Origin of the sequence: Roseovarius sp. CAU 1744, from assembly GCF_039839345.1 — a bacterium.
Lineage (GTDB): Bacteria > Pseudomonadota > Alphaproteobacteria > Rhodobacterales > Rhodobacteraceae > Roseovarius.
In genome coordinates, this window is sequence record NZ_JBDOQV010000004.1 from 394,179 (window position 1) to 438,202 (window position 44,024).

Here is a 44,024-nt window from a genome sequence, read left to right on the forward strand (position 1 = left end):
TTCAGTTCAGCAGTCACGGCAAAGCGGCCGGATCTCAGAACCCGTTCGAGCCGGCTGTGGGAAACATACCCTTCGGGCGGTTTCGTGTATGTCAGCAGGTTCGATTCAAGTGTCGACGGATCGCTCATGTTCCACGCCCCGTGGTGGTGGCTTTGGGCGGCTCTTCGGACAGCGGTGCAGATGCCGGCTCCTGCTCGCGCGCCTCGGGAAAGGCGCTGGCCATGGCCTTGCGTGCCGCATCCCGTGTCTCGCGCCCCTGCTTTGCCTTCTCTCGGCTAACACGCAGCCAGGACGAAGAACCTTTGAGCGAATGATCCACAGGCGGCAAGACCTCCCTGATCTGTGCCGCGCCGCCCTTCATTCTGCTTGCGCCATCCCATGCCAGGGCCCAGACACACTTCATTTCAGGTTTGACTTCACAGAACCCGCCGGGCCGCACGCCACCGCAGGGGCCGTTGCGCAATTGCTTGGGGCAGTTCATCGGGCACGACATGCCGGTCGACGACAACACACATTGGCCACACATCTTGCAATCAAAAAGAAGCGTTTTCACGCCCCTCTCGAACAGAGCAATGGGGCGCTCTACGCGGTTATAGCCGATTTTTGCGAACACAGGATCCAGCGCGACCATGACCTGTTCAACCCGCTTGTAGATCCATTCGAATTTGCGCGCGTGGCGAACAGCGAATAGGCGTACCCTATACATGGCCTCATCCCTCCTGGAGGTATTGTTCTAACACGGTACGCATTTTTGTTGCTACAGATTCCATTGCGGTCTCGGCAGTGACCGCTTGCCATCCCGGCAGACCGGGGGGCGCGCCGCAGCTTTCGTAGCGCCAGAAATCCGACGGGTCCGCGCAACACGGGGCGCGTTCCTGAATGAAATCATCGGGTCTAGCCGTGCGGCGTGTTGCCACCCGATTGTTAGGCGGCGCGGGACAACTCTTGTCGGCGACCGCCTTCGATCAGTTCCGAGTGCAGGGCCCGGATAGCCGGTTCCAGGCAATCGCGGTCCAGCACGAACTGCACGTCCACATTGCGTGGCCCCTGGTTCGCTCCGATGACGCTGAGATCGGCACGGGAAATCGCGTCCAGCCCGCGGGACAGCACTGAAAGACCCCGAAGGTTCCGCCCGATCACGGACACCATCGCCAGCGTGCGCACGGTGATTTCCGCAGCCGGGTAGATCCGGGCGATGTCTTTTTCCACCCGCCGCATGATTTTCAGCGAGCCGTCCAGGTAATGGGTGATCGTGTTCGCGTTTGAAACCTTCGAGACGATGCGCACGCCGTGGCGCGTCAGCACCTCAAGGATTGCAGCGTCATACCCTTTCACACCCACCATATCCTGCTCGAATACTTCCAACGTCACGATGTCCAGGCCGGTGACGATCTCGACCGCCGGTTCGTCGGCGGGTCGGTCGTCGATCAGCGTGCCGGGGTCGTCGGGGTCGAACGCATTTGTAACCCGCAGCGGTACATCGGCCTGCCTGAGCGTCTTGGCGGCCTTCGGATGGATCGCTTCCATGCCCATGTTCGAAAGCTGATCGGCGACGTCGTAATTGGTCCGGCCCAGCTTGCTCACCGCTGCTTCGCCAACCAGTTTCGGATCGCAGGAAGACAGGTGAAACTCCTTGTGGATGATCGCCTCTCGCGCCCCGGTCAGCGCGGCGAGACGGGAAAACGTCACTTCGGAATAGCCCCGGTCAAATTCGCCCATCAGGCCTTCGGTGCACTGGGCATAGCCGGTGACGATCGGCATTTCGGCCGCCGGATCGACCCCCTCGAACGAGCGGTTGATCCGTTCGTCAAGCGTCACGTCGCCTTCGTCGCGCCAGCCGGAAAGGTCGATGAAACGGGCATTCACACCCGCCCGCTGCAGCAGCAGCGTGGTGACGAATGCCGAATGCGCCTCGCCCAGCCCCGAGAGCAACTCGCGGGTCTGGGACATGTGCTCGGCAAGGCGGAAATGGCCGTAGGAACACAGTCGCTGCAGGTCAACCAGGCAATTGCGGGCGCCGTGTACCCGTTCATCGACGAAGCCGTCCGCCTGCTGGATGTCCGCCGCGTCCTCGAGAATGTCAGAATGCGCCGCCTTCATCGCCTCGGCAACGCCGCTGAGCTGATTGTGCCAGCCATGATTGCTGTCGTCATTGGCAAACAGCGCATAGACCCCCGGCTCGCCGGATTTTTTATGTTCCAGCAATAGGTCGGTGATCCCGCCAAACGCGGAAACGACGAAGATCCGGTTATACATTTCGGCGCCTTCTCGGGCTCCGACAAACAGCGTATCGCGCAGCTCCCTGAGGCGCGAAACAGATGTCCCGCCGATTTTCTCAACAGTGTGGCTCATGTCAGGCGTCCTCGGCCTGCGCATAGGATCCGTCTTCGCGGTGCACTTCCGTGCCGGTCACCGGCGGGTTGAACACGCAGGCCATGATCAGCTCCTCCTCGGCGCGCAGGACGTGACGGTCATGTTCGTTCAGGGCATACATCACCCCCGGCCCGATGGCGTGCGTCTCACCTGTTGCCAAATCGGTGATCGAGCCCTTGCCCTGGATGCAGTAGACGCTTTCGAAATGGTTCTTGTACTCGAACGTGTGCTCCGAGCCCTCTTCGAGAAAGGTGATGTGAAAGGAAAACCCCATCCCGTCCTCGGCAAGCAACATGCGCACCGAGGTCCATCGCGCGTCTGACACAACGCGCTGACGTTCATCTGTGATGATCTTGTTGAAATCTCTGATAATCATGTCTCTTACTCAGCTGCGATCTTTTCCGGGCGGCCAACAGCCTCGCGCGCGGCGTCGAGCAGGATGCCAAGACCCTTGTGAAATGTTTCGACGGGCGTGGTAAGCGGAGCGAGCACCTTCACCACCTGGTCATTGTTGCCGGAGGTTTCGATCACCAACCCTTTCTCATAGGCACGCTCGCAGATATAGGCGGCCTGAACGCCCGAGCCGACATCGACACCCTGCATCAGTCCACGCCCTTTGATTTCTCCGTTCGGAACCATCGCGGCGAGATCGGCCAGCGCATCGCGGAGCAGGTCGGCCTTTGCCCCCAGTTCGCGCTGGAAACTGTCATCGGCCCAGAATTTCTCGATCGCCACCTTTGCCGTCACGAAGGCATGGGTGTTGCCGCGGAATGTGCCATTATGCTCGGCCGGGCCGAACACGTCGTGCTGGGGCCGCACCAGCAGCATCGCCATCGGCAGGCCGAAACCCGAAAGCGACTTTGCCATCGTCACGATATCCGGCGTCACGTCCATGTCTTCGAACGAAAAGAACGTACCGCAGCGGCCGCAGCCGGCCTGGATATCATCGATGATCAGAAGCGCGCCGTGGGCTTTCGCCAGATCGTCAATCCGCTTGATCCAGTCCGCGCTGGCGGCGGTCAGCCCGCCTTCGCCCTGCACCGTCTCAAGGATGATAGCCGCCGGTGCGTCGATACCGCCCGAGTTGTCCTGCAGCATCGCCGCAAGGAAATCGGCAGTGTCGGTACCGTCACCGAAGTAGCCGTCATAGGGCATCCGGGTCACACCGTTCAGCGCCATCCCCGCCCCTTGACGATGATAGCTGTTGCCGGTTGCGGCAAGGGCGCCCGCCGTCACGCCGTGAAATCCGTTCGTGAAGGCGATGATATTGGTTCGTCCCGTCACCTTGCGGGCAATTTTCATGGCCGCCTCAACCGCGTTGGCGCCGGTGGGGCCGGTAAACATCACACGGTGGTCCATATCGCGTGGTTCAAGGATGTGGCGCTCGAACGCGCTGAGGAAATCGGCCTTGGCATCGGTATGCAGGTCAAGTCCGTGCGCGATGCCGTCGCCCGCGATATGGTCGATCAGGGCGGCCTTCATGTCGGGGTCGTTATGGCCGTAGTTGAGCGACGAACAGCCAGCGAGGAAATCAATCCACGTCCGTCCTTCGGCGTCTATCAGTTCGGAACCGCACGCCTTGACGAACATCGCGGGCATGTTGCGGCAATAGGACCGTGCCTCACTTTCGCGACGGTCGAAGATGGTATCGGTTTTGGTCATGTCTTTCGGCATGATGTGTCCTTTCGGGAATCTGAGAGAAGATGGAATCAGGCCGCGCGAGCGATTTCCGGGGTCTCGCGCAGCGTGATTGTCACCATATGTTCGGTGTCGTGGCGGCCTTCGAAATGCAGGTCACGCTCGAAATGCGGCTCATCGGTAAGATCACCGCCGATGGTCTTGGCAAAGCTTTGGAATAACGACCACGAGGCCGCGTTGTTCTTGGTGATGGTGGTCTTGAGCCGTGTCGCGCTTTCGCAGGCATCCCGTTCGATCAGGTCAAGCAGCATCTTCCGCCCAAGGCCCAGCCCGCGAGCCTCGGGGCTGACCGCGACCTGCCATACGAACAATTCTTCGCGTTCCGGGATCATGTGGCCGGACAGCCAGCCCGCAACCTCGCCCTCCAGCTCCGCCACGACACAGGTATCGCGGAAATGATCGGCCTGAACCAGGTTGCAGTACATTGAATTCTCGTCGAGGGGTTTGCAGGATTTCACCAATTCCCAGACGGCGGCTCCGTCTGTTGCGTCGGGTTTGCGCAAACGCAGGCGGCGCGTTCGGCTTTCGTCGATATCTTTGGGCATTGGCTCTGACCTCATTTTACTTAGCCACCCTAAGTAAACCATATCGAAATAACTTCAAGACTTAAACTTATACCGATCCAATATGTCGCATATTTGCCCTTTTTAGCTGTATTTTCCCTGTATCTTATTTAGCCTTTCAAAGTTTATTGTGAAAATACGGTCAAATCACTAACGGATATATCCTCACCTTGCTGGATTGCAGTGCTTTCACGCTTCGTGCGAATGTCATGTCATGACAACCAGACCACTTGATCGAACAGATGAAAGCCTGATTGCGCTTCGGCGAATTCTCCGCGCGACCGAACTCTATGCGCGCGATCTGGCACATTCCGTCGGGCTGACCCCTGCCCAACTCAGGGTGCTGCAGATCGTTGATGAGAAAACCAGCGCCACACCCAAGACCCTGGCCACGCAAATGGGGGTCAGCCAAGCCACCGTGACGACGCTGGTCGACAAGCTGGTAGCGCAGAACCTGGTCAGACGGGTGCCGTCAGAGATTGATCGGCGCCAGACCAATGTCGAGGTAACCCGAGAGGGGCATACGCGGCTGGAGGATGCCCCGGACGCGCTTCAGCAACGATACGTCCGCGCTTTCGACGCATTGGCCGACTGGGAGCAAGCCCAGCTGGTCTCGTCGCTTGAGCGGGTTGCCGACATGCTTGATGCCCGGGATGTCGATGCGTCACCCGTGCTGACGACGGGCGATATTCACGCCGACAGGAAACCCGAGTAAATGACGGTCGGGGAGGCTCGCACCAGGCGCTCCACGATATCGCCTCCCCGGCAGAAACGGAAGAAACAGGATAATGGCGGGCTCAGGCCGTCAAGCAGCGATCGTCGTTACCCACCGCCAATCGGACAACGCCCCTCCAGCAGATCTCTTTTGGAGATGATCGCATCAGCCATGAAATCCATGAAACGCCTTACGCGGGCGGTGTTGCGCAGGTCTTCGTGCGTCAGAAGCCAGATCTCGCGATCCGGTTCCGTGTTTCCGGGCGGCAACCTGCGCAATCCCGGCTCCGTATCGCCAACAAAGCAAGGCAACATGCAGATACCCATACCGTTCTTCGCGGCCTCGAGATGGGTGAGCGTGTTTGGCACGCAATGCTTCACGGGTGCATCGGGAAAAGGGCTTTCACGAACCCATTGCGGATTTTCAACCGCATCGTTCCAGCCGATCCACTCCAACCCACCGGATGAAGCGAGATCGCGTTCGGCCAGATAATCCGGCGACGCATAGATTGACCTTGCGTATTTCACCAGGCGGCGCCCGACCAAATTGCCCGGCGGGTCGTTCGAAATCCGGATGGCGACATCGGCCTGACGCCACGCAAGATCCGCCATCGACAATGACACGTCCAGATCAAGCCGGATCTCAGGGTTGGCCTCGGCAAACGTGATCAGGTCCGGCATGATAAGTTTTGTGGCGACCGTGTTGGGAAGCGTGACCTTCAGAATGCCCCCCAGATTCGCATCCCTGCCAGCCAGCCGCCGCTCCACCGCCATTGCATCCGCCTCGATGCGCTGAGCCAAATCCAGTATGTGTTCGCCCGCCTCGGTGAGAAAGTACCCTTTGGGCAGCCGTTCGAACACTCTGGCGCCCAATCGCGATTCGAAGGCATCGACCCGGCGAGACACTGTCGAGTGGTTGACGTCAATCGCGGCAGCCGCGGCCCGTATGGAACCGCTGCGGGCGACGGCAAGGAAATAGCGGATATCGTCCCAATCTTTCATCGGTGCATTTTCGCACCGCACCCTCGCAAAATCAATCAGTTCTCATGCGATTTCGCAATCTCTAGGTAGGGCTCTGCACCGAGACGCGCAGCTCATGTTCGTATTCGGATGCCGGCGGTGCTGACGCAGGCAGCCGCCGAAACGAGGGCCCGGCACGCATGTGTCGCGCCGCGCCCGAATTGACATGGAAACTGGAGAGCACGATGTACATAATTTTCCTGAAGTTCTCGGAAAACCGAAAGAACGCCGCACAATACATGGCGGGGCACAAGAAGTGGCTGTCCGACGGTATCAAAGACGGGGATTTCCTCATGGCAGGAACCCTCGGCAACGGTCTGGGTGGCGCTGTACTCGCCCGTGGCGGTTCGCTGGCGGCGATGCAGGAACTTGTAAACGAAGATCCGTTCGTGCGGGCAAAGGTCGTGACCGCCGAGATCCACGAATTCACCCCGTCCGTGGCAGCGGACGCATTTCAGGCCCTGCTGGTCAAGGAGGCCGCAGAATGAAGATCTCCCGGTCCAAACGCAGTTCCGTTTTCGCCACCATCTTTGCGATGAGCATGGGGTTCGCGGCACAGCACACCCTGGCCGATGCGGGCGCACAAAGCAGCCCCTGGGGGCCTCATGATGAAATCGGTTCGTTGAACGCCATGACCGATCAATCCCGGCTGGACGTGCTGAGCGCCGTGACGACGGGTCGGGCATATGACCTCGGCGTCGAGTTGTTCGTGGGAATGCCGGATTGCTGCAGTGCGGCCTTCGGCGATCCGACGTTCCAGATCATGATGACGCACACACCATCACGCGCCGATGGTTCCGAGCTTCTGTCGCATTCCAGCGAAGCCATTATCATGAACACCCATACTGGCACGCACATGGATACCCTCAGCCATTTCGGCCTGCACGGAGAAATCTGGAACGGCGTCTCCGCAAAGGACTCACTGGGAGATCGCGGCTGGCACAAGTCGGGCGCCGAGAATTACCCGCCGATCATTGCAAGGGGCGTCTTGATTGATGTCGTCGGGTCCAAAGGGACCGAACAGCTGCCTGCGTCATATACCATCAGCGTCGCGGATGTACGAACGGCGCTTGAGCAGCAGCAGACCGAGTTGCTGCCGGGCGATGTTGTCTTGATCCGGACCGGGCAGATGACGAAATGGCCCGCACAAGAGGGGCGGAGCCTCTTCAAGGAGCCCGGCGTGGGCCTGGAAGCGGCGAAATGGCTGGTCGAGGAAAAAGGCGCAATGTTGCTTGGCGCGGACAATTTCGGTCTCGAAAGTTTCCCGTCGGCAGATCCCCAGAACTTTGCGCCCGTTCATTCCTACCTGCTTGCAGAAAAGGGCATTCCCTTCTTTGAATTGCTGTGGCTGGAGGATCTCGCCAGGGATAAGGTCTACGAGTTCCTGTTTGTCGGGGCACCGATCAAGTTGCGCGGTGCAAGCGGTGCGCCGGTCAGACCATTGGCCATCCCAATCGCCGCGAAGTGACGCCGATCAGACCTCCGGATCGATGAAGAATGGCGGATGGTGGCGACACTGTCCGCCGCGTGCGCATAGCACGCTTCTGCACGATTGCGCTTGGTCTGATCCAATACGTCGAAGGGCGACCTGCCCTTGCGGTGATCGCGCAAGAGTACCGGTTTAACCGGCCAGCCGCTGGAAATCACCAACTGCCCCGTGCGTCTAGGTGCACCATGGGAGCCAGGATCGCCTGCCGTGGCAAAGGCGGTTCATCGTCCTTGGTTGGGTCAGGTCAGCCCGCGAACTGCGCCCTTTGAATCGTTGCATATCAGATCATATTCATACATATTCCAATATAAGAATTTAATGAGGTTGAGGAATGGCTTTTTCCCGTCGCACTTTCGTGTCAACCATTGCCGCCTGGCCATGTTTCGCCTGCCTGCCTCAGCAGGTTTTTGCGACTGCAGAGGTCGGCACCGGCATCCTTACCACGGTAAGCGACGGTCATCTGGTGCTTCCTGGCAGCTTCTTGTTCGATCCGATGCCGAATGACGAACTGGTGCCGCTACTGGCGGAATACGGGCTATCGAAAGAGCAGCTAGATCCGCCCTGTAACCTTGCGCTTTATCGTGACGACGAGAAAACGGTGTTGTTTGACGCCGGATCCGGGCCGGATTTCATGCCGACGGCCGGAAAGCTGGTCGACTCGCTCGATGCGGTCGGTCTCGCGCCCGACGACGTTACGCATGTAGTTTTCACACATGCGCACCCGGATCACATCTGGGGTCTGCTCGACGAATTTGACGATCCGCTGTTCACCGGGGCCACCTACATGATGGGAAGAGCCGAGTGGGACTATTGGTGGAACCCCGAAACGGTCAACACCATCGGTCACGCGCGCGCGGCCTTTGCTGTGGGCGCCAAGCGCCGCATGGAGGCGATCGAGGATCAGGTAGAGTTTTTTGATGACGGTCAGGAAATCCTGCCGGGTATCTCTGCGGTGGCCTCATACGGCCACACGCCCGGCCACATGAGCTTTGAGCTGCGCAACGGAGCGGAGGCGGCACTGCTTGTCGGCGACGCGATCGGGAACCACCATGTGGCGTTCGCCAGGCCAGACTGGCACAGCGGATCAGATCAGGACATGGAGCAGGCTGCCCGGACCCGGATGAGACTCCTCGACAGGCTGGCACAAGAAAAAATGCTGATGGTCGGATTTCACCTACCAGACGGCGGCATGGGTCGTGTCGAAAGGGCGGATGAGGGCTTTCGTTTTGTCGGGGGGAACCAATGATGCGATCGCTGACGGGGCTGCTTGCGCTGGCGTTGGCGCTGCCTGCAGTGGCAGACGAGAATATTGCCGATCAGTATCCCGGCACTGCCTTGTATTCGAAACCGATAGAGGTCATCCCGCATGTCTGGTCCGCCATCGGCGCCACTGCACCTCCTACCTACGAAAACGCTGGCCATAACAACAACCTCAGCTTTATCGTCACCGGTGACGGTGTTGTCGTCATCAATGGCGGTGCCGCCTATATCCTGGCGCAAGCGCTTCATGACGAGATCAGGAAGATCACCGACCAGCCGGTGAAGCTGGTGATCAACGAAAATGGCCAGGGCCATGCCATGCTCGGTAACTCCTATTGGGTCGAACACAACGTACCGATCGTGGCGCATGTTGAGGCCGCGGAGGAATTCGAAGAATACGGCGCCCAGATTCTGGAACGGATGAAAACCTATAACCGCGACAAGGCGGAGGGAACGTTTGTTGCCGGGCCCACCGAGACGTTCAACCTGGACTACATGATCGACATGGGCGCGTTCCGCATCGAGGCGCGCTATCTTGGCCCGGCGCACAGCCCCGGCGATATCTCTGTCTGGCTGCCCGAACAGAGCCTTGTGATCGCGGGCGACATGGCCTTTCACGAACGCCTTCTGCCGATATTCGAAGACACCATGACCGCGGATTGGCTGGCGACCTGGGACACTGAATTCGAGGCGTTGGGGGCGACGTACGTGATCCCCGGTCATGGCCATCCCACGAACATGGCCCAGGTGCGGCGGTACACCAGGGATTATCTGGTCTATCTGCGGGGCAAGATCGGCGAGCACCTTGAAAAAGGCGGTGACCTGGCAGATGCGTATTATGTCGATCAGTCGCCCTATGCCCATCTGCACACGTTCAATGAACTCGCGACGATCAATGCCGGACGCGTCTATGAGCAGATGGAGTTTGAATAGGCGCAGCGCGGCAGCGTGTGCTTGTCTGCGCTATTCCTCGACGGCCTCAGCCACGATTTTGGCCAACAGGTTCTGCACTTTCTGCATCTCACCCTCGGGGTAGCGACGATAGCCGATGACCACGCCATCGGCGTCTTCGGCCACGAATATCCCATAGGGGCAATGCGCCAGGTTCATCGGATCAGCCTCCATCACCTCGCGTGACACCAAGGCCGAGCAGAAGATAAAGATGTCCGCCTCTTTGAACAGCATTTTGTCGCTGCCCACATCGGCTCCGGTGCGGGCCAGCATCTCGCCAACGTGACTGACGTAATCTATCACCAGACCCTGGCCCACGATGGCGCTTTCCACCGCGAAGGCCGCATCGTCGAAAGACCCGTCAAACGGGATGGCTACGGGGCTTTCGGCATATGCCGCCGTGGCCAGCCCAAGCGAAATCGCTGCGAGCAGATGTTTCATCGTCAGATCCTCCGTTGATGACATATTCGGACCGGCCGAGGCGCGCGCACCAAGCCCTGAGCGAATAGCCGAGCCGGTGCGCGCGCCAGGGAATTATCCCAACATGTCGGTCGTGATGCCGGTGTACCAACCCTCGGATTCCTCGTAAGTCGCCTTACGGAGGTCCGCGCTTTCGCCGGTCTGGCTGATAAAGCCGTCAACCTTGGCGATCTTCTCTTCGGTGGCCTCGTAGGTGGCGCCGACCTTGACGCCATCATTCTCTGCGATCAGCGACCAGCAGGTGTTCGAGAACTTGGCCGGGAACACCTTGGACCCGGTCAGGGCACCGCGCACCGCATTGGCGCAGACTTTTGCCTGGCTGTTGGCAGCAAAGCCCGATTTGGGCATGTCGCCCTGCTGGCTCGCATCGCCCAGAACGTGAATATCCGGGTCGGCCTTGGAGGACATGTCCACGGCGTTCACCGGGGCCCAGTTACCATCTGTGACACCGGCCAGTTCGGCGATGCGTCCTGCCTTCATCGCGGGAATTACGTTACACACATCGGCCTGGGTCTCCTCGCCATCAATTGACACGGTCATGGCGCTTGGGTCGACCGACACGTTGCCGCCGCCGAAATCTTCGCCGATCCAGTCGATCATGCCGTCATAGTGCTTGGCCCAGCCTTCCTGGAACAGCGCCATTTTGGAGAACTTGGGCTTGGGATCCGCGATGATGATCTTGGCCGTCGGATTGTTGTTCTTCAGGAAATACGCCACCATCGAAGCCCGTTCATACGGTCCAGGCGGGCAGCGGAACGGATTGGGCGGTGCGATCATCACAAACGTCCCGCCTTCCGGCATCGCCATCAACTGCGCTTTCAACAGCTCAGACTGCGATCCGGCCTTGTAGGCATGGGGCATCGCGTTCTGTGCGCTCAGGTCCCAGCCGTCCACGGCGCCGTCGACAAAGTCGATGCCGGGGCTGAGGATCAGCTTGTCATAGGGCACGCTTGCGCCCCCGGCCAATGCGACGGTCTTGGCATCGCGATCCACGCCGACGGCCCAGTCATGGACCACATTGATTCCGCTGGCTGCCAGCGCGCCATAGGTGTGACCGATATCGCTGACTTCCTTGAACCCGCCAAGATAGAGATTTGAGAAAAAACAGGTGTAATAGGTGCGCGTCGGCTCGATCAAGGTGACAGCAATCTCACCATTGCTGTCCTTCGCGATGTAGCGCGCGGCCGTGGCGCCACCGGCACCGCCACCGATCACCACAACCCGGGGTTTGCCATGACCATCGGCCAATGCGACGGGCGCGGCAAGCATACCTGCCGCTGCCGTTCCCAGGAACTTTCGTCTGTTGAGTTTCATTCCGTCTCCTCCCGTAGACATTTGTTCATTCATCAAGCTGGCTGAAATATGCGGCCAGCGCGGCAATCTCCTCATCTCCCAATCGGCCGGCCACCATCTGCATGACCGGATGTTTGCGTCTCTTGTCCTTGTAGGCATGCATGGCGATCACGAAATCCTCCTCGGGCCACAAGACAATCGACGGAATACCGTCATCGCCGCCCGCCGCCTGATGGCAGGTCGTGCACTCGCCACTCAGGTATTCGCCATATTCCGGGTCGCCCTTCAGCGCCAGGATGGCTGGATCCAGGTCATGGTCCGTCGCCGGAACTGTCGGATCAGCCTCGGGTATATCGGCGGGATCGTCCGAAAATGTGCGCAGATAGGCGATCAGGTTTGTTCGATCTTCCGCTGATTTCAGCCCGCGAAAGCTCATCCGTGTTCCGCTTGTTATCGCGCGGGGATCCTCCAGAAACGCATCCAGCGTTTCGGCGTGCCATTCCAGCCCGCCGGCCCCTGCGCGCTGAAAGCTCCGGGAATATCTGAAATCCGCGTGGCTGCCCGCTCGCCGGCCAAAAAGCCCGTTCAGATGCGGCCCGATGCGGTGCGTGGCGCTCTCTCCTATTTCGTGGCACCCCTTGCATTTGTTGAAGATCACCTTGCCTGCATCGACATCGGCCGTATCACCCGCGGCGGCGGTCGCTGCTGCGACAATCGCGGCGCTCAGGGTGAGGTTATGGCGTTTCGATGCCATGCGTTCAGCCATCAAAACTTTGCAAATAGGCAATTATGGCGGTGATATCGGCCTCTTCCTTCAGCCCTGCGAAACCCATCTTGGTGCCCTTCATATAGCTCTTGGGTTTGGCCAGAAATTCCGCCATCGCGGCCGGATCCCACACGCGGCCTTCTTCTGCCGCATCCTGGAACACGCTGGAGTAACCAAACCCATCCACTGCGCCAAACCCGCGACCCATCACGCCGTTCAAGTGGGGCCCTGATTTATTCTTGGCGCCGTCGCCCACCGCGTGGCACGCCTTGCACTTCTTGAAGACCTTTTCACCCGCGGCGATCAGTTGCGACCCGTCATCTGCGTCTTCAACGGTTTCCACTGTACCCGTGATGCCTGCCTCTTCAACAGGTTTCGGATCGGCCTTGGGTATGAAGGACGGCCCCGCGGCAGAAAAAGTCGGCAATCCCTCGGTGGAGGCATCATTCATGACGGAATTGGTGCCACCTTCATCCGGTGTCTCCACCAGGAAGACCGAGCGCATCGTGACCGCGACCTCATTCTTGCAGTTCTGCATGCAAGGCTCGGTGCGCCAGGCCGAGTATTCCTTATCTGGACGGTCATCGACGACGAAACCATCCCTGTTGTGCATGTCGATTTCGGTGAAATTCTCATGGCTGAGTTCGAAATCGTCATCCACCAGATCATTCGAATAAAGCAGGTAGGCGACGATCGCATAGGTTTCATCCGCGGTCAGCGTCCCTGCTTCGCCAAACGGCATGGAGCGATGGATGTAATCCCAGGCCGTTGACAGATAGGGCCAATAAGACCCCACGGTTTTCACCGGATCTTCGTCGGCCAACGTGTCAAAACCGCCGGCCAGGACCGGCCAGTTGTCCACACCTTCGGCGAAATCGCCGTGGCACGACGCGCATTTTTCGACAAAAACCTCCTCGCCGGTGAAAACGTCACCTGATCCTTCGGGCAGGCCGCGACCGTCTGGCAGAACGTCCACGTCCCAGGCTGCAACCTCTTCCGCGTGCGCGGTGCGCCCCAGCCCGTAACGGCCCTCGGCATCCGGCGCAGGTGCAGTAAGGTTCATGCCGGACCTCACCCGCTGCTTGGCCGCAGCCTGTATTTCGGCAATCGTGGACGCCAAAGCCGCAGCCCGTTCAGCTTCTGACTTGGCCCTGTCACTTGCGGCCGTCGCCCGGGTTTCCACCTGGTCAATCCGATCTTCAAGCAAGTCGATCTTGCTCTGGCCATAGTCGCGATTGGCTGCGGTGATTGCCACCGCCAGCGCCAGCGCGGTGCCGCCCGCTGCCGGAAGGAAGATTTGACTAAGAGACTTCGACATTCTCGGCGATCCCTTCTGCGCTCACGTACCAGGTCTGAATGCAATTGTTGTGGTAGACGGCATTTTCGCCGCGCTGCTGGCGTAGTTGTTCCTTGGTTGGCTGCACATAACCCGTTTCATCCATCGCACGCGCTTGCAGCAGCATCGGCACACCGTCCCAGAGCGTGTCCAGGTAAAAGCGGGTCAGCGCCTTGGTATCCCCCTGTTTGCCAAGGCGCGCGGTTTCCCAGGTGATGCCGCCATCCTTGGAGACATCGACGCGTGTGATCTGCCCATGCCCCGACCAGGCGAGGCCCGAAATGACCAACTGCCCCGTGCCATGCTTGATCGGCATCTGCGGGCTGGGCGAGGTGATGACCGATTTCGCATCCATCACCCAGGTCCATTTGCGCGCCGTGCCATCCTCGTAGACATCGGTGTATTTCGAGGTCTCTTCACGGCTCTCGACGGCCCGGTCGACAACCTCGATCCGGCGCAACCATTTGACCCACATGTTGCCTTCCCAGCCGGGCACCACCAGGCGCACCGGATAGCCATGTTCCATGCGCAGCGCTTCGCCATTGGCCTTGAAGGCGACCAGCACATCGTCCAATGCCTTTTCCATCGGGATGGAGCGCCCGTTCGAGGACGCATCCGCGCCTTCGACATAGACCCATTTGTCGGGCGTGACATCGGCACCGGCTTCTCGCAGAAGCGTCCGCAGTGGCACGCCGGTATATTCCATGTTGTGGATCATGCCATGCGTGAACTGCACACCGTTCAGCTGCGCGCCGGCCCACTCCATCCCGGTATTAGCCGCGCACTCGCAAAAATACACGTGGTTTTCGCGCGGGAACCGTTCGATATCGTCGTAGGTGAAGACCAGGGGCGTATCGACCAGCCCGTTTATCATCAGGCGGTAATCTTCCTTACGCAGCTCTATCGCGCCGGAGTGGTGCCGCTCGAACGCGCAGCCCTGCGGTGTGATCGTGCCATCCAGCGCATGAATGGGTGTGAAGTTGATCGAACTGATCGGCGAGGCCGTCAACCACTCCACATTGCGCCGCACCACATGGCTTTCAAAGCTGATCGGCAGGCCATATGGCGTTTCATCGACACCGGCACCGGTATAGGAGGCCCAATCCTGCAATTCAGTGATGAGCGGATCGGGCTCATTGGCCGCCGCCGCTCCAGCGACAGACCCGGCGACAGCCGCTGCACTGCCGCGCAGGAAGGCGCGGCGCGATGTGGTGGATTTGAAAAGATCGTCCATACCTGGCCTCTTCCCCCGTGCTATGCGCCTGTCACGTCAACGCTGTTGTTGGGTTGCACCGTCACGGTGCCCAGCTTCGCGATGTGGTTCTCGACCACGTCCCAGATCTGCGGCCCCTCGGTGCCTTCATTCACGCTGGCCCAGCCGGCCACGACGTAGGATTTCGCGGGATCGATCGCTTCGCCGGATTTCAGCAATGTCATGTTGCTGATCCGATCGCCTTGTGAGCGGCTGACATCGATGCTGTAGCCTAGCCCGCCGGTGCGCACCATATCACCGCCCTGCTGGTAGTAGGGATCGGGATTGAAGATGTTGTCGGCCACGTCTTCCAGCACCACCTTCAGGAACTCGCCGGTAAATTCGGTCCGATACGCCGCGCCATAGGTCATCGAGGTGACGTTCCAGATGTCCTCGCGCGTGATATCCTGCCCGGGGAGGAGTGACGGACCCCAGCGGACACCGGGGCTGAGCGCGATATCCGCCTCACGCTCTGAAATCAGCGCGTCGCAAACAAGGTCATCCCAGGTGCCGTTGAAATTGCCCCGGCGGTACAGCAGGCCTTCGGTCTGGCCGATCACCTCCGACAGTTCGGCCTCGTAAGGCGCGCGCTGTTCGTCGATCAGCGCGGCCATCCCGGCATCAGGCTCGATCACGTCTGAAAAGACCGGGATCAGCTTGTGGCGATAGCCCATCATACGCCCGTCGCGAATATCCAGATCGACGCGGCTGACGAATTTTCCGTTCGATCCCGACGGCACGATGATGGTCTCACCGGACAGAACCGGTTCCGGCAGCGCGTCATGGGTGTGCCCCGACAGGATCACGTCGATACCGCGCACCACCGTCGCCATCTTCTTGTCCACGTCGAAACCGTTGTGGCTGAGCACCACGACGCATTCTGCACCCGCGGCGCGCACCTCGTCGACCATGGCCTGCATGTTCTCGTCCCGGATGCCAAAGGCATATTCGGGAAACATCCAACCCGGATTGGCGATCGGCATGTAGGGGAAGGCCTGACCGATGACGGCGATTTTTGTGCCGCCGCGTTCGAACATCTTGTAGGGCGGAAAAAGCTCGGTCGGTTCGTCCCATTCAGCGTCAAAGATATTCTGGCCAAGCGCGGCAAAGGGCAGCGATTCAACAAGCTCGGCCAGGCGTTCGGATCCCAGCGTGAATTCCCAGTGGAAGGTCATCGCATCCGGGTTCAGCGCGTTCATCACGTTGACCATGTCCTGGCCTTGCGTGTGATAGCAGGTATAGGAGCCGTGCCACGTGTCCCCGCCATCCAGCAGGATCGCATCCGGCCGATCCGCGCGGATCGACTTGATCACCGTCGCCACCCGGTCCAGCCCGCCGACGCGGCCATAACCCTGTGCCAGGGCGGCAAAATCGCCGCTGCTCAGCGCATAATGGCTGGGGCTGCCATCATCGATCCCGTAGAGTTTGCGGAATTCTGCGCCCGTGACATGCGGCACAACGCCCTTGTTTTCGCCGACACCCAGATTCACCGACGGCTCGCGGAAATAGATCGGTTTCAGTTGCGCATGAATATCCGTGATGTGGATCAGCGAAACGTTCCCGAAGGTCTCGAACTGCAAAAGCTGGTCCTGTGTCAGCGCCTGCTGCGCCGCCAGCCGCGCCCAATTGCCGAAACCCGATGCGCCGACAAGAGCCGAGGCAGCCATTCCCACTTGCAGAAAATCACGACGCGAAATCATCCGGTGAATCCTCTCGCCACATATGCGCATGTTTGAATATCATGCGACTAAAGAAGCCCCGCACCTGTCGGATACGGGGCGTCTGATGCCTAGTTACGTACCGACGGGCCTTCGACACTCAGCCCGTTACCGCGGGACGCCACGTAAAGCTCAAGCGCCACGAATTCCGGTGAGCCAGGCTTGAAGGTATGCGCCCGCGTGTCCCGGATGCACCCCTTGAAACGCGCGTGTATCGCATTCAGCTTGGTGTTTTTCAGCCGGTATGTCGGAAAACCGTTGATCTGGCCCTGACTCAGATGGTCAGCCCGGATCATGTTGCCGTAGTTGTCCTCGTGGCAATTGGCACAGGACAGTTCCAACTGCCCGAAGCGGGTGTAATACAGCTCCTTGCCCTGTTCCCAGGTCGATTGCGCCGCACCGTCGATGGCCACATTCACCGGCATCCCCCGCGATACGGACGAGATCAGCGCCACCATGTTGACCATGTCGCCGCCGGTATATTTCCACGGCTCGGCCTCCATCCGGTTCTCGCGACAATCGTTGACCTGCATCTCGATCGTGCGGACCTCGCCGGCGGCCTCGTTCCACTTTGGATAGACCGCCCGCACCCCTTTCAGCGCCTCGGCGTTTTCGTGACAGGAGGCACAGGATTTTCCCGCCGCCCCGTCCACGACCTCGAACGCCTCGCGCGCGGCCTCGACCCCGATCATCCCGGGGTTATCGAAATCGTCCATCTGAACGGCCTGGGTTTCATCCGACCTGAACCGCCAGCCGGAATAGATCGTGCCGATATTTTCCAGATGTGCCGGTGCTTTGACTTCGGTGACCATCTCGATTTCGTCGTTGACGATTAGGTTATCCTCATCCGGTCCGGCTTGAACCGCTGTCGCAAATGCCAGGATCGCAACCGTGCTGGCCGCCCTTGTCTTGATGTGCTGCACGTCTTCCCTCCCTAGATGGCGCGCCTCCGCGAGTTTCGAATTATCCGACGGTGATCGCCTTTGTTTCCTCGTAAACGGACCCGTCGTCGTCATACCATGTGAACTTGAACTCACCGGATTCGGGGACGGCGGCCTCGAACTCGAAGAACGGGTTGGTGGAGATCGCCGGTTCCAGCGTGACGTCGATCACGTTCTCACCGTTGAAATCGCAGGTGAAGCGGTTGATGATCGAGCGCGGAATGACGTTACCGTCGTCGTCCTTGCGCTGACCGCTTTCCATCTTGTGACTGATCAGGGTCTTGATCGTTATCGCCTCGCCTGCCGCCGCCTTCTTGGGGACTTTGACGCGGGGTTTTGCATTCGATGCCATGTCTTTTCTCCTCGCCTCAGCCGCCGCAGCCGCCGATGGTAACCTTGATGTTGGCCGATGCCTTCTGGAACGAGCCGTCTTCCATCTGCGCGACGGCAACCACGTTCTGCGTACCGGCCAGACGAATGCGCGTCGCCGCGAAGCGCGACGGGTTCAGCGGCCCGAACTTGAAGGTCGCGACCTTGGGCGTCGGGTTGCCGTCGGCGAACAGCGCGACCATGGTTGCGCCGGGCGCAGCCACTTCGATCGGGACCGTGTTGCCGTTTTCCGCGATCTCGGGCGCCGTCAGCGTGATCGCCCCCTCGCCCAGACCGGCGCCACCGGTCAATTCCGCGATGGCGTCATCGGTTGCCGTCGCGAAGGCAGGCATCGCGCCTGCCCCTGTCACCGCAATCGCCGCGGTGCCGGAAACAAGCATTTGTCTGCGTGTCAGTTCCATGTTTTCCTCCGAAATTCTGGCTGTCACTCTTCCTTGAGCGTCATCAAATAGGCGACAACATCCTCGATTTGCTGTGCGGAAAGCAGCGGTTCGACCTCACCCTCATGCGCGTCGCCCGTATACGCGTCACCCAACCGGATGAACCCTTCGGTCTTGTAGAAGGACGGCATCACCGTGCCCTCGAACATGATCTTGGCATTCGCCACGATGCCGCGAATCTCAGCCTCGCTCCAGCGATCCGCCACACCGTCAAGCGGCGGGCCCACCTCGCCGTGAAAGGGAAGATGCTCAAGCGCCGAAACCTGATGGCAGGCAATACAGTTGCCCGCCCCCTTGTTCATGATCTCCGCCCCGGCGGCCGGATCTCCGGGTTGTCCGCTCAGCGAGACAGCAACCGCGCCATCGTCAAAGCTCACCTCCGTCGGCTGGACGATTTCAGCAAGTGCCGCAGATGCGCCTAGCGCCGCAAGCGCAGCCAGTCCAAATGCATATCTCATGCGCCCTCCCCTGAACGATTCTTATGGCTCCCTCGTCGGCACACTAACGCACGGATTCAATTTCACGCAACAACAAATTCAATTAAGTGAATTTTTGTATTTGTTCGCAAGCGCGGCAGTTCTTGCAATTTTACATTGCGCTAAACTGCTTACCCACCTTCCTCCTCCAGACGGCGCGCGTGATATTTCTGAAAGGGTTCTTCGCCCTCGTAGCGTTTTTCGACCACCCATCGCAGCATGCTCAGCGTTGTCCCCGGCCCGAAGGCCCCCGGCATGTTGGCTACGGCCGCCTGCGAGGCGATCGCATCATCGCCGACAGCCTCAGGGAAGAAATAGATGTTGGGGGTAAAGAGCGCGCCCCAACGCTTGACCATGTCCTTCTCCGCCATCGCGGTGCCGTCGAAATCTGTCACCTCGACGTCACCGAACATGTTGATCTGCACGACAAAGTAGTTGTCTTCGATGTATTTTGCGATCTCGTGTCGAACAAAGACCTCTTCATGCATCTTCTTGCAATAGATGCACCCGCGCTGCTCGATGATGACCATCAACCGCTTGCCCTCGGCAGTGGCCTCTTCCAGGTCCTCGGCCAGATCTTTGAACGTATCGCGCATCCATGCCGCCTTGTGCAGACCGTCATCACCGATCTCAGCGGCAGCGAGTTGCACGCCCAGGAACAGTGCCGCGCACAATGTCAGAAGTCGTTTCATGAAGAATCCTCCCTGTTAGCCAATGGTGCTGAACCACGGAATGTATTCGAGCATCCATTGCGCAATGATGTTGATGGAATTGGTCGCGATCAGGATGCCGAACAGGATCAGAAGTAGCCCCATCAGCTTTTCGATAAGCCCCAGATGCCTTCGAAAGCGCGCCATCCAGCGCATGAAGGGGCCGATGAACAGCGCCGCCAGTACAAATGGCAACGTCATACCCAACCCGTAGACAAACAATAGGCCAGCGCCCTGGCTTGCGGTGTCCTGCCCCGCTGCCGTGAACAGGATTGCAGCCAGCACCGGGCCCACACAAGGCGTCCAGCCAAAGGCGAAAGCCAAGCCAATGACATAGGCGCCCAGCAAACTCACATTGCTCGTGTTGCCCGCATCGGCGCGAAACTGCCGGTACAGGATGCCAATCCGGATCACGCCCAGGAAATGCAGCCCCATGGCGATGATGATACCCGCAGCGGCCCAGCGCAGAACGTCGAAATATTCCCGCACCAGCTGACCAAAGGCCGTGGCCGTCGCCCCCAGCCCCATGAAGACCGTGATGACGCCCAAGGCAAAACAACTCGCCGCCAGGAAGGCCCGCATCCGAACGGCACCCGAGATTTTCGTCTCGGTCGAAATGTGATTCATTCCGACCCCAGCCAAATAGCTTAGATAAAACGGAACGATAGGCAGGATGCAGGGCGACAGAAACGACAGCAGGCCGGCGATCAGCGCTCCGTAAATGGTCACGTCAAACATAGGTGATTCCGTCTCGCGTTCTTGAAGTATTCAAATATTAGATTATGATTGCCTTTGAAATCGCGTCAATTGGGATGACCTTGCATGCGCCTGTATGTACTCCTCCTGGCCACTCTCACTTGGGTACCGCTGCCGGCGCTGGCAGAGACATATCTGCTGATGGCAGAGGAACAGGGTTGCCATTGGTGTGCACGCTGGAACAAGGAGATCGCGCACATCTATCCAAAGACCGATGAAGGCAAGACCGCACCGCTGCGGCGCTATGATCTGCACAGCGAGACGCCGGAGGCCGCGCTGACGCGCCGTGTACACTACACGCCAACCTTCATCCTTGTTCACGACGGGCATGAGGTTGGGCGGATCGAAGGGTATCCGGGCGAAGATTTCTTTTGGGGGTTGCTCACCAACATGTTTGAACGTGCAAATATCTCATTGGAACAAACAGGCTAATCCGATATGACACTTCATGTGACGCCAGAAACCGACAGTTCAACCGAGACCGCATCGAGCCTGCCTGTACTCGACGCCAATATGTGCGCCGAAGACTTGGAAAAGATGATGCGCAACGCACAGCGCGCGTCGAATTTCCTCAAGGCCATCAGCCACGAAGGCCGCCTGATGATCCTGTGTCATCTCGCCTCGGGCGAAAAATCCGTAACCGAGCTCGAAGATCTGCTCTCCGCCCGCCAGGCCGCCGTGTCCCAGCAACTTTCGCGCCTGCGGCTCGAAGGGCTGGTCACGCCCCGTCGTGAAGGCAAGGCAATCTACTACAGCTTGACAGACGACCGCCCGAAGAAAATCATGGAAGTCGTCTACGATATGTTCTGCAGGGAAGACTGACCGGACATTGGGCCGGCCCTCTCCGGTTTGAGTGGACCGAGAATGTTGGAAACATTGGGAGAAGCAAACAGCGCCGCGCTGATCGGATTGATCGGTGGGATCGCGTTGGGGCTGGCGGCCCGTATCGGCCGCTTCTGCACATTGGGCGCAATCGAAGACCTGCTTTATGGCTCAGATGACAGGCGTATGCGCATGTGGGGCATCGCAATTGCCACGGCCATCATCGGCACGCAGACAGCATTGGCATTTGGCTATCTGGACGGTGCTGAAACCGCTTACCTGGATCGCGTCTGGAACCCGATCGGCACAATTGTCGGCGGGCTTCTCTTTGGGTACGGCATGGCGCTCAGCGGCAATTGCGGCTACGGCGCGCTCGCCCGCCTCGGCGGGGGTGATCTACGCTCTTTCGTGATCGTCATTGTCCTCGGCCTCTCGGCGTATTTTGTAATGTCGGGCCCGCTTGCGCATTTGCGCGTGTGGCTCTTTCCCGCCGACACCGGCGCAGTGACCCCCCAGGGCTTCGGTCAACTTGCCGAACGCACCATGGGCATCTCACCCGCGGTCACGGGGCTTGTGATCGGCGGTCTGATCCTTGCACTTGCGCTTTCCAGCCGGACCATGCGTCAATCCCCGGGCCACATATTTTGGGGTGTGATCGTCGGCCTTGCTATCCTGACCGGCTGGGTCGGCACGTTCTGGATCGCAATGACGGGTTTCGACGCCGAACCCATCGAAACCCACACTTTCGCCGCCCCGATCGGCGACACGATATTCTATGCCATGACCGCCTCCGGCAACGCGCTGTCGTTCAGCGTCGGTTCCGTACTCGGTGTCGTATCTGGCGCTGCGCTCGGCTCCTATTCCAAGGGGCATTTCCGCTGGGAAGCCTGCGAAGACCCGCGCGAGCTTAAACGCCAGATCATTGGTGCAGCCCTGATGGGTCCGGGTGCAATCCTCGCGGTTGGGTGCAGCGTCGGCCAGGGCATTTCCGCGTTCTCGGTTCTCGCCTACAGCGCGCCGGTTGCTTCGCTCGCCATTTTCGCGGGCGCGGCTTTGGGGCTTCGACAGCTCATCACCGGTTTTGCACCGGCGGAATAAGGTGAAGTCGTCAATCAGAAGCCGGGCACTTGGCCGCAACTGCGGCCTGGGCCAAAAATCGCATCAATCTCTGGTCACCGCCGCCGGGAGAGTCCGCGCGCAGGGTCATAGCCGACCAGTGCCAGCAGAAAGAACACCGCAAAGGACGCAGCAACCCAAAACAGGGCCGTCATGTTCGGGCTGGCATACAGCGCGAAACGGATCAGCTCGACCGCATGTGTGAACGGATTGAACGCACAGATGTCACGCAGCAGGTCCGAGCTTTCGGCCATCTTCCACAACGGGTAGAGCGCCGAAGACAAGAAGAACATCGGGAAAATCACGAAATTCATCACGCCTGCGAAATTTTCAAGCTGCCGGATCGTCGAGGATATCAGCAGGCCGAGCGCGCCCAGCATCAGACCGGTCAGGCAAAGGGCCGGCAACAGCCAGAGATAGCCCGCAGGTGGCATCGTGATGCCAAGCGCGGCGGCGATAACAAGGAAGACATAGACCTGCAGGATCGACACCGCGACGCCTGCCACCAGTTTCGAGAATAGAAGCCACCAGCGCGGCAGCGGAGAGGTCAGCAACAGCCGCATGGAGCCCATTTCCTGATCGTAAACCAGCGAGAGCGAGGATTGCATCCCGTTGAACAGCTGGATCATGCCGCAAAGGCCGGGCACGATATAAACCTCATAGGTGATATAGGTCTGGTAGGGTGGGATGATCGAGATGCCGAGTGCGGCGCGGAAACCGGCCGCGAAGACCACCAGCCAGACCAGCGGGCGCACCAGCGCCGCAAGGAAACGGCTGCGCTGATGCACGAAGCGCGCGGTTTCGCGCAGGACGATAGCGGCCAGGGACGTGAGGTACGGCTTCATGCGGCGTGCTCGCCCCCGGTCATCTGGATGAACCGTTCGATCAGCGGCTGATCCCCCGCGATCACGCCCGCCCGGTCATGCGCCAGAACCTGCCCCTGATGCAATATCACAACGTCATCCTCGGGCGCGATCTCATCCACCAGATGGGTGGCCCAGAACACCGTCAGCCCGTCCTGTGCCAGATCATGCACATGCTCGGTGATCGCCCTGCGGCTGGCGGTATCCAGCCCCACGGTCGGCTCATCCAGCAGCAGTATCTCGGGGTCATGGACCAGCGCGCGGGCAATCTCCATCCGGCGTCGGTGGCCACCATTGAGGTTGCGCACCTTCTCGGCGGCACGCTCGCGCATCGCCAGCCGGTCAAGCGCCGCGTCGATACGGGCCTGAGCCGCACGCCGCGACAGCCCGTGCAAGGCGGCGAAATAGCTCATGTTGCGGGCCACGCTCATGTCCAGATCCAGCGTCGGCTGCTGAAAGACCACACCCAGCTTTGCCAGCGCCGCACGGGGTTCGTGCGACAGGTCGTGACCGGCCACCAATATCTGCCCCTCGCCGGTGACGAATAGCCGGGTCAGCAGCGAAAACAGGGTCGATTTTCCCGCCCCGTTCGGCCCCAGAAGCGCGGTGAACCGCCCCGGCGCCAGCGAGAACGAGACATCCCGCAGCGCTTCTTTCGCGCCGTAGCGATAGCTCACGCGGCTGACGTCAAGCGTGCTCATGGCGCGCTACTGGATGATGATATCGACGCGCTGGCTTTCACCGCTTGACCCGGGAATGCGCAGGAAATACTGGCCCGGCTTGATCGCGATGAACTCGATCTCCATCGTGCCTTCGTCGTCGAATTCCAAGCTTTCGATGCCAAAGGGGCGCACCTCCAGATCGTTGATGACAATCTCATTGATCCAGATTGCGCGGAAAAAGCCCGAACCTTCAAGGGCCAGCTCGCCGGTGCCGTCCGAGGTGATCTCAAGCTCGTACCCGGTGCCGGATTTCAGCATCAGCGGCCCGTCGGCCAGCGGCTTGCCGACGCTCAGCGTGATCTCGTCCAGTTCCTCCATGTTGTCAGAAGAGAGAATGCCGGCAAAGCCATATTCATGCGCCGCGGCGGGGGCGGCGATCAGGGCCGCGAGAGCGATGGCAAGGATCGAATGTTTCATCTGGTTTCCTTTCAGTCATTCAGAAGAGTTGCGGGCGTACCGCCCAGGGTGAAGACGCGGGTTGCAAGCCGGTCGGCCTCGGCCCGCGAATGGGTGACGAACAGCATCGCGGGTCGTTTCTCGGCAATCAGGGTTTCGGTCAGGGCCAGCATGGTGTCCGCCGTGCCCGCGTCAAGCGAGACAAAAGGTTCATCCATCACCAGAAATTCCGGATCGCCGACGAAGGCGCGCGCCAACGCCAGACGCCGCTGCTGACCCAGCGAAAGCTGACCGGGGAACAGCCCCGCCTTGTCGCCGATGCCGACACGGTCCAGCATGGCGCGTGCGGTTTCCGCGGAGCAGTCCGGATGCAGCAGCGTCAGGTTCTGCAACACGCTGCGCCAGGGCAGCAACGTGGGCTCCTGAAACACGATCGCCATTCTGTCCGGGCGCTGCACGGTACCGCGGAAATCTCCGTCGATGCCCGCGACGATGCGCAACAGCGTCGATTTGCCGATGCCCGAGGGGCCAAGGATGGCAACGGTCTCACCCGCGGCAATCTCCAGCGAGATCGCGCCCAGAACCGGGCTGCCGTTATAAGCTTTTCCCTCGATATTCGCGTGCATCATGCCGCACGCCAGCGCCGCACGCGGCGCTCCCACGGTTGCAGGATCAGCCATTCGGCGGCCAGCATGACGGCGATGAACGAGAGCGCGTAGATCAGCACCATGCCTACGTCGAACAGTTGGAAATAAAGGTGGATCTGAAACCCGATCCCGTCCGAACGGCCAAGAAACTCGACCACCAGCACGATTTTCCAGATCACGGCGATACCCGAGCGTGCGGCCGCCGCGACAAACGGGGCGAGTTGCGGCAGCGTGATGTGGCGCAATCGCGCCAGCCTCGGCATTCGGTAGACCCGCGCCAGCGCATCAAGGTCGGGATCGAGCGCACGGGCCCCTTCGCGGATCACCGTGGTGACATTGGGCACCTTGTTGAGCGTGACGGCAATGATCGCGGCGGCCTCATTGAGGCCAATCCAGAGATAACAGAGCACGATCAGCACCAGCGCGGGCAGGTTCAGAAAGACCACCAGCCACGGATCAAGCCACCGGTTGATGCGCGCGAACCGCCCCATCAGAAGGCCCAGCATCAGCCCAAGGCTCATGGCCAGCACGAAGGCCCAGATCACGCGGATCAAGGTTTGCCCCAGATGGTAAGGCAGCGCGCCTGACCGCAGTTCCTGCAGAAAGGGTGCCCCCAACGCCAACGGCGACGGCAGCACCTGCGCATCACCGGTCAGGGCCGCGGCGATGATCCAGAGCGCGAAGAGCGCGAAGAGCGACAAAACCGGCACCGTGATGCCCCCGGGGCTGCCCTGCGGATCATTCGACATCGGCAAAAAGACCCGCGGGAAGGGTCGTGGCCTGCCCCACCAGCGCGTCGCCCCCCAGTTCGGCCATCAGCGCCAGAAAGCGGGCAGCATCGGCCTGATCGATGGGCGCACGATCGGGCATACCTTCGCGGAACCCCTTGCGCAGTTGGCTGAATTCGGCCTCTGTCGCGGCGCCCATCAGCGGTCTGATCGCCTGCCAGGCGGCATCGTCACGCAGCAACTCCTTGGCATCCTGCGAGGCATTGTAAAAGCCCTGTGCCAGGTCTGGATTCATATCCAAGAGGCTTTCCTTCATCACATAGCCCAGCAGAGGCGTGTCGGGGTTCAGCCCTAGCGAACTTGTCGCCTCGGCGACCGAGACCACCTCGCGCTGGCCCGCAGCCTTCATCTTGGCAAGGAAGTGCCAGAAATTGACCGTGCCGGCGGTCTCACCCGACAGCCCCAGCTTGAACATCAGCGGTGGCGCGCCGAATACCGGCTCGGTTTCGCTGTCGAGGTCCATCGCGTGGACCTGCGCCGCATAGGCCCGCAGGATCAGCCAGCTCTTGTCCAGCGGTCCGCCCGCGATACCGATCTTCTGGCCGCGAAGGTCGGCAAGGGATTGCACCGGACTGTCACCGGCCACCACCAGCCCGCCCACCGCTTTCGAATAGGGGATAAAGACGTAATCCTGACCCGCGGCCCGCTGCCGTGCCGCCCAGATCCAGTCGGCGACAGCCACATCCGCCGTGCCCCCGGCCAACGCGACCCGCGTGGCGCCATTGTCGGCGAAAGGCTGCACCTCCAGCCGGAATCCGTGCTCTCGGTCCAATTCGTTCCGGACGATGGTCTGCAGTTCCCAGTTGACCGTGCCGATCTGCAACACCGCGACCCGCAGCACCGGCAAATCTCCGGCCTGCGCCATCGAAGCCACAACCAGCGCCAAGAACCCTGTCAGCCGGGCGATCACCGGGGGGGCCTCAGTTCGGCGCAACCACCACCCCCCAGGGCTGCTGCCCCACCTGCACCGACTTGATTGCCTTGCGCGCGGCCACGTCGATGATCGTGACATCGTTCGAGTTACCGTTGGTGGTGATCAGGTATCTCTGATCCGGCGTGAACCCCAACTGCCAAACCCGCTGGCCGGTGATGATATAATCCTCGACCTCGTAGGTTTCCGCATTGACCACCGCCACCCGGTTCGCCGGACCAAGCGCAACGAACAATGTCTTGCCATCTGACGTGACCTTGGCGCCGACGGGCTGCAGCCATTCGGGCAGCACGCCGGGCACTTCAAAGCCGATCTTGCGGGTTAGTTCTGGCGTGCCGTCCTCTGCGATGTCGATCACGCTGACGGTTCCACCGATCTCAGAGGTGACAAAGAGTGTCTTGCCGTCATCGGTATAGGTGGCATAGCGCGGGCGTTGATCGACAAGGATGTTGTGCTTGATCTTGTAATCCCCGGTGTCGATGAAATGCGCCATGTTCGTGGTTTCGGAGGTGTTGATGACGAAACGGGTATCCGGGCTGATCGCCATGCCCTCGGGCTCGACGCCGACCGGCACCTCGGCCAGCACGGTGTGTTTCTCGGTATCGACCACGGTGACAAGGTTGTCATCCTCATTGGCGATATAAAGCGGGTTGCCCGAAGGGTGCAGGATGAAAAGTTCGGGATCGGGGCCAGAGGGCAGCGTGTAGAGTTCCTCATAGCTTTCGGCATCAAAGACGCGCACGGTATCGTCATCCGAGGCGCAGACATAGAGCAGCTTCCCATCCGGGCTGATGGTGATGCCGCGCGGGCGGTTGCCGGCGGGAAACTCGGTCAGGACCTCCCAGCTTTCGCTGTCGAGCACGGTGACCGTGTTGCCCTTTTCATTGCTGACATAGACCTTGTTGGCCAGCACCGGACCAGCAATAAATGTCATCATACAAGCAGTCAGAAGGGCTTTCATTTGGAAACTCCTGTCGGTCATTGGAATGCCTCGCAGGCGGATTCGGGCGCATCGAGGCCCAGGCTGTCCAGCGGCGAACGCTGGTGCAGGAACCCTTCCTGCGGCGACACGCTGGCGGTGATCCGCCCGTCATAAAGCAGCACCGGCGTGCGCAACTGCCCGTTCCAGTCGCGGAAGGTCACTTTCTGCCCCATGAAAGCCGCCAGTTCGAACGCATCGCTGAGGATATAGGCGCGCAAATCCTCCACCTTGTCCGATCCGGTGCGGGTCACGGCCTCGGACACCACGCGCAGCCCCAGCCACGCCTGGTAATCCTCGGGCCGGACGAACCGGCCGGTCAGCGCTTCGAACCGGCGCTGGAACTGGGTCGCGCCCCAGGCCTCGTGCGCGGGGTGCAGGCTGACCGGGCGCAGCCCGGCCGAGCCCAGAACCGGGCGCGGCGTCCACAGGTGGAAGGGCAGATAGGGCGCGAACACGTCCGAGGCATCGGCGGCGATCACCACGTCATGTTCTTTGGCATCCTGCGTGAAAACCGGGATCTGCCGTTGCACCAGAACATGGCCGGTATCGGTGCGCCGCGATCCGCCGGTATCCTCGAATTCACGTTCCTCGACAATCTCGGCACCAAACTTGGCGGCGGCGCGGCGATAGGCTTCGGCAAGCGCCTGGTCCTGCGGATTTGACCCGTGGATCAGAAACCAGCGCGGCCAGCGTTTCCACATCGCGAACTGTGCCACCGCATCGGATTGAATCGCGTGGCTGGGCGCTGTGTGAAGGAGGTTGCCCCGGCAATCCTCGTCGCGCAGTTTCGTATCGCGGGCCAGCGCATTCACGACAATCACGCCGGGCCCCGCCATATCGGCCAGCCGCAACAGATCGTCTGCCTCGGCCAGAACGACGATGATCGACACGCCGTCCGACAGCAGCTTGCCAAATGCCGCATCCGCCTGATCCGGCGGTACCGCCACATGCAGGGTTTCATAGGTGTGGCCCAGGAATTGCCCGGTGGTCGCATTATCTTCATCCGCCAGCCTGGCGCCGGCAAAACCCAGATCTTCGGGCACCGCGTCAAAGCGGGAAATCGGCGCAATCACCGGATAGTCAATCCGAAAGACTGCGCTGCGGATGTCAAGCGCGCGGGCTGCGCTTGCCGCGAGCCCCATCAGGCACAGGCTAAAAATTATGGCCGCAAGACCACGCAAGATATCCTCCCAATCCTCCGTTTGAACCGGAGTTCACGCGTCAGTCTGCCAGAGTGTTCCAGCGACCCAAACACATACTTTTGGCGCATTGCAGCTTTGACCACACGCGATACGATCATGTCATGCTGAAACCACTAGTCATAGTGCTGTTTGTCCCGACAGCCGGCGCCGCCGCCGCGCAGGCCCTGCTGGACCGCAAAAACAACTTCTTCAAGACATGAGGTTCCCGATGCGACATCTGAAACTCCTGCTTATCCTCCTGGGCATGGTCCTGCCCGCCCTTGCGCTGGCCCACGGGCCGACCCGGCAGAAAGTAACCCTGACAACCGAAGTGGCCGCACCGCCGGCCGATGTCTGGGCCGTAATCGGCAACTTCCAGGACATGAGCTGGCACCCGGCAGTTTTCGCCACCGCTGGCGAGGGCGGCAACGAGATTGACGCCACCCGCGTGCTGACCGTGGGTGCCGAAGGCGGGCCGACGATTTCCGAGATACTCTACAAGTACAGTGACGAGAAGATGAGCTATTCCTACCGGATCACCGACGTTCTGGTCGAGGTGCTGCCGGTCACCAACTATTCCTCGCACCTGACGGTCAAACCGCTGGATAGCGGCGGATCTTTGATCGAATGGCGGGGCGCCTTCTATCGCGGCTATCCCAACAACGATCCGCCCCCGGAACTGAATGACGAAGCCGCCATCGCAGCGGTGACGGGCATTTATCAAGCCGGACTAGAGGCGCTGACCGAGCGGTTCGGTGCGTCCAATTAGGCACGCGTATTCCTGGGTTCTCCCTGCCCTCGTCGCCACTTCGGTGGCGGCGGGGGACATTGCCTTCGTCACCAACCAGAACAGCGAGGAGGTCAGCGTGATCGACCTCGGCGCAGGCGCGGAACTTGCCCGCATCAAGGTTCCCGGCAAACCTGCCGGCGTCGCCGTCGATCCGGCGGGGTCTTTCTACACCGTGTCGCCCGACAGCGCGGTGGTGCGCAAATTCGATGCCGGTTCCCGGGCAGTGCTGGACGAGGTCTCGCTTGACGGCGGCCCGACCGGTATCGCGCTGGCAACCGATGCGGGCCTTGTGTTCGTCTCTGACTGGTACAACGCCCGGATCTGGGTGCTGGATGCCGCGACGCTGGATATAGCACAAGAACTGACCACCGGCGCGGCCCCTGCGGGGCTTGCCGTCTCGCCCGACGGGGCGCTGCTGGCCACGGCGGACCGCGATGCCGATCAGGTATCGGTCTTCGATATCACCACACTCGCCCTGCGCCACCGCCTGCCGGTCGGGGTCCGGCCCTTTGGCCTGGGTTTTGCGCCGGACGGGCGGCTTTTTGTCGGCAATGTCGGCTCGGATGATGTGACAGTGCTCGACGCCGCCGCTGGCGAAACGCTGGCGACCGTGCCCGTGGGCGCCCGCCCCTATGGCGTGGCCTTCGCGCAGGGGCGCGCCTTCGTCACCAATCAATACGCCGACAGCGTCAGCGTGATCGACCTTGCCACGCTAACCCCCGAGGCGGTGATCGACGTGGGTGAATATCCCGAAGGAATCGACATAACCGGTGACAGCCAGACCGTTGTCGTGGCAAACTGGTTCTCCAACACGGTCAGCCTGATTGATGCCCAAACGCTGGCAGTCACCAGCGAGATCGGCACCGGCGACGGCCCCCGCGCCTTTGGCACGTTCATCTTGCGAAGGAACTGACGATGATCCGCACGGCCTTTTCCCTGGCACTCTGCTTTGTGGTGCTGCCCGCGCTTGCGGACGAATCCACCTGGTCCGATCTGGCCGCGCAGCTTTATGACGAGCGGCCCCTGCACGATGGCAGCCCCTATATCGCCATCGACGCGCCCTATCGCACCTTTGACGATGCGCGCACCCAGATCGCCGCGCAGATCGAGGCGCCCGAGGGACGGCTTCTGGGCAATGTGCAGGTGATCCTCGATGAAAACCCGATGCCGGTCTCGGCGGTCTTCACCTTTGACACGCCCCAGCCGCGCTTCTTTTTCGATGTGACCATGCGCGTGAATGGCCCGACCCCGCTGCATGTGGTGGCCGAGACCACGGATGGGCAGATCTATGTCGCTGAAAGCTTCGTCAAGACATCGGGCCAGGGTGCCTGTGCCGCCCCGCCCGGCACCGACCCGGAGATAGCACTGGCGACCCTTGGCAACATGACGATCGGGATCGAGGGCAACCGGCAATCCGCCTCGGCCTCCGACAGGCTGGATGCGCTTCTGCTGGGCGACAAGCAGGTGGATGTCGACATCAGCCACCCCAGCCATTCGGGCATGCAGATGGATCAGATTTCACTGCTTTTCATCCCGATGCGCTACGTCGAAGATCTTGAGATCGACCTGGACGGCGGGGGCTACGTGGACATAACCGGCAGCATTTCTCTGTCGGAAAACCCGCGGATCAGCCTGTCGGTCCCCAGGAAAACGCATTCGGTGGATGTGACCATGACGGATACAGACGGAACGGTCACACATGCTCATAAGACGCTGGAAGCGCATTGACCGATTGAGGATACCCGCCGCGCCCCGGATCCTTGCAGGACCGGGAATTGCAGGCCGTCCTGCCTCAGGCGTCTTTCTGGAAATTTTGCAACGTGGCGCAGCGCCAGCTTTGAATCCGCCAGCGTGGATGGGTTTGAACCCATCTGGCCAGTTCCGGCTGAGCACCCATAACGCAAGCAAGGGGCGTGAGGTCCGTGTATAGCAAACTGCGCTCTTCGCAGTCGACGGGCGATGCGCTGAGGCAGGCAATAAAGACCAGTTCGATCATCGGCTTCTCGTGTCAATTACGACTTTTGTATTAATCCCCATCCTTAACACAAAGTGGTTAAAAATGCCCGACAGCTCTGATGCTGGTTGCTCCTTCTGATGCCGAAACGCTACAGTTTGAGGCGCCTCACAGCCCGTATCTGCTTTTCGGGCAGGCATTCCCCCGATCCCGCGAAAGGCATCAAATGTTTTCTGGGAAGGTCTCGCTGAAACTGAAACTCGGCCTCGGCGCCGTGCTTCTGGGGTGCGTGGCCCTTCTGGCCACAGGCATGACGGTCTATGGCAGCGACAGGCTTTCGGCGCGGATCGACGCCACCATCGCGGCCGAGCGACGGTTGGACAGATACGCGGTCTTGTCGACCCAGATATCCAGCTTCATCGTGGTCGCGGCCGAGGCGATCCAGTCGGGCCTGCCGCCGGAGGCCCGCGCCGACCGGCTGGAAAACCTGTCGCAGAACATCCGCGGCACGTTTTCCCGCATCCGCGCCGATCTTGAGACCGCCGTGGATCAGGCCCGCGACCTGGGGCTTAATGAGCAATCCCGCCGGGCCACGCAAAGCATCGGCATTGCCCGCATGGAGGCCACGTTTGAAACCACCCGGCAGGGGTTGATGTCCGACACAAACGATCGCGAAAAGCTGGTCGGTTTCATCGACACGTTTTCCGTGGGCTTCGATCCCCTGTTGAATTCGGTCATCACCGACGAGATCCGCGCCCGCGACCGGATCATCGCCGGCGTGGCGGATCTGCGCCGCAGCCTGACCTACACGGCCCTGGTAATTTCCCTGGCCACGCTGCTGCTGCTGGCCGCCTTCTACGCGGGCCTGATCCGGCCGCAGTTCCGTCGGCTTGATCTGTTGCACGAGGCGGCGGACCAGGTCGGGCGCGAGGATTTCACCATCGCTCTGCCGGAGGACCAGTCCGATGAAATCGGTCGTCTGTTCAAACGCACCAACCACATGGCCCAGGCCCTGGCCCACCGCAAGGAACAGGTGGACCTGGAATGGGCACGGCTGAACGAGACGATCGCGGAACGCACCGAGGAGCTGCGGAAAGCCAACGACGCTCTGGCCAAGACAGACGAAGACCGCCGCCGGTTCTTTGCCGATATCAGTCATGAATTGCGCACGCCGCTGACGGTGATCCTGATGGAGGCGCAACTGGGCCTCAAGGGCACACCGGAACCGGACGCCGCCTTTGAGATCATTCAGAACCGCGCCCTGCGGCTTAACCGGCGGATTGATGACCTTCTGCGGATCGCCCGCTCGGAAACCGGCCAGCTAGAGCTTGACACAGCGCCTTTCGATCTGGCCGAGGTGATGCAGGAGGCGGTGGACGACACCCGGGCCGAACTGTCGAACGCAGGAATCGAGGTGGATCTTCCGCGCGCGCCGCCGCTGCCGGTGATGGGCGATCGCAACTGGATCCGGCAGGTGCTGACCGGCTTGATCCAGAACACCATTCGCCATGCCCGTTCGGGTGGCGTGCTGGCGCTCTCATGTGCGGCATCCGGAAAAATGGGCTGCGTTTCGGTCGCCGACCGCGGCCCGGGGATCGACCCTGCCGATCAGGCATCGATTTTCGAACGGTTCCGGCAAGGCCAGGGACCATCGAAATCCGAGGGCTTCGGCATCGGCTTGGCGCTGGCCAAATGGGTGGTGGAACAGCAGGGCGGCACGATCGGTATCGAAAGCCCCCTGGTCGACGGGGCGCCCGCGGGCGGGACAACCGGTACCAAAGTCACGCTTTGCATCCCCCGCGCGGCGGACTAACTTTGCCTCATGAGCAACGATGCGCCTCGTATCCTGATCGTTGATGACGACCCCGAGATCACGTCGGCACTGGCGCGGGGTCTGGAGTTGCACGGGTACGAAACCCTGAGCGAAAACCGCGCCTCGGAAGCCTTTGAGCGTTTCCGACAGGGCGCGTTCAGCGCCGCCATCGTCGATGTGATGATCGGCACCGACAGCGGCATCGACCTGGTGCGCAGCGTGCGCCAGTCCGGCAATGCCACGCCGATACTGATGCTCAGTGCGCTGTCCGAGGTCGAGGACCGTACCCGCGGGATCGAGGCCGGCGCGGATGATTACATCGTCAAGCCGTTTTCCTTTGACGAACTGGTGGCGCGGCTCAAGGTGCAGGAACGACGGACCCGCCCGCCTGCCCGGCCCCTGACACGTCTCGACACCGCGACCTGGACGGTCTCGACCGCCACGCGGAAAGTGGCGCTGACCGAGCGGGAATTCGCGTTGCTCTACCAGTTGGCGCGCAGCCCCGGCGAGGTCTTTTCGCGCGCCGAACTGTTCGACAGGCTCTGGGCCGGCGAGGGCGCCAGCTCGGAAAACGTGGTTGATGTCTATGTCGGATATCTGCGCCGCAAGCTTGATCCGGCCGGTGATTTTGGATTCGAGATAAAAACACTCAGGAATCGCGGTTTCACGCTGGATGGGGTCGCGCCGGAAACGTCATAATACCTTGATAAAAATGGGCTTTTATTTTTTCTTAGAACATAAGTTTTGACCTGAAACGCGCAGAGGCGGATACTGTCGATGTCAAATACACTGAACTCTGGAGGAGAGCACAGATGGCTTGGAGCAAACCGACCCTCCGCGAAATCGAATGCGGAATGGAAATCAACATGTACGGACCTGACGGCGACGACGACGGCGTCCTGTTCTAAAATCCGTCGCGCGGGGGCCTGATGGGATTCCGCGCGCATATCCTTGGGGCTGCGGCCGGTGGTGGCCTGCCCCAGTGGAACTGCGGTTGCAAAAACTGCAACCTTGCCCGTTCGGGCGACATACCCTCACAGACACAATCGTCGCTCGCCGTATCCGCGAATGGATCGGATTGGGCCATTCTGAACGCCTCGCCCGACATCCGCCAGCAACTGGCCGGGACCCCTGCCCTGCATCCCACGGGCCTGCGCGAAATGCCGTTGCGCTCGGTCCTGCTGACCAATGGCGACATCGACCATGTGGCTGGCCTGCTGACCCTGCGCGAGATGCAGCCGTTCACCCTATACGCCACCGCAGGAATTCACGAGGTGCTGGAACAGAACCCGATCTTCGCCGCGCTCAACGCCTCGGTCGTGGCGCGCAGGACCGTCACGCTGGATCAGCCGACCGAGATTGCCCAGGGCCTCTTGGCTACGCTTTTTCCTGTGCCCGGCAAGGTGCCTCTCTATCTTGAGGGCGACGTTGTCGAGACCGAGCTGTTGGGCGAACAGACCGTGGGCGTGCACCTGCGTGCCGGGGATCAGGATGCCTATTACATCCCCGGCTGCGCCACGCTGAACGACGATCTGCGCACCCGTCTGCAGGGCGCGGCACTGGTTTTCTTTGACGGCACGCTCTGGCAGGATGACGAGATGGTGCGCGCGGGCCTGGGCCAGAAGACAGGCAAGCGCATGGGCCATATGTCGATGTCGGGCAAGGACGGCTCGATCGCGGCGTTTGCCGATCTGGATATCGGCAAGAAGGTCTTTGTGCATATGAACAACACCAACCCCGTCCTGCGCCCCGACGCGCCCGAACGTGCCCGGGCCGAGGCTGCCGGGTGGATCATTGGCCAGGATGGAATGGAGGTTACCCCATGACCCAGTCACATGCCGAGTTCGAAGCCCGTCTGCGCCGGATCGGTGCCGAGCGTTACCACGACAAACACCCGTTTCACGACCTGCTGCATGGCGGCAAATGCACCCCCGATCAGGTCCGCGCCTGGGTGATCAACCGCTATTACTACCAGCACTCGATCCCGATGAAGGACGCGGCATTCATGTCGCGTGTCGAAAATTCCGAACTGCGCCGCATCTGGCGCTCGCGGATCGAGGATCACGATGGCACCGCCGAGAACGAAGGCGGAATCCGCCGCTGGCTCAGGCTGGCCGAGGCGGTGGGGCTTGACCCCGATTATGTCGCGTCGACCCGCGGCGTGCTGCCCGCCACGAAATTCGCCGTCGATGCCTATGTGCGCTATGTCCGCGACAAGACACTGCTTCAGGCTGTCGCCGCCTCGCTGACCGAACTTTTCGCGCCGCAGATCCACAAGGACCGGATCGCCGGGCTTTTGAAGAATTACGATTTCGCCGATGACAGCAGCCTCAGCTATTTCCGCAACCGACTGAAAGAGGCGCCCAAGGATGTGGCCTTTGGCCTGCAATGGGTGCTCGATCATGCAGATACGCAGGAAAAACAGGATGCCGCCGCCAACGCGCTCATCTTCAAGACCGACGTGCTCTGGGCGCAGCTCGATGCGCTCTATTCGGCCTATGTCGACCCCGCCCGCATTCCACCGGGCGCCTGGGTGCCGGGCGATGGCATGGCGCTGGCGCAGGCATCATGATCGCCCCCGCCGATATCCCCTACCTGCCCCGCGGCGTGCGCCTGCATTTTGACAAGGTGCGCGACAACTGGATGCTGCTCGCGCCTGAACGGGCGATCCGGCTTGATCCGATCGGCCACGCGATCCTCTCCGCGATTGACGGGGAAAAGTCGTTCCAGGCCATTACCCAGACGCTTTCGCAGACCTACAACGCCCCGGCCGAGGAAATCGAAAAGGATTCCGCCGGTTTTCTGAACGCCCTGAAAGATCGCCGCTTTCTGGAGGTCCGTAGATGACAGCCCACCCCCCCATCGCCATGCTGGCCGAGCTGACACATCGCTGCCCGCTCTCTTGCCCCTATTGTTCGAACCCGGTCGAACTGGCCCTGCAGGACCGCGAGTTGGACACCGGTCAGTGGGCCGGGGTGTTCCGGCAGGCGGCGGAACTGGGAGTGTTGCAGCTGCACCTGTCGGGTGGCGAACCGGCCAGCCGCCGCGACCTGACTGATCTGGTCATGGCGGCGCGCGACGCGGGGCTCTACACCAACCTCATCACCTCCGGGATCGGGCTGACCGAAAAGCGGCTCAAGGCGCTGGATGAGGCCGGGCTTGACCATGTCCAGCTTTCCCTTCAGGGCACCGACGCGGACATGGCCGACCGGATCGGCGGCTATCGTGGCGGGTTCGACCGCAAGATGCAGGTCGCCCGCTGGATCGGCGAGATCGGCTTTCCCCTGACCCTCAATGCGGTCCTGCATCGCCGCAACCTGCACCAGTTGCCGCGCGCGCTGGAAATGGCGGTGGAAATGGGCGCCAGGCGGATCGAGGTCGCCACCGTGCAATTCCACGGCTGGGCGCTGATGAATCGCGATGCGCTGATGCCGACGCAGGAACAGGCGCGCGAGGCCGACGCCATCGTCAAGGATGCGCGAACCCGGCTGAAGGGCACGCTGGTGGTCGACTATGTGCCCGCCGACTACCATTCCGATTTCCCCAAGCGCTGCATGGGCGGCTGGGGCACCACGGGCCTCAATGTCTCGCCCGATGGGCTGGTGCTGCCGTGCCACGCGGCGCAGACCATTCCGCATCTGGAGTTCGACAATGTGCGTGACCGGCCGCTCAGGGATATCTGGTACGAAGGGGATGCCTTCAACGCCTATCGCGGCACCGAGTGGATGCAGGAACCGTGCCGGACCTGCGAGCACAAGTTGAAGGATTTCGGCGGATGCCGCTGTCAGGCAATGGCGATCGTGGGCGATGCCGCGGCCACTGACCCCGTGTGCATAAAATCCCCCCACCACGGCACCCTTCAAGCCAAGGCGGAGGCGTTTTCCCATAACGATACGGCTGGGATGATCCACCGTAGCGCACCGGGCAAAGCGGTTGCCGAACCCGCGGACTGAGAACGCAGCCCCTTGCTGATTTCCGGCGCAGCGGAGTTTCCGGCCCCCGACGCGTTGCTTTCAGGGGCCGGGCTTCCTCAGGACGATGGCGGCCAGGTGAAATCCGGGCGAAGGCCTTCGTAGACGGGGCGCCCGTCGTCGGGCTTGGCGTATCCTTTGCTGTCATCATAAAATGCGTGATAGGTGGCGTCCGGGAAGGCGCCGGTATCGTAGCCCATGACATTGGGCACGGCGACGCGGATGCGGCCCTGCTTGTCATCCAGCATCAGCGCGGCGCCGCAATCGGCGCAGGTGCACAGCTCTAGCGGGCCATCGGGATTGTCGGCATTGAAGGGCTGGCGGTTCATTTTTTCCTCGTGATCGCCCTTCAGCTCTCCGTGGTTGAAAAACGCAACATGGGTGGTCTGTTGTCCGGTGACGGATTTGCAGACATTACAATGGCATACATGGTTATCAATCGGTTCGGCGCTCGCCACTATCTTTACGTGGTCGCAGCCGCCTTTATACGGGCTGGACATGGTATTCTCCTCCTTGTTGTGTGTTTAGGGCAGCCGAGGGCGCCCGCGCCAATTGGACGGCAGCGTACCGCGAAAAGCAATACAGCCATAGGAATCGGGTCTTGCCCATGTCTCGGGCTAGGTCACTGCGCCGGGCGTCAGGGTTCCGGCTCGGCCTCGATGATATCGGTAGGATAGTCGAAAAAGGCCCAGCCATCGGTGCCCTCAGGCATCCAGTAGACCTGGCTATAGCCGTATTCCAGCGCGCGTTTGGCGGCGTTCCAGGACATCCAGCATTCTTCCAGACAAAACAGCAGGATCGGATGATCGGGATTTCCGCCGGTGGCCTTTTCCAGGCCGCGGCGGAAGTAATCATGGGTGATCTCGGCCAGCGCGCCGTAGCCGACATTGGGCAACCAGATGGAGCCGGGAATGGAATGGCGCGGTTTTTCGCGCCAGATCGTGCCCTCGGGCAGGTTCTTGGGCTTGGGCGGGCGCGGCAGAACGTCGATGAAGGCCACCGCGCCCGACTGCCACAGCTCATACGCCTCTTCGGGGCCCACGACTGTGCCGCCCGCCAGCGTTTCCGGCACCGGGCCGCGATAGTGATCCATGCGGTAATCTTCGGGTTCGGGTTCCTGCGCCAAGGTCCCCAGCGGCAACAGGCTGACCGCCAGAATTGCCGCAAGCCGTCTCACTTCGCGGCCTCCAGCAACTGCGTGCCCATATCATCCAGCAGAGGTACGCCCGCTTCACTCAGGATTTCGTTGATTTCGGCCTGGTTCCGGCGGATCAGCGAATTCAGCTTGCGCTGCCAAACTTTCTCGCCCTGCCGAACACCCATCGTGATACGGAAGAACAGGCGTGGCGGCAGGGTTTCCTTGGTCAGAGGCGTGACCGTCAGTCCGGGGTAGTCTTTCTTGACCAGCGGCCCGGCCAGCGGCCCCCAGATGACAGCCGCACCGGTGGTTCCCGCAGCCAGGTCATCAAGCATGTCGATCACGGGGGATTCGTAGCGCCGGTCCACAACCAGGTTATAGGCCTTGGCGTCGCCCAGAAGCCCGTTGCGCGCCATGTGGGTCGCGGGCGGACTTCCGGCGATGATACCGATCTTCACCCCCTTCAGCGCGGGGTCGGACAGGGTATCGACCGTGCTCAGCGGCCCATCGGCGGGCACGACCAGCGTATAGGCCGAGGTGAAGTAATGGTTGGTGTTCAGGACCAGTTCATGCCCTTGCGCATACCCCATCACCACATCGCATTTGTTGGCCCTCAGCGTGTTGCGGATGAACCCGGTGGCCATCGGATACCAGGTATAGGCGACGGGAATCTCCAGCTTGGCGGCAATGAATTCGGCCAGTTTGTTCTCGTAGCCCTGTTCCTTATCATCGGCCATCGGGAAATTTGCCGGATCGGCGCAGACCCGCAACGCGTTATGTGAAACAAGATCGGATGTCTGCGCCGCACCCGGACCCGCCGGCATTAGCAGGGCCGCGAAGACCGCCGCGCAGAAGGGCTTAACCCATGCAGGCATCTTCCGCCTCTCGGATCAGGTCCGATTTCTTCTCTTTCTTGGCGGGCCGCCCGCGCGGAACCGCCTCCATGCCGCGCGCGCTCAGATAGACGTAGATGTCGTCGAGGTAGCACATGACATTCCGGTTCTCGCCGAAATGCGGCATGACCGAATTGCCGTTCTGGCGGCCATTCACGACCACGTCAAAGAAATCGTAATAGCCCATGTGAATCGCGGAATTCTTGATCTTGGGCGCATAGGTCGAGCCTTCGCCATCGGGGCCGTGGCAGACATGGCATTCGGCATGATAGCGGCGGAATCCGTTGAAGGTCAGCCAGTCGACAGTGCCGTCCTCGGCGATGTTGTAGGTCGGGATGTCCTCTTCGGAGTAATAGCGTCCGTCTTCTTCGTAGGAGACGGCGACCTGTTCTTCGAATTGTGCAGGATCCACGGCCTGATCGTCCCAGTTCGAAGCAACTGCGGCGAGTGGCAGCGCGGTGAGCGCCAGAGCGATAGTAATGTCGGATGCGGGGCGCCTCATCTGTGCGAACCTCCCTGGTGTTGTTATGATTTGGGGCCGGCACCCCGGATCGGAGCGCCGGCCCGCGTGCTTATGCTGGTGACCTTAGTCAGGCAGCGCAAACACGGTCAGTTGACCGCCAAGCGCGGTATAGTCGCTGAGGGCTGCATAGCCGCCCACCGCGCCCAGACCGTCGTTCGGGTTGGTCAGTCCGGCCGCAAGGCCGATCCCGGCCCAGCCGCCAACACCGGACAGGATGCCGACATACTGTTTGCCGCCATGACTGTAAGTCATCACGTTGCCGATGATACCCGAAGGCGTCTTGAACTTGTAAAGTTCTTCGCCCGACTCCGCGCTGACGGCCTTCAGGTAGCCTTCAAGCGTACCGTAGAAGACGACATCACCCGCGGTTGCCAGAGCACCCGACCATACAGAGAACTGCTCGGGGAGGGACCATTTGATCTCACCCGCGACGTTGTCCCAGGCGATGAAGTTACCCATGCCGCCATGGCTGTCCGGTGCCGGATACATCGCCAGCGTTGCACCCACATAGGGCTGACCGGCGGTATAGCTGACACGGAACGGTTCGTAATCCATGCAGACGTGGTTCGTCGGCACGTAGAACAGCTCGGTTTTCGGCGAATACGCCGCCGGCTGCTGGTCTTTTGTGCCTAGCGCTGCCGGGCAGATATTGGTCGAGTTCACGTCTTCGCCATTCTGCTCGGTCGAATATTGCGCCACCACGGCCGGACGACCATAGGTTTCCGAGCCAGGATCCATGTCGACACCGGTGGTCCAGTTCACCGCCGGGTCGAATTTCTCGGCAACCAGAAGCTCACCCGAGACCCGGTCCATCGTGTAGGCCAGACCGTTCCGGTCGAAATGGGTCAGTAGCTTGCGGGTTTCCCCATCCACTTCCTGCTCCGTCAGGATCATCTCGTTGATGCCGTCGTAATCCCACTCGTCATGCGGCGTCATCTGGTAGAACCACTTAGCCATGCCGGTATCGACATCGCGGGCCATGATGGTCATCGACCAGCGGTTGTCGCCCGGGCGCTGTGCCGGGTTCCATGTCGACGGGTTGCCGGTTCCGTAATAGAACAGGTTCTCTTCCTCGTCATAGGAATACCAGCCCCAAGTGGTGCCGCCGCCGATCATCCACTGATCGCCTTCCCACGTATTGGTGCCCGAATCCGCACCCACCGGCTCACCCAGATGTGTGGTCGCTTCGGGATCGGCAAGGATATCGCTGTCTGGACCCATCGAGTAGGCGCGCCAGACCTGCTCGCCCGAATTGATGTCATAGGCCGTCACTGACCCGCGCACACCGAATTCGCCGCCCGAGATACCGACGATCACCTTGTCCTTGACCGGCAGCACCGTCGCGGTATTGGTTTCACCGATCGACGGATCACCGTTCACCGCGCTCCATTCCACCGCACCGGTCTCGGCATTGAGCGCCACAACCGTGGTATCCGCCTGATGCAGGAAGATCTTGCCATCGGCATAGGCCACACCGCGGTTCACGGTGTCACAGCACATCACCGGGATCACGTCCGGATCCTGCTTGGGCTCGTATTTCCACTTGATCTTGCCGTCATTGGCCAGATCGAGCGCATAGACGATATTGGGGAAGGGTGTATGCAGATACATCGTATCGCCGACCACAAGCGGCGACCCTTCATGCCCGCGCAGCACACCGGTCGAGAACGTCCAGGAGACCTGCAGGTCACCGACATTGTCCGCGTTGATCTGGTCAAGCTGCGAATAGCGCTGGTTCTTGTAATCACCGGTCTGGATTGCCCATTGATCCGGGTTACTGATTTCCGCCATCAGCCCATCGTTGGCGCTGGCCCAGCCGGCCGCACCGATCGCTATGGCAGAACTAAAAGCAAGTAGCTTTTTCATGTTCAACTCCCTTGTTGTCGTTTTACCCGCCCGTCATGCCCGGTCGGATGACCGAAGCGTGCCGTGTCAGGTCTGAATGTGATCCGGCTTTGTTTGTTCTTTTCCCGGATCCGTCGTGCAAATGCGTGTCTGATAGTCCTCCCTTCTCAATTGAATGTCGCCAGGTAGGCGATGATGTCCGCTCGGTCCTGTTCCTTGCGCAATCCGGCAAACGACATCTTGGTGCCGTCTACAACGTCCTTTGGTTTCTCCAGGAACGCGGCCAACTGATCGACCGTCCAGACCAGGCCATCGGCCGCGGCCTGCTCGAACGCAGGTGAATAGGCGAAATCGGCTTCGCTGGCCGCCGCGCGGCCAACGATCCCGTTCAGTATCGGGCCGACCTTGTTCTTCGCATCCTCGCCCACTGCGTGGCAGGCCTTGCACTTGCGGAACACCTTTTCGCCCTTGGCTGCATCGCCCGTGATCTCTTCCGCCATCGCGGAAGAAGCCAGAAGGGCAAGAATGCCGGCAGCGCCAAGTTGTGTCAGAGTCATGTCGGGCCTTTCTCAGTTATCGTTGCGCCACAATCTTTCAGAGTGCCATTCGATATGGTCGCTCGCGAAAGTTGCAACAAAATAGTAGCTGTGGTCATACCCTGATTGCATCCGCACCAATCCGGGTTGGCGTCTTTTTGCCATGGCCGACGCCAGGGATTCGGGTTTCAGCAGGTCGAGAAACTGATCTTTCGACCCCTGATCGACCAGGATGTCGCCTTTCCACCCGTATTCTTCCAGCAGAATTGTCGCATCATAACAAACCCAGGTGGATTCATCGTCGCCCAGATAAGCGCTCAGCTGTTTGCGGCCCCAGTCCGATTGGGTCGGGTTGGCGATCGGCGCAAAGGCCGAGACCGAGCAGAACAGGTCGGGGTTGCGCAGCGCGATGGTCAGTGCGCCGTGCCCGCCCATGGAATGCCCGGTGATCCCGTGCTTGTCGGTCACGGGAAAATTCTCGCTGATCGTCGCACGCAGCTCTGACACCACGTAGTCATACATGCGGTAGTTGGGTCGCCACGGATCGCGGGTGGCATTGAGGTAGAACCCCGCGCCCTGCCCCAGATCATAGGCCTGGTCATCCGCCACCCCCTCGCCCCGGGGCGAGGTATCGGGAAAGATCAGCGCCAATCCATGCTGGGCGGCATGTTCCTGAAATCCGCCCTTGGTCATGGCATTCTCATGGGTGCATGTCAGACCGCTGAGATACCAAAGCACCGGGACCGGGCCTTCGTCGGCCTGCGGCGGCAGGTAGACGGCAAAAGTCATGTCGGCGCTGCAGCTATCGGAATGGTGCGAATAGACAGCCTGCACGCCTCCGAAGCAGCGGTTTTCAGATATGACCTCAAGCGCGTTCAATACACCACGACGCTCCTGATGGATTCGCCCTTGTACATCATCTCGAAGCCCTTGTTGATCTCCTCGAGCTTGAGGAGATGGGTGATCATCGGGTCGATCTCGATCTTGCCGTCCATGTACCAGTCGACGATCTGCGGCACGTCCGTCCGGCCCCGGGCGCCGCCGAATGCCGTGCCGCGCCAGACCCGGCCGGTGACCAGCTGGAAGGGCCGCGTCGAGATCTCGGCCCCCGCCGGCGCCACGCCGATGATCACGCTTTCGCCCCAGCCCTTGTGCGCCGCCTCCAGCGCCGTGCGCATCACGCCCACATTGCCGGTGGCATCAAACGTGTAATCCGCGCCGCCGCCGGTGACTTCCACCAGGTGGCCCACCAGGTCGCCCTCGACCTCGGACGGGTTCACGAAATCGGTCATGCCGAACCGGGTCGCCATCTCGACCTTGCCGGGGTTCAGGTCGACGCCCACGATCTGGTCCGCCCCCGCCAGCCGCAGCCCCTGGATCACGTTGAGGCCAATGCCGCCCAGGCCGAAGACAATCGCCCGGCTGCCGATCTCGACCTTGGCCGTGTTGATCACGGCACCGATCCCGGTGGTCACGCCGCAGCCGAT

Annotated in this window: 54 protein-coding genes (1 of these 54 only partly in view); 18 read left to right on the forward strand and 36 right to left on the reverse strand. The window is 60.9% G+C overall.

Annotation, left to right across the window (positions count from 1 at the left end; translation table 11 throughout):
• From AAFO92_RS10635 to ectA, 6 genes are all read right to left on the reverse strand, one after another.
• Window positions 1–128: the 5' portion of a methylenetetrahydrofolate reductase gene (locus AAFO92_RS10635; RefSeq protein WP_347534834.1), read on the reverse strand. Its footprint begins 856 nt before the window's first position; 128 of the gene's 984 nt are visible here — the first part of the coding sequence; its start codon is at window positions 126–128; its stop codon lies off the left edge, out of view.
• The gene (locus AAFO92_RS10640) at window positions 125–631 is read right to left on the reverse strand and encodes a methylenetetrahydrofolate reductase C-terminal domain-containing protein (RefSeq protein ID WP_347534836.1); all 507 of its coding nucleotides are present in this window, start codon (window positions 629–631) and stop codon (window positions 125–127) included. The genes AAFO92_RS10635 and AAFO92_RS10640 overlap by 4 nt, the downstream gene beginning before the upstream one ends.
• A gap of 293 nt (window positions 632–924) precedes the next feature.
• On the reverse strand, window positions 925–2,352 hold the full coding sequence (locus AAFO92_RS10645; protein ID WP_347534838.1) for an aspartate kinase: 1,428 nt from the start codon (window positions 2,350–2,352) through the stop codon (window positions 925–927).
• Between the two features lies 1 nt (window position 2,353).
• A complete protein-coding gene (locus AAFO92_RS10650) occupies window positions 2,354–2,749 on the reverse strand; it encodes an ectoine synthase (RefSeq protein WP_347534840.1) in 396 nt (131 codons plus the stop codon).
• Window positions 2,750–2,754: 5 nt separating this feature from the next.
• Window positions 2,755–4,047 carry a diaminobutyrate--2-oxoglutarate transaminase gene (gene ectB, locus AAFO92_RS10655; RefSeq protein ID WP_347534842.1) on the reverse strand — a complete coding sequence of 431 codons (1,293 nt, stop codon included), beginning with the start codon at window positions 4,045–4,047 and terminating at the stop codon, window positions 2,755–2,757.
• Between the two features lie 35 nt (window positions 4,048–4,082).
• Window positions 4,083–4,616, reverse strand: coding sequence for a diaminobutyrate acetyltransferase (gene ectA, locus AAFO92_RS10660; protein WP_347534844.1), 534 nt, complete (start codon window positions 4,614–4,616; stop codon window positions 4,083–4,085).
• A gap of 232 nt (window positions 4,617–4,848) precedes the next feature.
• On the opposite strand from ectA, the gene AAFO92_RS10665 reads away from it, so the two are divergent.
• Window positions 4,849–5,349: a MarR family transcriptional regulator gene (locus AAFO92_RS10665; RefSeq protein ID WP_347534846.1), complete on the forward strand. Its 501-nt coding sequence runs from the start codon at window positions 4,849–4,851 to the stop codon at window positions 5,347–5,349.
• A 107-nt stretch (window positions 5,350–5,456) separates the two neighbouring features.
• Here AAFO92_RS10665 and AAFO92_RS10670 read toward each other — a convergent pair whose 3' ends face one another.
• On the reverse strand, window positions 5,457–6,350 hold the full coding sequence (locus AAFO92_RS10670; protein WP_347534848.1) for a LysR family transcriptional regulator: 894 nt from the start codon (window positions 6,348–6,350) through the stop codon (window positions 5,457–5,459).
• A 203-nt stretch (window positions 6,351–6,553) separates the two neighbouring features.
• Between AAFO92_RS10670 and AAFO92_RS10675 the strand changes: the two genes are divergently transcribed.
• From AAFO92_RS10675 to AAFO92_RS10690, 4 genes are all read left to right on the forward strand, one after another.
• A complete protein-coding gene (locus AAFO92_RS10675) occupies window positions 6,554–6,856 on the forward strand; it encodes a YciI family protein (RefSeq protein ID WP_347534850.1) in 303 nt (100 codons plus the stop codon).
• Entirely contained in the window at window positions 6,853–7,836 is a 984-nt protein-coding gene (locus AAFO92_RS10680) for a cyclase family protein (RefSeq protein ID WP_347534852.1), read from the forward strand. Before AAFO92_RS10675 ends, AAFO92_RS10680 begins: the two co-directional genes overlap by 4 nt.
• A 352-nt stretch (window positions 7,837–8,188) precedes the next feature.
• Window positions 8,189–9,103, forward strand: a complete 915-nt coding sequence (locus AAFO92_RS10685; RefSeq protein ID WP_347534854.1) for an MBL fold metallo-hydrolase — start codon at window positions 8,189–8,191, stop codon at window positions 9,101–9,103.
• Window positions 9,100–10,050 carry an MBL fold metallo-hydrolase gene (locus tag AAFO92_RS10690; protein ID WP_347534856.1) on the forward strand — a complete coding sequence of 317 codons (951 nt, stop codon included), beginning with the start codon at window positions 9,100–9,102 and terminating at the stop codon, window positions 10,048–10,050. Before AAFO92_RS10685 ends, AAFO92_RS10690 begins: the two co-directional genes overlap by 4 nt.
• A gap of 30 nt (window positions 10,051–10,080) precedes the next feature.
• On the opposite strand, the gene AAFO92_RS10695 is transcribed toward AAFO92_RS10690, so the two are convergent.
• The 12 genes from AAFO92_RS10695 to AAFO92_RS10750 form a co-directional block, all read right to left on the reverse strand.
• On the reverse strand, window positions 10,081–10,509 hold the full coding sequence (locus AAFO92_RS10695; protein ID WP_347534858.1) for a DUF302 domain-containing protein: 429 nt from the start codon (window positions 10,507–10,509) through the stop codon (window positions 10,081–10,083).
• A 93-nt stretch (window positions 10,510–10,602) separates the two neighbouring features.
• Window positions 10,603–11,862, reverse strand: a complete 1,260-nt coding sequence (locus AAFO92_RS10700) for an NAD(P)/FAD-dependent oxidoreductase (protein WP_347534860.1) — start codon at window positions 11,860–11,862, stop codon at window positions 10,603–10,605.
• Window positions 11,863–11,887: 25 nt separating this feature from the next.
• Window positions 11,888–12,595, reverse strand: a complete 708-nt coding sequence (locus AAFO92_RS10705) for a c-type cytochrome (protein ID WP_347534862.1) — start codon at window positions 12,593–12,595, stop codon at window positions 11,888–11,890.
• 4 nt (window positions 12,596–12,599) lie between these two features.
• Window positions 12,600–13,925 carry a c-type cytochrome gene (locus tag AAFO92_RS10710; RefSeq protein ID WP_347534864.1) on the reverse strand — a complete coding sequence of 442 codons (1,326 nt, stop codon included), beginning with the start codon at window positions 13,923–13,925 and terminating at the stop codon, window positions 12,600–12,602.
• On the reverse strand, window positions 13,909–15,177 hold the full coding sequence (gene soxC / locus AAFO92_RS10715) for a sulfite dehydrogenase (RefSeq protein WP_347534866.1): 1,269 nt from the start codon (window positions 15,175–15,177) through the stop codon (window positions 13,909–13,911). Before soxC ends, AAFO92_RS10710 begins: the two co-directional genes overlap by 17 nt.
• Before the next feature lie 20 nt (window positions 15,178–15,197).
• Window positions 15,198–16,895: a thiosulfohydrolase SoxB gene (gene soxB / locus AAFO92_RS10720; RefSeq protein ID WP_347534868.1), complete on the reverse strand. Its 1,698-nt coding sequence runs from the start codon at window positions 16,893–16,895 to the stop codon at window positions 15,198–15,200.
• A gap of 89 nt (window positions 16,896–16,984) precedes the next feature.
• A complete protein-coding gene (soxA, locus tag AAFO92_RS10725) occupies window positions 16,985–17,827 on the reverse strand; it encodes a sulfur oxidation c-type cytochrome SoxA (RefSeq protein WP_347534944.1) in 843 nt (280 codons plus the stop codon).
• Window positions 17,828–17,876: 49 nt separating this feature from the next.
• Window positions 17,877–18,206, reverse strand: coding sequence for a thiosulfate oxidation carrier complex protein SoxZ (soxZ, locus tag AAFO92_RS10730; RefSeq protein ID WP_347534870.1), 330 nt, complete (start codon window positions 18,204–18,206; stop codon window positions 17,877–17,879).
• Between the two features lie 16 nt (window positions 18,207–18,222).
• The gene (gene soxY / locus AAFO92_RS10735) at window positions 18,223–18,645 is read right to left on the reverse strand and encodes a thiosulfate oxidation carrier protein SoxY (protein WP_347534872.1); all 423 of its coding nucleotides are present in this window, start codon (window positions 18,643–18,645) and stop codon (window positions 18,223–18,225) included.
• Window positions 18,646–18,668: 23 nt separating this feature from the next.
• Window positions 18,669–19,142 (reverse strand): sulfur oxidation c-type cytochrome SoxX, encoded by a 474-nt coding sequence (gene soxX / locus AAFO92_RS10740; protein ID WP_347534874.1) that lies wholly within the window; start codon window positions 19,140–19,142, stop codon window positions 18,669–18,671.
• 149 nt (window positions 19,143–19,291) lie between these two features.
• Window positions 19,292–19,852, reverse strand: coding sequence for a thioredoxin family protein (locus AAFO92_RS10745; RefSeq protein ID WP_347534876.1), 561 nt, complete (start codon window positions 19,850–19,852; stop codon window positions 19,292–19,294).
• Between the two features lie 15 nt (window positions 19,853–19,867).
• Window positions 19,868–20,608, reverse strand: coding sequence for a cytochrome c biogenesis protein CcdA (locus tag AAFO92_RS10750; RefSeq protein ID WP_347534878.1), 741 nt, complete (start codon window positions 20,606–20,608; stop codon window positions 19,868–19,870).
• An 84-nt stretch (window positions 20,609–20,692) separates the two neighbouring features.
• On the opposite strand from AAFO92_RS10750, the gene AAFO92_RS10755 reads away from it, so the two are divergent.
• The 3 genes from AAFO92_RS10755 to AAFO92_RS10765 are packed head-to-tail and all read left to right on the forward strand — an operon-like array spanning window position 20,693 to window position 22,546.
• Window positions 20,693–21,058: a hypothetical protein gene (locus tag AAFO92_RS10755; protein WP_347534880.1), complete on the forward strand. Its 366-nt coding sequence runs from the start codon at window positions 20,693–20,695 to the stop codon at window positions 21,056–21,058.
• 6 nt (window positions 21,059–21,064) lie between these two features.
• A complete protein-coding gene (locus AAFO92_RS10760) occupies window positions 21,065–21,448 on the forward strand; it encodes a metalloregulator ArsR/SmtB family transcription factor (RefSeq protein WP_347534882.1) in 384 nt (127 codons plus the stop codon).
• 42 nt (window positions 21,449–21,490) lie between these two features.
• Complete coding sequence (locus tag AAFO92_RS10765; RefSeq protein WP_347534884.1) at window positions 21,491–22,546, forward strand: YeeE/YedE family protein; 1,056 nt, start codon at window positions 21,491–21,493, stop codon at window positions 22,544–22,546.
• A 74-nt stretch (window positions 22,547–22,620) separates the two neighbouring features.
• Here AAFO92_RS10765 and AAFO92_RS10770 read toward each other — a convergent pair whose 3' ends face one another.
• Genes AAFO92_RS10770 through AAFO92_RS10805 form a run of 8 tightly spaced genes read right to left on the reverse strand, consistent with a single transcriptional unit; the run spans window position 22,621 to window position 29,035 of the window.
• The gene (locus tag AAFO92_RS10770; RefSeq protein WP_347534886.1) at window positions 22,621–23,409 is read right to left on the reverse strand and encodes an ABC transporter permease; all 789 of its coding nucleotides are present in this window, start codon (window positions 23,407–23,409) and stop codon (window positions 22,621–22,623) included.
• A complete protein-coding gene (locus AAFO92_RS10775) occupies window positions 23,406–24,128 on the reverse strand; it encodes an ABC transporter ATP-binding protein (RefSeq protein WP_347534888.1) in 723 nt (240 codons plus the stop codon). The genes AAFO92_RS10770 and AAFO92_RS10775 overlap by 4 nt, the downstream gene beginning before the upstream one ends.
• A gap of 6 nt (window positions 24,129–24,134) precedes the next feature.
• Window positions 24,135–24,566 (reverse strand): hypothetical protein, encoded by a 432-nt coding sequence (locus AAFO92_RS10780; RefSeq protein ID WP_347534890.1) that lies wholly within the window; start codon window positions 24,564–24,566, stop codon window positions 24,135–24,137.
• Between the two features lie 11 nt (window positions 24,567–24,577).
• Window positions 24,578–25,174 carry an ABC transporter ATP-binding protein gene (locus tag AAFO92_RS10785; protein ID WP_347534892.1) on the reverse strand — a complete coding sequence of 199 codons (597 nt, stop codon included), beginning with the start codon at window positions 25,172–25,174 and terminating at the stop codon, window positions 24,578–24,580.
• The gene (locus AAFO92_RS10790; protein WP_347534894.1) at window positions 25,171–25,941 is read right to left on the reverse strand and encodes an ABC transporter permease; all 771 of its coding nucleotides are present in this window, start codon (window positions 25,939–25,941) and stop codon (window positions 25,171–25,173) included. The genes AAFO92_RS10785 and AAFO92_RS10790 overlap by 4 nt, the downstream gene beginning before the upstream one ends.
• Window positions 25,931–26,845, reverse strand: coding sequence for an ABC transporter substrate-binding protein (locus AAFO92_RS10795; protein ID WP_347534946.1), 915 nt, complete (start codon window positions 26,843–26,845; stop codon window positions 25,931–25,933). Before AAFO92_RS10795 ends, AAFO92_RS10790 begins: the two co-directional genes overlap by 11 nt.
• A gap of 55 nt (window positions 26,846–26,900) precedes the next feature.
• A complete protein-coding gene (locus AAFO92_RS10800) occupies window positions 26,901–27,872 on the reverse strand; it encodes a YVTN family beta-propeller repeat protein (RefSeq protein ID WP_347534896.1) in 972 nt (323 codons plus the stop codon).
• 17 nt (window positions 27,873–27,889) lie between these two features.
• Complete coding sequence (locus AAFO92_RS10805) at window positions 27,890–29,035, reverse strand: ABC transporter substrate-binding protein (protein ID WP_347534948.1); 1,146 nt, start codon at window positions 29,033–29,035, stop codon at window positions 27,890–27,892.
• Between the two features lie 268 nt (window positions 29,036–29,303).
• Between AAFO92_RS10805 and AAFO92_RS10810 the strand changes: the two genes are divergently transcribed.
• The 3 genes from AAFO92_RS10810 to AAFO92_RS10820 are packed head-to-tail and all read left to right on the forward strand — an operon-like array spanning window position 29,304 to window position 31,592.
• A complete protein-coding gene (locus AAFO92_RS10810) occupies window positions 29,304–29,843 on the forward strand; it encodes an SRPBCC family protein (protein ID WP_347534898.1) in 540 nt (179 codons plus the stop codon).
• Window positions 29,830–30,777, forward strand: a complete 948-nt coding sequence (locus AAFO92_RS10815) for a beta-propeller fold lactonase family protein (protein ID WP_347534900.1) — start codon at window positions 29,830–29,832, stop codon at window positions 30,775–30,777. The genes AAFO92_RS10810 and AAFO92_RS10815 overlap by 14 nt, the downstream gene beginning before the upstream one ends.
• Before the next feature lie 2 nt (window positions 30,778–30,779).
• Window positions 30,780–31,592 (forward strand): quinoprotein dehydrogenase-associated SoxYZ-like carrier, encoded by an 813-nt coding sequence (locus AAFO92_RS10820; protein ID WP_347534902.1) that lies wholly within the window; start codon window positions 30,780–30,782, stop codon window positions 31,590–31,592.
• A gap of 64 nt (window positions 31,593–31,656) precedes the next feature.
• Here AAFO92_RS10820 and AAFO92_RS10825 read toward each other — a convergent pair whose 3' ends face one another.
• Window positions 31,657–31,860, reverse strand: a complete 204-nt coding sequence (locus AAFO92_RS10825) for a hypothetical protein (RefSeq protein ID WP_347534904.1) — start codon at window positions 31,858–31,860, stop codon at window positions 31,657–31,659.
• Window positions 31,861–32,044: 184 nt separating this feature from the next.
• On the opposite strand from AAFO92_RS10825, the gene AAFO92_RS10830 reads away from it, so the two are divergent.
• The 7 genes from AAFO92_RS10830 to pqqE all read left to right on the forward strand — a co-directional run bounded on the left by AAFO92_RS10830 (window position 32,045) and on the right by pqqE (window position 37,584).
• A complete protein-coding gene (locus tag AAFO92_RS10830) occupies window positions 32,045–33,631 on the forward strand; it encodes a HAMP domain-containing sensor histidine kinase (RefSeq protein ID WP_347534905.1) in 1,587 nt (528 codons plus the stop codon).
• Between the two features lie 9 nt (window positions 33,632–33,640).
• The gene (locus AAFO92_RS10835) at window positions 33,641–34,330 is read left to right on the forward strand and encodes a response regulator transcription factor (RefSeq protein ID WP_347534907.1); all 690 of its coding nucleotides are present in this window, start codon (window positions 33,641–33,643) and stop codon (window positions 34,328–34,330) included.
• Between the two features lie 113 nt (window positions 34,331–34,443).
• The gene (gene pqqA, locus AAFO92_RS10840) at window positions 34,444–34,539 is read left to right on the forward strand and encodes a pyrroloquinoline quinone precursor peptide PqqA (RefSeq protein WP_347534909.1); all 96 of its coding nucleotides are present in this window, start codon (window positions 34,444–34,446) and stop codon (window positions 34,537–34,539) included.
• Window positions 34,540–34,560: 21 nt separating this feature from the next.
• Complete coding sequence (gene pqqB, locus AAFO92_RS10845) at window positions 34,561–35,457, forward strand: pyrroloquinoline quinone biosynthesis protein PqqB (protein WP_347534911.1); 897 nt, start codon at window positions 34,561–34,563, stop codon at window positions 35,455–35,457.
• Complete coding sequence (pqqC, locus tag AAFO92_RS10850) at window positions 35,454–36,203, forward strand: pyrroloquinoline-quinone synthase PqqC (RefSeq protein ID WP_347534913.1); 750 nt, start codon at window positions 35,454–35,456, stop codon at window positions 36,201–36,203. Before pqqB ends, pqqC begins: the two co-directional genes overlap by 4 nt.
• Window positions 36,200–36,478: a pyrroloquinoline quinone biosynthesis peptide chaperone PqqD gene (pqqD, locus tag AAFO92_RS10855; RefSeq protein ID WP_347534915.1), complete on the forward strand. Its 279-nt coding sequence runs from the start codon at window positions 36,200–36,202 to the stop codon at window positions 36,476–36,478. The genes pqqC and pqqD overlap by 4 nt, the downstream gene beginning before the upstream one ends.
• On the forward strand, window positions 36,475–37,584 hold the full coding sequence (gene pqqE / locus AAFO92_RS10860; protein ID WP_347534917.1) for a pyrroloquinoline quinone biosynthesis protein PqqE: 1,110 nt from the start codon (window positions 36,475–36,477) through the stop codon (window positions 37,582–37,584). Before pqqD ends, pqqE begins: the two co-directional genes overlap by 4 nt.
• Before the next feature lie 77 nt (window positions 37,585–37,661).
• Here the strand turns inward: pqqE and AAFO92_RS10865 are convergent, their stop codons facing one another.
• The 8 genes from AAFO92_RS10865 to AAFO92_RS10900 all read right to left on the reverse strand — a co-directional run.
• Complete coding sequence (locus AAFO92_RS10865) at window positions 37,662–38,102, reverse strand: GFA family protein (RefSeq protein WP_347534919.1); 441 nt, start codon at window positions 38,100–38,102, stop codon at window positions 37,662–37,664.
• A gap of 137 nt (window positions 38,103–38,239) precedes the next feature.
• Window positions 38,240–38,779, reverse strand: coding sequence for a PQQ-dependent catabolism-associated CXXCW motif protein (locus tag AAFO92_RS10870; protein WP_347534921.1), 540 nt, complete (start codon window positions 38,777–38,779; stop codon window positions 38,240–38,242).
• Complete coding sequence (locus AAFO92_RS10875) at window positions 38,776–39,615, reverse strand: substrate-binding domain-containing protein (RefSeq protein ID WP_347534923.1); 840 nt, start codon at window positions 39,613–39,615, stop codon at window positions 38,776–38,778. The genes AAFO92_RS10870 and AAFO92_RS10875 overlap by 4 nt, the downstream gene beginning before the upstream one ends.
• Window positions 39,599–40,135 (reverse strand): c-type cytochrome, methanol metabolism-related, encoded by a 537-nt coding sequence (locus tag AAFO92_RS10880; protein WP_347534925.1) that lies wholly within the window; start codon window positions 40,133–40,135, stop codon window positions 39,599–39,601. Before AAFO92_RS10880 ends, AAFO92_RS10875 begins: the two co-directional genes overlap by 17 nt.
• An 84-nt stretch (window positions 40,136–40,219) precedes the next feature.
• Window positions 40,220–42,022 carry a methanol/ethanol family PQQ-dependent dehydrogenase gene (locus tag AAFO92_RS10885; RefSeq protein ID WP_347534927.1) on the reverse strand — a complete coding sequence of 601 codons (1,803 nt, stop codon included), beginning with the start codon at window positions 42,020–42,022 and terminating at the stop codon, window positions 40,220–40,222.
• A gap of 146 nt (window positions 42,023–42,168) precedes the next feature.
• A complete protein-coding gene (locus AAFO92_RS10890; protein ID WP_347534928.1) occupies window positions 42,169–42,558 on the reverse strand; it encodes a cytochrome c family protein in 390 nt (129 codons plus the stop codon).
• Window positions 42,559–42,570: 12 nt separating this feature from the next.
• Window positions 42,571–43,440, reverse strand: a complete 870-nt coding sequence (fghA, locus tag AAFO92_RS10895) for an S-formylglutathione hydrolase (RefSeq protein WP_347534950.1) — start codon at window positions 43,438–43,440, stop codon at window positions 42,571–42,573.
• Window positions 43,413–44,024 (reverse strand): zinc-binding dehydrogenase (locus AAFO92_RS10900; protein WP_347534930.1); only part of this gene is annotated, 612 nt, incomplete at its 5' end. The genes AAFO92_RS10900 and fghA, both read right to left, overlap by 28 nt.

Coding starts and splice junctions, on each gene's coding strand:
- AAFO92_RS10640 (WP_347534836.1), bottom strand. CDS start 631: ATGGTCGCGCTGGATCCTGTGTTCGCAAAAATCGGCTATAACCGCGTA.
- AAFO92_RS10645 (WP_347534838.1), bottom strand. CDS start 2,352: ATGAGCCACACTGTTGAGAAAATCGGCGGGACATCTGTTTCGCGCCTC.
- AAFO92_RS10650 (WP_347534840.1), bottom strand. CDS start 2,749: ATGATTATCAGAGATTTCAACAAGATCATCACAGATGAACGTCAGCGC.
- ectB (WP_347534842.1), bottom strand. CDS start 4,047: ATGCCGAAAGACATGACCAAAACCGATACCATCTTCGACCGTCGCGAA.
- ectA (WP_347534844.1), bottom strand. CDS start 4,616: ATGCCCAAAGATATCGACGAAAGCCGAACGCGCCGCCTGCGTTTGCGC.
- AAFO92_RS10665 (WP_347534846.1), top strand. CDS start 4,849: ATGACAACCAGACCACTTGATCGAACAGATGAAAGCCTGATTGCGCTT.
- AAFO92_RS10670 (WP_347534848.1), bottom strand. CDS start 6,350: ATGAAAGATTGGGACGATATCCGCTATTTCCTTGCCGTCGCCCGCAGC.
- AAFO92_RS10675 (WP_347534850.1), top strand. CDS start 6,554: ATGTACATAATTTTCCTGAAGTTCTCGGAAAACCGAAAGAACGCCGCA.
- AAFO92_RS10680 (WP_347534852.1), top strand. CDS start 6,853: ATGAAGATCTCCCGGTCCAAACGCAGTTCCGTTTTCGCCACCATCTTT.
- AAFO92_RS10685 (WP_347534854.1), top strand. CDS start 8,189: ATGGCTTTTTCCCGTCGCACTTTCGTGTCAACCATTGCCGCCTGGCCA.
- AAFO92_RS10690 (WP_347534856.1), top strand. CDS start 9,100: ATGATGCGATCGCTGACGGGGCTGCTTGCGCTGGCGTTGGCGCTGCCT.
- AAFO92_RS10695 (WP_347534858.1), bottom strand. CDS start 10,509: ATGAAACATCTGCTCGCAGCGATTTCGCTTGGGCTGGCCACGGCGGCA.
- AAFO92_RS10700 (WP_347534860.1), bottom strand. CDS start 11,862: ATGAAACTCAACAGACGAAAGTTCCTGGGAACGGCAGCGGCAGGTATG.
- AAFO92_RS10705 (WP_347534862.1), bottom strand. CDS start 12,595: ATGGCATCGAAACGCCATAACCTCACCCTGAGCGCCGCGATTGTCGCA.
- AAFO92_RS10710 (WP_347534864.1), bottom strand. CDS start 13,925: ATGTCGAAGTCTCTTAGTCAAATCTTCCTTCCGGCAGCGGGCGGCACC.
- soxC (WP_347534866.1), bottom strand. CDS start 15,177: ATGGACGATCTTTTCAAATCCACCACATCGCGCCGCGCCTTCCTGCGC.
- soxB (WP_347534868.1), bottom strand. CDS start 16,895: ATGATTTCGCGTCGTGATTTTCTGCAAGTGGGAATGGCTGCCTCGGCT.
- soxZ (WP_347534870.1), bottom strand. CDS start 18,206: ATGGCATCGAATGCAAAACCCCGCGTCAAAGTCCCCAAGAAGGCGGCG.
- soxY (WP_347534872.1), bottom strand. CDS start 18,645: ATGGAACTGACACGCAGACAAATGCTTGTTTCCGGCACCGCGGCGATT.
- soxX (WP_347534874.1), bottom strand. CDS start 19,142: ATGAGATATGCATTTGGACTGGCTGCGCTTGCGGCGCTAGGCGCATCT.
- AAFO92_RS10745 (WP_347534876.1), bottom strand. CDS start 19,852: ATGAAACGACTTCTGACATTGTGCGCGGCACTGTTCCTGGGCGTGCAA.
- AAFO92_RS10750 (WP_347534878.1), bottom strand. CDS start 20,608: ATGTTTGACGTGACCATTTACGGAGCGCTGATCGCCGGCCTGCTGTCG.
- AAFO92_RS10755 (WP_347534880.1), top strand. CDS start 20,693: ATGCGCCTGTATGTACTCCTCCTGGCCACTCTCACTTGGGTACCGCTG.
- AAFO92_RS10760 (WP_347534882.1), top strand. CDS start 21,065: ATGACACTTCATGTGACGCCAGAAACCGACAGTTCAACCGAGACCGCA.
- AAFO92_RS10765 (WP_347534884.1), top strand. CDS start 21,491: ATGTTGGAAACATTGGGAGAAGCAAACAGCGCCGCGCTGATCGGATTG.
- AAFO92_RS10770 (WP_347534886.1), bottom strand. CDS start 23,409: ATGAAGCCGTACCTCACGTCCCTGGCCGCTATCGTCCTGCGCGAAACC.
- AAFO92_RS10775 (WP_347534888.1), bottom strand. CDS start 24,128: ATGAGCACGCTTGACGTCAGCCGCGTGAGCTATCGCTACGGCGCGAAA.
- AAFO92_RS10780 (WP_347534890.1), bottom strand. CDS start 24,566: ATGAAACATTCGATCCTTGCCATCGCTCTCGCGGCCCTGATCGCCGCC.
- AAFO92_RS10785 (WP_347534892.1), bottom strand. CDS start 25,174: ATGATGCACGCGAATATCGAGGGAAAAGCTTATAACGGCAGCCCGGTT.
- AAFO92_RS10790 (WP_347534894.1), bottom strand. CDS start 25,941: ATGTCGAATGATCCGCAGGGCAGCCCCGGGGGCATCACGGTGCCGGTT.
- AAFO92_RS10795 (WP_347534946.1), bottom strand. CDS start 26,845: ATGGCGCAGGCCGGAGATTTGCCGGTGCTGCGGGTCGCGGTGTTGCAG.
- AAFO92_RS10800 (WP_347534896.1), bottom strand. CDS start 27,872: ATGAAAGCCCTTCTGACTGCTTGTATGATGACATTTATTGCTGGTCCG.
- AAFO92_RS10805 (WP_347534948.1), bottom strand. CDS start 29,035: ATGGGGCTCGCGGCAAGCGCAGCCCGCGCGCTTGACATCCGCAGCGCA.
- AAFO92_RS10810 (WP_347534898.1), top strand. CDS start 29,304: ATGCGACATCTGAAACTCCTGCTTATCCTCCTGGGCATGGTCCTGCCC.
- AAFO92_RS10820 (WP_347534902.1), top strand. CDS start 30,780: ATGATCCGCACGGCCTTTTCCCTGGCACTCTGCTTTGTGGTGCTGCCC.
- AAFO92_RS10825 (WP_347534904.1), bottom strand. CDS start 31,860: ATGATCGAACTGGTCTTTATTGCCTGCCTCAGCGCATCGCCCGTCGAC.
- AAFO92_RS10830 (WP_347534905.1), top strand. CDS start 32,045: ATGTTTTCTGGGAAGGTCTCGCTGAAACTGAAACTCGGCCTCGGCGCC.
- AAFO92_RS10835 (WP_347534907.1), top strand. CDS start 33,641: ATGAGCAACGATGCGCCTCGTATCCTGATCGTTGATGACGACCCCGAG.
- pqqA (WP_347534909.1), top strand. CDS start 34,444: ATGGCTTGGAGCAAACCGACCCTCCGCGAAATCGAATGCGGAATGGAA.
- pqqB (WP_347534911.1), top strand. CDS start 34,561: ATGGGATTCCGCGCGCATATCCTTGGGGCTGCGGCCGGTGGTGGCCTG.
- pqqC (WP_347534913.1), top strand. CDS start 35,454: ATGACCCAGTCACATGCCGAGTTCGAAGCCCGTCTGCGCCGGATCGGT.
- pqqD (WP_347534915.1), top strand. CDS start 36,200: ATGATCGCCCCCGCCGATATCCCCTACCTGCCCCGCGGCGTGCGCCTG.
- pqqE (WP_347534917.1), top strand. CDS start 36,475: ATGACAGCCCACCCCCCCATCGCCATGCTGGCCGAGCTGACACATCGC.
- AAFO92_RS10865 (WP_347534919.1), bottom strand. CDS start 38,102: ATGTCCAGCCCGTATAAAGGCGGCTGCGACCACGTAAAGATAGTGGCG.
- AAFO92_RS10875 (WP_347534923.1), bottom strand. CDS start 39,615: ATGCCTGCATGGGTTAAGCCCTTCTGCGCGGCGGTCTTCGCGGCCCTG.
- AAFO92_RS10880 (WP_347534925.1), bottom strand. CDS start 40,135: ATGAGGCGCCCCGCATCCGACATTACTATCGCTCTGGCGCTCACCGCG.
- AAFO92_RS10885 (WP_347534927.1), bottom strand. CDS start 42,022: ATGAAAAAGCTACTTGCTTTTAGTTCTGCCATAGCGATCGGTGCGGCC.
- AAFO92_RS10890 (WP_347534928.1), bottom strand. CDS start 42,558: ATGACTCTGACACAACTTGGCGCTGCCGGCATTCTTGCCCTTCTGGCT.